This window comes from Streptomyces sp. FXJ1.172 (assembly GCF_001636945.3).
GTDB lineage: Bacteria > Actinomycetota > Actinomycetes > Streptomycetales > Streptomycetaceae > Streptomyces.
Genome location: NZ_CP119133.2, coordinates 2,289,641 through 2,346,339 on the forward strand (window position 1 = coordinate 2,289,641; position 56,699 = coordinate 2,346,339).

49 protein-coding genes (1 of these 49 cut by a window edge) are annotated in these 56,699 nt (G+C 72.9%); 23 read left to right on the forward strand and 26 right to left on the reverse strand.

Annotation, left to right across the window (positions count from 1 at the left end):
* Window positions 1-251: 251 nt before the first annotated feature.
* The 3 genes from A6P39_RS10210 to A6P39_RS10220 all read right to left on the reverse strand — a co-directional run bounded on the left by A6P39_RS10210 (window position 252) and on the right by A6P39_RS10220 (window position 3,141).
* Window positions 252-590: a DUF6158 family protein gene (locus tag A6P39_RS10210; protein ID WP_067056491.1), complete on the reverse strand. Its 339-nt coding sequence runs from the start codon at window positions 588-590 to the stop codon at window positions 252-254.
* Between the two features lie 125 nt (window positions 591-715).
* A complete protein-coding gene (locus tag A6P39_RS10215; RefSeq protein WP_067056379.1) occupies window positions 716-2,335 on the reverse strand; it encodes an ABC-F family ATP-binding cassette domain-containing protein in 1,620 nt (539 codons plus the stop codon).
* A gap of 149 nt (window positions 2,336-2,484) precedes the next feature.
* Window positions 2,485-3,141, reverse strand: coding sequence for a histidine phosphatase family protein (locus A6P39_RS10220; protein ID WP_067056382.1), 657 nt, complete (start codon window positions 3,139-3,141; stop codon window positions 2,485-2,487).
* Window positions 3,142-3,389: 248 nt separating this feature from the next.
* On the opposite strand from A6P39_RS10220, the gene A6P39_RS10225 reads away from it, so the two are divergent.
* Window positions 3,390-4,211: a methyltransferase domain-containing protein gene (locus tag A6P39_RS10225; RefSeq protein WP_067056385.1), complete on the forward strand. Its 822-nt coding sequence runs from the start codon at window positions 3,390-3,392 to the stop codon at window positions 4,209-4,211.
* A gap of 16 nt (window positions 4,212-4,227) precedes the next feature.
* Here the strand turns inward: A6P39_RS10225 and A6P39_RS10230 are convergent, their stop codons facing one another.
* Entirely contained in the window at window positions 4,228-4,935 is a 708-nt protein-coding gene (locus A6P39_RS10230; RefSeq protein WP_067056392.1) for a GvpL/GvpF family gas vesicle protein, read from the reverse strand.
* A gap of 342 nt (window positions 4,936-5,277) precedes the next feature.
* Window positions 5,278-7,122 (reverse strand): transketolase, encoded by a 1,845-nt coding sequence (locus tag A6P39_RS10235; RefSeq protein WP_067056393.1) that lies wholly within the window; start codon window positions 7,120-7,122, stop codon window positions 5,278-5,280.
* A gap of 228 nt (window positions 7,123-7,350) precedes the next feature.
* Here A6P39_RS10235 and A6P39_RS10240 point away from each other — a divergent pair, with 228 nt between their 5' ends.
* Window positions 7,351-7,701, forward strand: a complete 351-nt coding sequence (locus A6P39_RS10240; RefSeq protein WP_067056394.1) for a VOC family protein — start codon at window positions 7,351-7,353, stop codon at window positions 7,699-7,701.
* Window positions 7,702-7,709: 8 nt separating this feature from the next.
* Here the strand turns inward: A6P39_RS10240 and A6P39_RS10245 are convergent, their stop codons facing one another.
* From A6P39_RS10245 to A6P39_RS10290, 10 genes are all read right to left on the reverse strand, one after another.
* The gene (locus A6P39_RS10245) at window positions 7,710-9,671 is read right to left on the reverse strand and encodes a DUF5107 domain-containing protein (RefSeq protein ID WP_067056398.1); all 1,962 of its coding nucleotides are present in this window, start codon (window positions 9,669-9,671) and stop codon (window positions 7,710-7,712) included.
* A gap of 84 nt (window positions 9,672-9,755) precedes the next feature.
* Window positions 9,756-10,307, reverse strand: a complete 552-nt coding sequence (locus A6P39_RS10250) for a GNAT family N-acetyltransferase (protein ID WP_067056407.1) — start codon at window positions 10,305-10,307, stop codon at window positions 9,756-9,758.
* Window positions 10,308-10,556: 249 nt separating this feature from the next.
* Window positions 10,557-11,480, reverse strand: coding sequence for a S66 peptidase family protein (locus A6P39_RS10255; protein WP_067056421.1), 924 nt, complete (start codon window positions 11,478-11,480; stop codon window positions 10,557-10,559).
* On the reverse strand, window positions 11,477-13,429 hold the full coding sequence (locus tag A6P39_RS10260) for a prolyl oligopeptidase family serine peptidase (protein WP_067056423.1): 1,953 nt from the start codon (window positions 13,427-13,429) through the stop codon (window positions 11,477-11,479). Before A6P39_RS10260 ends, A6P39_RS10255 begins: the two co-directional genes overlap by 4 nt.
* A 21-nt stretch (window positions 13,430-13,450) precedes the next feature.
* Window positions 13,451-14,767 carry a M20/M25/M40 family metallo-hydrolase gene (locus A6P39_RS10265; protein ID WP_067056424.1) on the reverse strand — a complete coding sequence of 439 codons (1,317 nt, stop codon included), beginning with the start codon at window positions 14,765-14,767 and terminating at the stop codon, window positions 13,451-13,453.
* Window positions 14,760-15,593, reverse strand: coding sequence for a M55 family metallopeptidase (locus A6P39_RS10270; RefSeq protein WP_067056427.1), 834 nt, complete (start codon window positions 15,591-15,593; stop codon window positions 14,760-14,762). The genes A6P39_RS10265 and A6P39_RS10270 overlap by 8 nt, the downstream gene beginning before the upstream one ends.
* Before the next feature lie 147 nt (window positions 15,594-15,740).
* A complete protein-coding gene (locus A6P39_RS10275) occupies window positions 15,741-16,460 on the reverse strand; it encodes a class I SAM-dependent methyltransferase (RefSeq protein WP_067056430.1) in 720 nt (239 codons plus the stop codon).
* Window positions 16,461-16,600: 140 nt separating this feature from the next.
* Window positions 16,601-19,063 carry an ATP-binding SpoIIE family protein phosphatase gene (locus A6P39_RS10280; protein ID WP_067056431.1) on the reverse strand — a complete coding sequence of 821 codons (2,463 nt, stop codon included), beginning with the start codon at window positions 19,061-19,063 and terminating at the stop codon, window positions 16,601-16,603.
* Between the two features lie 166 nt (window positions 19,064-19,229).
* The gene (locus A6P39_RS10285; RefSeq protein ID WP_067056434.1) at window positions 19,230-21,665 is read right to left on the reverse strand and encodes an MFS transporter; all 2,436 of its coding nucleotides are present in this window, start codon (window positions 21,663-21,665) and stop codon (window positions 19,230-19,232) included.
* Window positions 21,666-21,817: 152 nt separating this feature from the next.
* Window positions 21,818-22,261, reverse strand: coding sequence for an SRPBCC family protein (locus A6P39_RS10290; RefSeq protein ID WP_067056436.1), 444 nt, complete (start codon window positions 22,259-22,261; stop codon window positions 21,818-21,820).
* A gap of 162 nt (window positions 22,262-22,423) precedes the next feature.
* Between A6P39_RS10290 and A6P39_RS10295 the strand changes: the two genes are divergently transcribed.
* The 3 genes from A6P39_RS10295 (at window position 22,424) to A6P39_RS10305 (ending at window position 25,775) form a co-directional block, all read left to right on the forward strand.
* Window positions 22,424-23,524 carry an Rv2578c family radical SAM protein gene (locus tag A6P39_RS10295; RefSeq protein ID WP_199841047.1) on the forward strand — a complete coding sequence of 367 codons (1,101 nt, stop codon included), beginning with the start codon at window positions 22,424-22,426 and terminating at the stop codon, window positions 23,522-23,524.
* Between the two features lie 173 nt (window positions 23,525-23,697).
* On the forward strand, window positions 23,698-25,263 hold the full coding sequence (locus A6P39_RS10300; protein WP_067056439.1) for an alpha/beta hydrolase: 1,566 nt from the start codon (window positions 23,698-23,700) through the stop codon (window positions 25,261-25,263).
* 113 nt (window positions 25,264-25,376) lie between these two features.
* On the forward strand, window positions 25,377-25,775 hold the full coding sequence (locus tag A6P39_RS10305; protein WP_067056442.1) for a RidA family protein: 399 nt from the start codon (window positions 25,377-25,379) through the stop codon (window positions 25,773-25,775).
* Window positions 25,776-25,796: 21 nt separating this feature from the next.
* Here the strand turns inward: A6P39_RS10305 and A6P39_RS10310 are convergent, their stop codons facing one another.
* A complete protein-coding gene (locus A6P39_RS10310; RefSeq protein ID WP_067056445.1) occupies window positions 25,797-26,381 on the reverse strand; it encodes an adenylosuccinate lyase in 585 nt (194 codons plus the stop codon).
* Between the two features lie 389 nt (window positions 26,382-26,770).
* On the opposite strand from A6P39_RS10310, the gene A6P39_RS10315 reads away from it, so the two are divergent.
* From A6P39_RS10315 to pssA, 9 genes are all read left to right on the forward strand, one after another.
* Window positions 26,771-28,585, forward strand: coding sequence for a 3-hydroxyacyl-CoA dehydrogenase family protein (locus tag A6P39_RS10315; RefSeq protein WP_067056448.1), 1,815 nt, complete (start codon window positions 26,771-26,773; stop codon window positions 28,583-28,585).
* A 160-nt stretch (window positions 28,586-28,745) separates the two neighbouring features.
* Window positions 28,746-29,567, forward strand: coding sequence for a TetR family transcriptional regulator (locus tag A6P39_RS10320; RefSeq protein WP_234379297.1), 822 nt, complete (start codon window positions 28,746-28,748; stop codon window positions 29,565-29,567).
* A gap of 429 nt (window positions 29,568-29,996) precedes the next feature.
* On the forward strand, window positions 29,997-31,340 hold the full coding sequence (ccrA, locus tag A6P39_RS10325) for a crotonyl-CoA carboxylase/reductase (RefSeq protein WP_067056454.1): 1,344 nt from the start codon (window positions 29,997-29,999) through the stop codon (window positions 31,338-31,340).
* Between the two features lie 18 nt (window positions 31,341-31,358).
* A complete protein-coding gene (locus tag A6P39_RS10330) occupies window positions 31,359-33,407 on the forward strand; it encodes a protein meaA (RefSeq protein WP_067056456.1) in 2,049 nt (682 codons plus the stop codon).
* Window positions 33,404-34,366: an HpcH/HpaI aldolase/citrate lyase family protein gene (locus A6P39_RS10335; RefSeq protein WP_067056459.1), complete on the forward strand. Its 963-nt coding sequence runs from the start codon at window positions 33,404-33,406 to the stop codon at window positions 34,364-34,366. Before A6P39_RS10330 ends, A6P39_RS10335 begins: the two co-directional genes overlap by 4 nt.
* A gap of 15 nt (window positions 34,367-34,381) precedes the next feature.
* Complete coding sequence (locus tag A6P39_RS10340; protein WP_059254189.1) at window positions 34,382-34,894, forward strand: MaoC family dehydratase; 513 nt, start codon at window positions 34,382-34,384, stop codon at window positions 34,892-34,894.
* A gap of 3 nt (window positions 34,895-34,897) precedes the next feature.
* Window positions 34,898-36,103 carry an acyl-CoA dehydrogenase family protein gene (locus tag A6P39_RS10345; protein WP_067056462.1) on the forward strand — a complete coding sequence of 402 codons (1,206 nt, stop codon included), beginning with the start codon at window positions 34,898-34,900 and terminating at the stop codon, window positions 36,101-36,103.
* Between the two features lie 181 nt (window positions 36,104-36,284).
* The gene (locus tag A6P39_RS10350; RefSeq protein ID WP_067056465.1) at window positions 36,285-36,941 is read left to right on the forward strand and encodes a phosphatidylserine decarboxylase; all 657 of its coding nucleotides are present in this window, start codon (window positions 36,285-36,287) and stop codon (window positions 36,939-36,941) included.
* Between the two features lie 22 nt (window positions 36,942-36,963).
* Window positions 36,964-37,785: a CDP-diacylglycerol--serine O-phosphatidyltransferase gene (gene pssA, locus A6P39_RS10355; protein ID WP_067056498.1), complete on the forward strand. Its 822-nt coding sequence runs from the start codon at window positions 36,964-36,966 to the stop codon at window positions 37,783-37,785.
* A 119-nt stretch (window positions 37,786-37,904) separates the two neighbouring features.
* On the opposite strand, the gene A6P39_RS10360 is transcribed toward pssA, so the two are convergent.
* On the reverse strand, window positions 37,905-39,056 hold the full coding sequence (locus tag A6P39_RS10360) for a glycerate kinase (RefSeq protein ID WP_079133846.1): 1,152 nt from the start codon (window positions 39,054-39,056) through the stop codon (window positions 37,905-37,907).
* A 150-nt stretch (window positions 39,057-39,206) separates the two neighbouring features.
* On the opposite strand from A6P39_RS10360, the gene A6P39_RS10365 reads away from it, so the two are divergent.
* The 3 genes from A6P39_RS10365 to A6P39_RS10375 all read left to right on the forward strand — a co-directional run bounded on the left by A6P39_RS10365 (window position 39,207) and on the right by A6P39_RS10375 (window position 41,277).
* Window positions 39,207-40,316, forward strand: a complete 1,110-nt coding sequence (locus tag A6P39_RS10365; protein WP_067056471.1) for an ADP-ribosylglycohydrolase family protein — start codon at window positions 39,207-39,209, stop codon at window positions 40,314-40,316.
* A 28-nt stretch (window positions 40,317-40,344) separates the two neighbouring features.
* Window positions 40,345-40,848, forward strand: coding sequence for an NUDIX domain-containing protein (locus A6P39_RS10370; protein WP_067056475.1), 504 nt, complete (start codon window positions 40,345-40,347; stop codon window positions 40,846-40,848).
* 72 nt (window positions 40,849-40,920) lie between these two features.
* Window positions 40,921-41,277, forward strand: coding sequence for a Sir2 family NAD-dependent protein deacetylase (locus tag A6P39_RS10375; protein WP_067056478.1), 357 nt, complete (start codon window positions 40,921-40,923; stop codon window positions 41,275-41,277).
* 54 nt (window positions 41,278-41,331) lie between these two features.
* Here the strand turns inward: A6P39_RS10375 and A6P39_RS10380 are convergent, their stop codons facing one another.
* From A6P39_RS10380 to A6P39_RS10390, 3 genes are all read right to left on the reverse strand, one after another.
* Window positions 41,332-41,814: a methylated-DNA--[protein]-cysteine S-methyltransferase gene (locus tag A6P39_RS10380; RefSeq protein ID WP_067056481.1), complete on the reverse strand. Its 483-nt coding sequence runs from the start codon at window positions 41,812-41,814 to the stop codon at window positions 41,332-41,334.
* Window positions 41,815-41,895: 81 nt separating this feature from the next.
* Window positions 41,896-43,374 carry an AlkA N-terminal domain-containing protein gene (locus A6P39_RS10385; protein WP_067056485.1) on the reverse strand — a complete coding sequence of 493 codons (1,479 nt, stop codon included), beginning with the start codon at window positions 43,372-43,374 and terminating at the stop codon, window positions 41,896-41,898.
* Window positions 43,375-43,489: 115 nt separating this feature from the next.
* On the reverse strand, window positions 43,490-44,377 hold the full coding sequence (locus tag A6P39_RS10390) for a methylenetetrahydrofolate reductase (RefSeq protein WP_067056488.1): 888 nt from the start codon (window positions 44,375-44,377) through the stop codon (window positions 43,490-43,492).
* 258 nt (window positions 44,378-44,635) lie between these two features.
* Here A6P39_RS10390 and A6P39_RS10395 point away from each other — a divergent pair, with 258 nt between their 5' ends.
* Window positions 44,636-45,220, forward strand: coding sequence for a CBS domain-containing protein (locus A6P39_RS10395; protein ID WP_275883840.1), 585 nt, complete (start codon window positions 44,636-44,638; stop codon window positions 45,218-45,220).
* Window positions 45,221-45,431: 211 nt separating this feature from the next.
* Here the strand turns inward: A6P39_RS10395 and A6P39_RS10400 are convergent, their stop codons facing one another.
* The 4 genes from A6P39_RS10400 to A6P39_RS10415 all read right to left on the reverse strand — a co-directional run bounded on the left by A6P39_RS10400 (window position 45,432) and on the right by A6P39_RS10415 (window position 50,294).
* Entirely contained in the window at window positions 45,432-45,941 is a 510-nt protein-coding gene (locus A6P39_RS10400; protein ID WP_067045953.1) for an O-acetyl-ADP-ribose deacetylase, read from the reverse strand.
* Window positions 45,938-47,356, reverse strand: coding sequence for a phytoene desaturase family protein (locus A6P39_RS10405; RefSeq protein ID WP_199840797.1), 1,419 nt, complete (start codon window positions 47,354-47,356; stop codon window positions 45,938-45,940). The genes A6P39_RS10400 and A6P39_RS10405 overlap by 4 nt, the downstream gene beginning before the upstream one ends.
* Before the next feature lie 150 nt (window positions 47,357-47,506).
* Window positions 47,507-48,343: an inositol monophosphatase family protein gene (locus tag A6P39_RS10410; protein WP_443052849.1), complete on the reverse strand. Its 837-nt coding sequence runs from the start codon at window positions 48,341-48,343 to the stop codon at window positions 47,507-47,509.
* Between the two features lie 136 nt (window positions 48,344-48,479).
* Window positions 48,480-50,294, reverse strand: a complete 1,815-nt coding sequence (locus A6P39_RS10415) for a gamma-glutamyltransferase family protein (RefSeq protein ID WP_067045960.1) — start codon at window positions 50,292-50,294, stop codon at window positions 48,480-48,482.
* Window positions 50,295-50,696: 402 nt separating this feature from the next.
* On the opposite strand from A6P39_RS10415, the gene A6P39_RS10420 reads away from it, so the two are divergent.
* The 5 genes from A6P39_RS10420 to A6P39_RS10440 all read left to right on the forward strand — a co-directional run bounded on the left by A6P39_RS10420 (window position 50,697) and on the right by A6P39_RS10440 (window position 54,042).
* Window positions 50,697-51,092 carry an SAV_915 family protein gene (locus tag A6P39_RS10420; protein WP_234378914.1) on the forward strand — a complete coding sequence of 132 codons (396 nt, stop codon included), beginning with the start codon at window positions 50,697-50,699 and terminating at the stop codon, window positions 51,090-51,092.
* Window positions 51,089-51,391, forward strand: coding sequence for a DUF6317 family protein (locus A6P39_RS10425; RefSeq protein ID WP_067045962.1), 303 nt, complete (start codon window positions 51,089-51,091; stop codon window positions 51,389-51,391). The genes A6P39_RS10420 and A6P39_RS10425 overlap by 4 nt, the downstream gene beginning before the upstream one ends.
* A complete protein-coding gene (locus A6P39_RS10430; protein ID WP_067045964.1) occupies window positions 51,391-52,665 on the forward strand; it encodes a WXG100 family type VII secretion target in 1,275 nt (424 codons plus the stop codon). Before A6P39_RS10425 ends, A6P39_RS10430 begins: the two co-directional genes overlap by 1 nt.
* Window positions 52,643-53,179 (forward strand): hypothetical protein, encoded by a 537-nt coding sequence (locus A6P39_RS10435; protein WP_067045966.1) that lies wholly within the window; start codon window positions 52,643-52,645, stop codon window positions 53,177-53,179. The genes A6P39_RS10430 and A6P39_RS10435 overlap by 23 nt, the downstream gene beginning before the upstream one ends.
* Before the next feature lie 197 nt (window positions 53,180-53,376).
* The gene (locus A6P39_RS10440; protein ID WP_067045968.1) at window positions 53,377-54,042 is read left to right on the forward strand and encodes a hypothetical protein; all 666 of its coding nucleotides are present in this window, start codon (window positions 53,377-53,379) and stop codon (window positions 54,040-54,042) included.
* Between the two features lie 19 nt (window positions 54,043-54,061).
* Here A6P39_RS10440 and A6P39_RS10445 read toward each other — a convergent pair whose 3' ends face one another.
* Window positions 54,062-54,769, reverse strand: a complete 708-nt coding sequence (locus A6P39_RS10445) for an FHA domain-containing protein (protein ID WP_234378916.1) — start codon at window positions 54,767-54,769, stop codon at window positions 54,062-54,064.
* Window positions 54,753-56,699 carry the 3' portion of an AAA family ATPase gene (locus A6P39_RS10450; RefSeq protein WP_067045970.1) on the reverse strand. It continues 69 nt past the right edge of the window, so only the last 1,947 of its 2,016 coding nucleotides appear in the window; its start codon lies beyond the right edge, outside the window — the gene reads right to left on this strand; it ends in the stop codon at window positions 54,753-54,755. Before A6P39_RS10450 ends, A6P39_RS10445 begins: the two co-directional genes overlap by 17 nt.

Sequence of the window (56,699 nt, forward strand, 5' to 3'; positions counted from 1 at the left end):
CGGCCAGGCGGGTGACACGGGCGTACGTCGGCCCGTACGACGCCACGCCCGGGCTCGTGCCGGCGCCGGCGGCCGCCGGGCGGGCCGCCCTGCGCGAGGCAGGCCCTGGCGCGCGTGCCTGCTTCGGGCGCCGGGCGCAGGCTGCGAACCTGTGCCGGACGGTACCGGTCCGGGCCGGTCCGGGCGCCGGATTCATGCGCCGGGCGAGCGCTGGGCAAGCGTGCCGGCCGCAGGGCGGGAGTGGGAGCCGGTCAGGTGCCGGATGTGCGCGGAGTCGTCGCCTCGCCGCAGTGGCGTTCACGGGCGCCCTCCCGGGTGCGGCCCGCGCTGACCAGGCGGCGCGGGTTGCGGCGCAGGTACTCGCCCTCCAGCTGCGCCATGCGCTCGTTGTGGGCCCGCAGTGCGTCGTTCGAGCCGTACAGGAGGGTGTCGTGGCGCGTGCGGTGGATCGTCTCCAGCTCTTTCATGAGCTGCTGGTCGTCCAGTCGGCTGGGGTCGACTCCGGTCATGGTGGTGCCCCGCTCGTCGTGTCCGTGGTCCCGGCCCCGGGCGACTTCCGGGTGGAATCCAGGGGGCCGGCACTCCTGCATCCACTGTACGAACATCCGGGGTCCGGGGCCTGCGATGGCCCGGCCGCCCGGAATCCCGGTGGCCGGCGCCGGCCGGTGCTGCGGTGCGCCGGTGCTCGGTGCACCTGTGGTGTGGTGTGCAGGTGTCAGCGGGGCCGTTCCACCCGGCGTTCGTCCCAGACCGGTTCCGGGCTCTCACGGACGCGGCCGTCGGTGCCGAAGACCAGGTAGCGGTCGAAGGAGCGGGCGAACCAGCGGTCGTGGGTGACCGCGAGGACCGTGCCGTCGAAGGCCTCCAGACCCTCCTGGAGCGCCTCGGCCGACTCCAGGTCGAGGTTGTCGGTGGGCTCGTCCAGGAGCAGTGCGGTGACGCCCTGCAACTCCAGCAGGAGGATCTGGAAGCGGGCCTGCTGGCCGCCGGAGAGCCGTTCGAAGGTCTGCTCGGCCTGCTGGGTCAGTTCGTAGCGGCGCAGTCTCGACATGGCCGCGCCCCGGTCCTGGGCGTGTTCCTTCCACAGGATGTCGAGGAGGGTGCGGCCGTGGAGTTCGGGGTGGGCGTGGGTCTGGGCGAAGTGGCCGGGTACGACGCGTGCGCCGAGCTTCCACTCCCCCGTGTGCGCCACGTCGTCGCCGGCCAGCAGGCGCAGGAAGTGGGACTTGCCGGAGCCGTTGGAGCCGAGGACGGCGACCCGTTCGCCGTAGAAGACCTCCAGGTCGAACGGCCGCATCAGGCCGGTCAGTTCGAGCCCCTTGCAGGTGACGGCCCGTACGCCGGTGCGGCCGCCCTTGAGGCGCATGGTGATGTCCTGCTCGCGCGGCGGCTCCGGGGGCGGGCCGGCCTCCTCGAACTTGCGCAGGCGGGTCTGTGCGGCGGCGTAGCGGGAAGCCAGCTCATGGCTGACGGCGGCGGCCTGGCGCAGGCTCAGGACGAGCTTCTTCAGCTGGGCGTGTTTTTCGTCCCAGCGGCGGCGCAACTCCTCGAAGCGGGCGAAGCGTTCGCGGCGGGCCTCGTGGTAGGTGGCGAAGCCGCCGCCGTGCACCCAGGCGTCGGCGCCGGCCGGTCCGGGCTCCACGGAGACGATCTTCTCGGCGGCGCGGGCGAGGAGTTCGCGGTCGTGGGAGACGAACAGGACCGTCTTGCGGGTCTGGCGCAGCTGCTCCTCCAGCCAGCGTTTGCCGGGTACGTCCAGGTAGTTGTCCGGCTCGTCGAGCAGCAGCACCTCGTCGGTGCCGCGCAGCAGCGCCTCCAGCACGAGGCGTTTCTGCTCGCCGCCGGAGAGGGTGCGCACCTGGCGCCACTGGGCCTTGTCGTAGGGCATGCCGAGTGCGGCGGTGGTGCACATGTCCCACAGGGTCTCGGCCTCGTAGCCGCGTGCCTCCGCCCAGTCGGCGAGGGCCTGGGCGTAGGCGAGCTGGGCGGCTTCGTCGTCGACGGTCATGATGGCGTGCTCGGCGTCGTCGACCGCCCCGGCGGCCTCGCGGATGCGGGGCGGGGCGACGGACACGAGCAGGTCGCGTACGGTCGTCTCGTCCCGTACGGAGCCCACGAACTGGCGCATCACGCCGAGGCCGCCGCTGACGGTGACGGTGCCGCCGTGCGGTTTCAGCTCGCCGGTGATCAGGCGGAGCAGGGTCGTCTTGCCGGCGCCGTTGGGGCCGACCAGGGCGACGGCCGTGCCTTCGCCGACCCGGAAGGACACGTCCCCGAGCAGGGTCCTCCCGTCGGGGAGGTGGTACTCGAGGTGCGCGGCTTCCAGATGTCCCATGGGCAGGCATTCTGCGGGGCGGCCGGCGGCCGGGGCAAACCCATATCCACGGGGGCACGTCCCGGTTCCCGGGCAGCCTGTGCCGGCTCCCGGGGTCCGGCGCGCCCGGAGCCGGGTCCTGCGCCGTCCCGCCGTGTCATCCCGCCGTGTCATCCCGCCGTGCCGAGCGGTTCGCCCGCCGGACCGGTCTCGCCGGCCGGTGCCACCGCGGCGCCCTGCCAGGACAGGACCTTCCAGCCGTCGCACGGCGAGCCCTCGAGGATCACCACGCCGGTGTTCTCCAGGGGGCGGGCGGCGGCGAAGGCGACGTCCACGTTGCCGGCGCGGGCTGCGGTCCACACCCGGATCGCGGCGCCGTGGCTGACCATGGCGACGGTGCCGGCGCCGCTCTGCGCGGCCTCGGCGACGACGGCGTCGTAGCGGGCGAGGGCCTCCGCGCCGCTCTCGCCGCCGGGCATGCGCAGCGCGGTGTCCCCGGCCGCCCACGCGAACACCGTGCGCAGATACAGCTCGCCCTGCGGCGAGTGGCCGGGCAGCATCTCCAGGTCGCCGGCGGACAGTTCGCGGATGCCGTCGCGGACGGTCACCGCAAGACCCCGGGCGGCGGCCAGGGGGGCCGCGGTCAGCCGGGTGCGCAGCAGGGTGGAGGCGTAGAGGGCCTCGATGTCCTCGCCGGCGAGGGCTGCGGGCAGCGCGGCGGCCTGTGCCTCGCCGAGCGGCGTCAGTCCCGGTCCGGGTACGGCGGTGTCCAGCAGATGGTCCACGTTGGACGGGGTCTCGCCATGACGGACCAGGAGCAGACGCATGCGGGGCCTCCTCTCGCGCCGGCCGGGCAGCCGGCGTTCACGCGCCGGAGCACGGGCACGGACCACGGGGACAGGCACGGGGACGGGGACGGGGACTCCAGGGTATCCGCCCTGTTCTGCGCCCCGGCGGGCAGCAGGCTTTCCTGACACTCCCTCAGTCCACATGGCAATACATGGGTCTCATTATTCGACATGCGCGCGTACGGTGACGCGTACCACCGGCAGACCAGAGGTGAAGGGGAACCGTCATGCCGAAAGCGCAGGAGACCGCCGTCTACACGCACGGGCACCACGAGTCGGTGCTGCGTTCGCACACCTGGCGGACCGCCGCCAACTCCGCGGCCTATCTGCTCGGTTCACTCAAGCCCCACATGCGGATCCTGGACATCGGCTGCGGCCCCGGAACCATCACCGCGGACCTGGCGGCGCTGGTCCCCGACGGCCGGGTCACCGGTGTCGACGCCGCCCCGGGAGTCCTGGAGCAGGCCCGGGCCGCCGCGAGCGCGCGCGGGCTGGCCAACGTCGACTTCGCGGTCGCCGACGTCCACGCCCTGGACTACCCGGACGACACCTTCTGCGTGGTCCACGCCCACCAGGTGCTCCAGCACGTCGGCGACCCGGTGCAGGCACTGCGCGAGATGCACCGGGTGACGAAACCCGGCGGGCTCGTCGCCGTCCGCGACGCGGACTACGCGACGATGACCTGGTATCCGCTGGTGCCGGGCCTGGACCACTGGCTGGACCTGTACGAGCGGGTGGCCCGCGGCAACGGCGGCGAGCCGGACGCCGGGCGCCGGCTGAAGGCGTGGGCGCGGGCCGCCGGGCTGCGGGACATCACCGCCACCGCCAGCGCCTGGACGTTCGCCACGCCCGAGGAGCGGGCCTGGTGGAGCGGCCTGTGGGCGGACCGCACGCTGGCCTCGTCGTACGCCGCACGGGCCACGGAGGGCGGCCACGCGACGCCGGAGCAGCTGCGGGCGGTGTCCGAGGCGTGGCGGGAATGGGGCCGGCAGGAGGACGGCTGGTTCGCCGTGCTGCACGGGGAGATCCTGTGCCGCAAGGAAGCCTGAGGACCGATGCCGGTGGTCAGCGTGCGTCCTCGCCCGTGAAGGAGTACGCGGCCCAGGGGCCGGTGAGTTCGACCCGGATCCCGGGCTCCTCCGCCCGGGTGCGGTCGATCAGTTCCACGAACTCCTCGGAGTGCGCGCGGGGCACCAGGTAGGCCGCGTCGAGGAGGCTGCGGGCCGCGGGGCCGGACGGGGCGCACTCCTGCGGATCGCGCAGGCGGCAGTCCTCGGCCTGCCCGGCGAGGCGTTCGTGCAGGGACCGGGCGAGTGCCTCGGCGGGCACCGGCACGGAGCCCGCCACGGCGGCGGAGGAGTCGGAGGAGGCGGTGGCGGGCTCCGTGTACACCTTCACGCCCCACTCCACCCGGCCCTCCAGGCGGTCCAGGACGCGCCGGAAGCTGTCCGCGTGGGTCTCGAGCAGCGTGCGCACCACGCTGTCGTCCTCGCAGACGGTCGCGAGGCGCAGCGGCAGCGGGGTGGTGACCGTGGCCAGCGCGGCGATCACCCCCTGGTGCGCACGGACGGTCGCGGCCAGCCATGCCGGGTCCTCCAGGTGGGCCTGCAGGGCCTCCTCGCCGAAGTCGGCCGCGGGGACCGTGCTGACGACCGCGATCAGCCCGCCGTGGCGCAGCAGGCCCGGCGGGGCGCCGGCGACGCCCGTCAGCTCGGCCTGCAGGGGCGTGTCGAAGGGGCGGCAGACGGCGTAGACGTAGCGCAGTCCGCTCATGGTGCCTCCTTCCGCGCGCGACCGCTCGCATGCCCGGCGTCCCGGGCCTCCTGCGCGCCCTCCCGTCACAGAACTCGTGCCCGGGTTCCGGTCCGGGCGTCCGGCCTCCTGTCCCCGCTGCTGTCCGGGCTGTGTGCCCGGCCGGGCGCTTCAGCTCCAGCCTGACCCGGCGGACGCCCACGCGCCACAGCTCGCCGGTCCGGCCCGCACACCGCTGTCCGCCGGGCCGCCCGGCACACGCCCCGTCCCTCCCTCAGCAACCCGGCGGCATCCAGGAGACCCACCGCAGCGGCACCCGCCGCACCGGCACCCGCCGCACACTGCCGCAGCACGCCGGGCAGGTCAGCGCACGGCCTCCTCCACCAGCAGCCTGGCGGCGTCGGCGATGCCCACGGCGTCGATGCCCGCCGCGTGCAGCTGCTCGTCGGGGGCGGCGGAGCCCGGCATGGTGCGCACCGCGAGACGGACCAGGCGGGGCACGGCCCGGCCGTCGGCGAAGACCTCCGCCACGGCGTCGCCGAGGCCGCCCTCGGGATGGTGGTCCTCGACGGTGAGCAGGCACCCCGTCTCCTCGGCGGCCCGGCGCAGCGCGGCGGCGTCGACGGGCTTGACGGAGTACAGGTCGATCACCCGCACCCGGATGCCCTCCTCGGCGAGCCGGTCGGCCGCGGCCAGCGCCTCGGGCACGGTCACCCCGGCCGCGACGACGGTGAGCCGGTCCTCCTCGCCGGACCGCAGCGTCTTGCTGCCGCCGACCGGGAACTCCTCGCCGGGGCCGTAGATCACCGGGGTCGCGCCGCGCGAGGTGCGCAGATAGCGGATGCCGTCGAGGCCGGCCATGGCCGCGACCAGGTGGGCGGTCTGGTTGGCGTCGCACGGGTACAGCACGGTCGAGCCGTGCACGGCACGGAACATCGCCAGGTCCTCCAGGCCCATCTGGGAGGGCCCGTCCTGCCCGATCGCGACCCCCGCGTGGGAGCCGACCAGGTTGATCCCGGCGCCGCTGATGGAGGCCATGCGCACGAAGTCGTGAGCCCGGGTGAAGAACGCGGCGAACGTCGAGGCGTACGGCAGCCAGCCGCGCGCGGCCATGCCGACGCAGCAGGCGACGAGCTGCTGCTCGGCGATGTAGCACTCGAAGAAGCGCTCGGGGTGGGCCTTGGCGAACTCCTCGGTGCGGGTGGAGTCGCCGACCTCGCCGTCCAGGGCGACGACATCGCCGCGGGCGGTGCCGAGCGCGGCGAGGGCCGCGCCGAAGGCGTCGCGCGTGGCGGCCTTGTCGCCCTCGTCGTAGCGCGGGAGCCGGACCACCTCGGTGGTCCGGTCGCGCAGCGCGGCGGCGGCCGGCGGCTCGCCGACGCGCACGCGCAGGTCGCGCGGCCCGCCGAGTTCGGCGATGGCCTCCTCGGGGTGGGGCAGCGGCTTGCCGTGCATGCCCTCGCGGTCCTCGACGGCGGCCACGCCCTTGCCCTTGAGGGTGCGGGCGAGGACCGCGACGGGCTGCCCGGTCGTGGCCAGTGCCTCGCGGTAGGCCTGGTCGATCTTCTCGACGTCGTGGCCGTCGGTCTCGACGGTGTGCCAGCCGAAGGCCTGGAAGCGGCGGGCGTAGGCGTCCAGGTCGTGGCCGTGCCGGGTGGGGCCGTGCTGCCCGAGCCGGTTGACGTCGACGATCGCGATCAGGTTGTCCAGCTGCTCGTACCCGGCGTGTTCGGCGGCCTCCCACACCGAGCCCTCCGCCAGCTCGCTGTCGCCGCACAGCACCCACACGCGGTAGCCGGTGCGGTCCAGGCGCTTGCCGGCGAGGGCGATGCCGACCCCGACGGGCAGGCCCTGGCCGAGGGATCCGGTGGCCGTCTCCACCCAGGGCAGCCGGCGCGGCGTGGGATGTCCCTCGAGGCGGCTGCCGAGCTTGCGGAAGGTGAGCAGCTCGCCGTCCTCGACGGCGTCGGCCGCCTTGTACCCGGCGTACAGCAGGGGCGAGGCGTGCCCCTTGGACAGCACGAAACGGTCGTTGGCGGGGTGTTCGGGGCGCTCGAAGTCGTAGCGCAGATGGTGGGCGAGCAGGACGGCCAGCAGGTCGGCGGCGGACATCGAGGAGGTGGGATGCCCGGAGCCCGCGGCAGCGGAGGCGCGTACGCTGTCCACGCGCAACTGCTGGGCCAGTTCGGTGAGTTCGGCGGTGTTCATCGTTCTCCACGGCTGTTTGTGCAAGTCGGCTCATGAGAGGTTTTCCGTGTATCCGTGGCCGGAGCACACAAACCTGCGGCGGGTCACCCGAACGGCATTTCGGCGCGTGGTCCGGGTGCGCGGGAAGGGGCCGCGCCCACGCGGTGAAGCCGCGCATCGCCGCGGTCGCGCGCCCCTTCGGGCCGGCTGTCCCGTCCCCGGCCGGGAAGTCCAACTAGGCTCGTGCGCATGGAGATTCTGGGCGCCTCGCTGCGTATCTGCGTCGATGACATCGAAGCCGCGGTCCCGTTCTACGAGCGGCTGACGGGCGGCAGAGCCCTGCGGTTCGAGCGGGGCGGGGTGCAGGTCGCCGCGATCGGGTCCTTTTTGCTGATGAGCGGCCCGGAGGCGGAGCTGGAGATCCTCCGGAAGGTGACGGCGACGATCGCCGTGAAGGACGTGGAGGAGACGCACCGGGTGCTGGCCGGCCTCGGCGCCCGGATCCTCGCCGGGCCGGTGCCGACGCCGGCCGGCCGCAATCTGCTGGCGATGCATCCGGACGGTTCGATCTTCGAGTACGTGGACCAGCAGCAGGCCTGAGCCGCACGTCAGGGCTGGTCCGGCCGCATCCGGAAGTCGTGGCGGGCGGGCAGCGGCTCGTCGGTGAGGCGGGCCCACAGCCGGCCGATCGCCTCCTCCCCCTCCCTGAGGTCGGCGGCCTCGAAGCCCTCGTCGAAGACGGCCCGTGCCGCCTCGGGCCGTCCCTCGGCGAGCAGCAGCTCGGCCTGGAGCAGCCGGAAGCGTCCGCGGCCGCGGACGGCGGGCGGCAGGCGGTCCCAGACGGCGCGGGCGTCCGCCGTGCGCCCGGCGCGCAGCAGGGCCGGGAGGGTCTCGCGGCCGAGCGCGGCCAGGGCGGCGGTCCAGGCCTCGCCGTCGTCACGGCGTTCGCGGCACAGGTCGTCGAAGGCGTCCGCGTACCGCTCGGCGGCCCGCTCGTGGTGACCTGCCGTCTGGTCGGCGACGGCCAGGCAGCGCAGCAACGGCCACAGGGAGGGCGCCAGTTGCAGGGCCCGCTCCCAGCTGCGGACGGCCTGGGCGCGGTCACCGGCGTGCCACTGGGCGATGCCGAGGTGGTACTCGGTGTGCGGGGTGGCGGGCGCGGTCTCCAGCATGTCCCGCCAGTGCGGGGCGACGAGGCTCTCGCCGGGCGGCCGGACCCGGCGCGGCTCGGGCAGTGAGCCGGTGCGCAGCAGTTCCCGCCAGGGTGCCTGGGCCTCGGTGAGGGTGGACTCGGGAAACGGGGTCCCGGGCAGTTTCCAGTCGGCGCGCAGGACTTCGAGGGCGCCCCAGCCGGATCCGGCGGCCAGGATCTCACCGGGTTCGGTGTCGGCGTACGGCTGCCAGGCGGCGTAGGCCTCCTCGACGCGGGCGCGCGGGAGGGCCGCCTCCAGCCGGTCCTCGGCGTGCTGCACGGCCCGGGCCCAGTCGCCGTCGGCCGGTGTGCCGAGCGGGCCGTACGCCTCCAGCCAGGACACCTCGCTCCCGGCGTCCAGCCGGACGTGTTCGAGCTGGGTGCGGGCGAGGCCGGCCTGGATCTCGCAGTAGCCGCCGGTGCCGGGTTCGGTCAGCCACTGCTGCCAGCGCCGTCCGCCGGGCCGGTGGCCCCACACGAACAGCTTGCGGCCGCGCAGGGTGTCGGTGGAGGTCTGCGCCAGCCCGTGCCCGTCGGTGTCCAGGGCGGCGATCCAGCGTCGCCGGCCGTCGGGCACGTCGTAGAAGTAGTCGGCGGCGTAAGGGCTGTTGAGAGGGTAGGTGCGGTCGATCCCGTCGTGCGACGGGACGGGGACGCGGCGCAGCCGGCGCTCGTAGCCGAAGTGCCAGGCTTCCTCGGCGGGCGCCAGGACCCGGCGCTCCTCCGGCACCGCGATGTTGGACCACCAGTAGGTCGGCACGGGCCGTTCGTGCGGGTTGCGGATCCGGACGCCGGCGTAGAGGAAGTCGGAGCCGTCGGGCAGCCACAGGTCGACCTGGAAGGGCAGGTCGCGCAGCCGCTCCCACTCCCACAGGCGCAGCATCTCGCCGCCGTCGGGGGCGGGGACGCGGGCGGCGTGCAGGGGTGCGCAGGACAGGGTGGTGTGGCCGGTTGCGCCGATGTTCCATTCGATGCCGCCGGAGTACCAGGCGCCGTTGAGGGCGAAGTTCGCGGGCTGGAACACCGGGTTGCGGTAGAGGAGTTCACGTCCGGTGGGCAGGTGGAACAGGGAGGCGACGCGGCCGCCCAGGCCGGGCAGGACGGTGGCGCGCAGCCGGTCGTTCTCGATGACCAGCGCGTCCAGGGCGCGGGGTTCGCGGGTTCTTCCGTAGCCGTCGCGGACCCGGACCGGGAGCAGGCTGGTGAGCGGCTCGTGGGCGAGCTGCCGTGCCATGTCCCGGGGCAGGCCGTCGCGGTTTCGGTCGTCGACGCGGTGCACCTCGTCGAGCGGGTGCATCGGGGGCAGGGGGTTGTCGGAGCCCAACTGCGCTGCGGGCAGGGTCAGTACCTCACGTCGGATCCTCGTCACGATCACCATGGAACCCGGCGTGCGGTGCTCCGGCCAGGGGAGGTGCCGGTCAGGATTGCGCAAAAGGCGCGGAAGGCGGGCCCGGCAGGCGGTTCAGCCGGTGGCTCGCATCTCGGCGGTGAGCGCCCAGCGTTCGTGGTCGCGCCAGGCTCCGTCGATGTGGAGCATGGCGGGCGAGAAGCCCTCCAACCGGAATCCGGCGCCCCGGGCGAGGGCGATGGAGGCGGTGTTCCCGGGCTGGGCGTTGATCTCCAGCCGGTGCAGGCCGAGCGGGCCGAAGGCGTAGCCGATGACCAGGTCGAGGCCCTCGCGCATCAGGCCGCGCCCGGCGGCGTGGACGAAGGCGCCGTAGCCGAGCGCGCCGCACTGGAAGCCGCCGCGGACGATGTTGTTGATGTTGATGTAGCCGGCGATGTCCCCGCTGTCCTTCGCGCACACCAGGAAGCCGGCCTTCGACGGGTCCTCGAGCAGCCGGCCGGCGAAGGCGGCGTAGGCCTCTTCGGTGTCCGGCGGGAACAGCCACGGCCGGTGCAGGTCCTTGCTCTCGCGGGTGCGGGCCGTGAACTCGGGCCCGTCCTCGAGGGTGTAGTGGCGGATGGCCACGCGCGGGCCCTCGGCGAGGTAGTGGGGTGCGGTGTGCGGCATCGGGCCAGGCTACGGCGTCACCGCCCGCGCCGCATCCGGGAATGCACCCGGGAGCGCCGGGGGTAGTGGGGTACCGCCAGGGCGCCGGGGCGCCAGGGTCCGCACGGGACGAGCCGGGGATGCCTGGGTCCGCGGGGGGACGTGCCGGGGGTGCCGGGGGGTTCGCCGTCGGGGCGTGGTGGTCCGGGTGGGTGCGTGGTCGGGGTGGGTGCGTGGTCGGGGTGGGTGCGTGGTGCCGGTGCGGGGCGGTCAGCGCAGGGCGGGCTCGTCCAGGGTCAAGGTGGCGCTGTCCGCGTCGAGTTCGGCCGGGACGCCGAACGGGATCGTCAGCGCGCCCGCGCAGTGTCCGAAGCCGAACTCCTCCACCACCGGCACGCCGAGCGCGCCGAGCCGGTCGGCCAGCAGGGGGCGTATCTCGGTGTAGTCGGAGCAGTCCTGCCAGGAGCCGAGCAGTACCCCGCGCACGTCCTCCAGCCAGCCGGCGCGCAGGAGTTGGGTGAGGTAGCGGTCCAGCTGGTACGTCCGCTCGCCGACGTCCTCCAGGCACAGCAGCCCGCCGGCCGCCGAGGGGCGTGCGTGCGGGGTGCCGCGCTCCGCGGCGAGCAGGGTCAGGCAGCCGCCGAGGGTGATCCCGCGGGCGCGGCCGGGCACGAGGGGCGAGCCGCCGGAGGTGATGGTGCGCACGGTCTCCGGATGGAGGAGGGTGGCCCGCAGATGGTCCTGGGCCCGGGCGTTCTTGATGAAGTCGATGCCGGCCGCCACCGGCCCGTACAGCGTGGCGAGGCCCAGGCGGGTGGCGAAGGCCTCGTGCAGGACGGTGATGTCGCTGAAGCCGACCAGGACCTTGGGCCCGGCGGCCCGCATCGCCTCCCAGTCCAGCAGGTCGATCATGCGCTGCACCCCGTACCCGCCGCGGGCGCACAGCACCGCGTCCACCGACGGGTCGCACCAGGCATTCTGGAAGTCGGCCGCGCGGTCGGCGTCCGAACCGGCCAGGTACCCGAACTCGGCATGCCGGTCCAGGACATGGGGAGCGGCGACCGCGTCGAGGTCCCAGCCGCGCAGCACGTCTAGCCCGGCCTGGAGACGCTCCTCGGGCACCGGCCCGCTGGTGGCGACGACGGCCACCCGCGCGCCGGGGGCCAGTCGTCTCGGCCGGGTCAGTTCCTTCACGGGTGCAGCTCCAGTCTCGGGACGCCGGGCACGTCCAGCCCGAACACCTGAGCGTACAGGGACAGCTCGGCCTCCATGGCGCGCACCATCGTCTCGGCCCGGCGGAAGCCGTGCCCCTCCCCCGCGAAGGTGAGGTAGGCGTGCGGCACGCCCCGGCCCGCGATCCGGGCGAGGAAGCGTTCGCACTGGGCGGGCGGGCAGATCACGTCGTCCAGGCCCTGGAGCAGCAGGAACGGCACGGTGAGCCGGTCGGCGTGGCTGGTGGGCGAACGCTCGGCGTACCGGTCGGGCACCTCGGCGAACGGTCCGATCAGCGACTCGAGGTAGCGGGACTCGAAGTCGTGGGTGTCGCCGGGGCCCCAGGCGGCGAGGTCCAGGATCGGGTAGACGATGGTGCCGCAGGCGTAGACGTCGGTCGTGGTCAGGGAGGCGGCGGCGGTCCAGCCGCCCGCGCTGCCGCCGCGGATGGCGAGCCGGTCCGGGTCCGCGGTGCCCTCCTCGGCGAGGGCGCGGGCGACGGCGGCGCAGTCCTCGACGTCGACCACGCCCCACTGCTCGCGCAGCCGCTCGCGGTAGGCGCGGCCGTAGCCGGCGGAGCCGCCGTAGTTCACCTCGGCGACCCCGATGCCCCGCGAGGTGAAGTAGGCGATGGCCAGGTCCAGCACGAGCGGCACGCGGTCGGTGGGTCCGCCGTGCGCCCAGACGACGTAGGGCGGCGCCTCGCCGTCGGGCGCGGTGCGGGCGGGGTGGTGCGGCGGGTAGACGTGCGCGTGCACCTCGCGGCCGTCGGGGCCGGTGAAGGTGCGGTGCCGCGGCTCGGGGTAGTAGGCGGGATCGACGGCGTCGCGGTGCCGGGCGCCGATGGCGCGGGCCCGGCCGGTCACGGTGTCCAGCTCGACGACCTCGTAGGCGGTGCGCGGGCCGGCCCCGACGGCGACGACCCGGCCGCCGTGGGCGGCGAGCGTGGGGGCGAACTCGGTCCAGGGTCCGGCGGCGTCGACGGTCTCGCCGGATTCTGTATCCAGTATGCCGAGTACGGTCGACCCCTTACCGTGTACGACCGCGATCAGCCCGCTCTCCAGCGGTGCGAACCAGCGCAGGCCCGGCCGCCACAGCGGGCCGGCGAACTCCTCTTCTCGCGGGCACAGCGGGGTGCCGTCCCGGTAGAGGTTCCACCAGCCGCTGCGGTCGCTTGTATACAGAAGATCGCCGTCCGCAGACCATTCGGCCTGTGCGATCGCCTCGCGCGGCCCGCCGGCGACCGTGTGGACGGTATGCAGTGTGCCGTCGACACCGATCTCGCCGACACGCAGTTCCGTCCCCTCCCACGGCATCCGCGGATGGTCCCAGGCGAGCCATGCGGCCCGGCACCCGTCGGGCGACAGACGAGGACCGGTGACGAACCGGTGCCGGCCGTCGGTGAGTTCGCGTACCGCCGAGCGGTCCTCGGCGGCGGATCCGTCGAGCGGTACGGCGGCGAGCACGCGCCGTACGTCGCCGGGGCCGTCCCCGGTGAACTCCTCCAGGGCGCACCACACCTCACCGCGGGCGAGGTCCAGGTGCGGGCCGGCCCAGCGCAGTCCCGCGCCCACCGGGGAGAGCGGGGTCAGCGGGCGCGGCTCGCCGCCGGGTTCGTAGCGGTACATCCGCTGGTCGGCGAAGTGCGTGAAGACGATCAGTGGCCGGCCCGCGTCCACCGCCCCCGCCCAGGGGCAGCCGCCGTACTCGACGACCCGGTTGCGCACGTTCCACGGGGCGGGCAGCACGGTCTCCTCCGTGCCCTCGGCCGTGCGGCGCACCAGGGCCCGGCGGCCGTCCTCGGCCGGCCGGGGCTCGGTCCACCACACCTCGTCCCCGACGAAGCCCACCCACTCCGGCCGCCCGTCGTGCGCGGCGGCCAGCGCCGCGTCGATGGGCGACGGCCAGGTGCCGTACGGCGAGGTCAGCATGCGTGTCCTTTCGTGCCGGCCCTACGCCGTGCGCAGGAAGCGGTCGAGGACGCGGACGCCGAAGTGCAGCGCCTCCACGGGCACCCGTTCGTCGACGCCGTGGAACAGTGCCTGGTAGTCCAGGTCTTCGGGCAGCTTCAGCGGGGTGAAGCCGTAGCCGGTGATGCCGAGCCGGGAGAACTGCTTGGCATCCGTGCCGCCCGACATGCAGTACGGCACCACGTGCCCGTCCGGCGCGAACTCCTCGACGGCGGCCCGCATCCGTGCGAAGACCGGCGAGTCCACCGGCGCCTGGAGGGCCACCTCCCGGTGGACGAACTCCCAGCTGACGTCCGGACCGGTCAGCTGGTCGAGGGTGGCGGCGAACTCCTCCTCGCCGCCCGGCAGATAGCGCCCGTCGACGTGGGCGACGGCCTCGCCGGGGATGACGTTGACCTTGTAACCGGCCTGCAGCATGGTCGGGTTGGCGCTGTTGCGCAGTGTCGCCTCGACCAGCTTCGCCGCCGGACCGAGCTTGTCCAGCAGCCGGTCCACGTCTCTGAAGTCGGGTTCGATGCCGTACAGGGCGGCGAGTTCGGTGAGCGCGGCCCGTACGGTCGGGGTGAGCCTGGGCCGCCAGTCGTGCTCGCCGATGCGGGTGAGGGCGGCGGCGAGCCGGGTGACCGCGTTCTCCTTGTTCACCTTGGAGCCGTGCCCGGCCCGGCCGCGCGCGGTGAGCTTCACCCAGCCGGTGCCGCGCTCGCCGGCCCCGATCGGGTAGAGCTTGCGGCCGGTGCCGTCGTGGAAGGTGAAGGCACCGGACTCGCTGATGCCCTCGGTGCAGCCCTCGAACAGTTCGGGGTGCCGGTCGGCGAGGAAGCCCGCGCCGTCCTCGGCACTGGCCTCCTCGTCTGCGGTGAAGGCGATGACGAGGTCCCGGCGGGGCCGTACGCCCGCGCGGGCCCAGGCGCGGACCACCGCGAGGATCATCGCGTCCATGTTCTTCATGTCGACGGCGCCGCGCCCCCAGACCACCCCGTCGCGGATTTCCCCGGAGAACGGGTGCACGCTCCAGTCGGCGGCCTCGGCGGGCACCACGTCGAGGTGACCGTGGACGAGCAGCGCTTCGGCGGACGGGTCGGTGCCCTCGATCCGGGCGACGACGTTGGTGCGGCCCGGTGTGCGTTCCAGCAGCAGCGGTTCGAGGCCCGCGCCGGCCAGCCGCTCGGCCGCGTACTCGGCGGCCGGCCGCTCCCGGCAGTCCCCGCCGCCCCGGTTGCTGGTGTCGATCCGGATCAGGCCGGAGGTGAACTCCACGACCTCGGCCAGGGCCTGCTCATCGGCCTGCTGGTCAGCCATACTGCTCCTCCACGGCGGCGGAGACGATCGTGGTGACCGCCTTGAACGTCCGGATGCCCTCGTACATGGTGGCGCTGGTGTACGCCACCTTGCGTTCCCCGATGCGGGTGAGCCCGGGGACGACGGTGGCGGCCTGCGCCAGGTGCTCGGCGTCGAACTCGACGGCGACCGTGAACGGCCCGGCAGCGACCGGTTCCTGACGTACCGCCAGGCGTGCGGCCTCCTTCGCGGCGGCGCGGATCTCGGCTGCGGTACGGGCCGGGGTCCGGCACACCGCCGCGTAGCGCGACACATGGTCCTTGACGGCGACCTTCAGCGCCTCGGGGGCGTAGCCGAGGGCGTCCTCGCAGGCGAGGTCGTCGCCGGTGACGAGGACGACGGGCACGCCGTACTCGGCGACGACATGGGCGTTGAGCAGTCCCTCGCTGGCGCGGACGTCGTTCAGCCACACCCCGGTGATCTGGTTGGCGAGGTAGGTGTGGGCGAGGACGCCCTCCATGCCGGCGCCCGTGTGGTAGCCGACGAAGGCGATGCCGTCGACATCGCCGTGCTGGACGCCCTCCACCATGGAGAGCGTCTTGTGCCGTCCGGTGAGCATCTCGACGCGTTCGTCGAGGTGCTCCAGCAGCAGGTTGCGCATGGTCCAGTGGGCCTCGTTGACGAGCACCTGGTCGGCGCCGCCGTCGAAGAAGCCCTGCACGGCGGCGTTCACGTCGGAGGTGAACATCGACCGGCACCGCTCCCACTGCGGTGTCCCCGGCAGTACGTCGGCCGGCCACGTGACGCCCGTGGCCCCCTCCATGTCGGCACTGATAAGGATCTTCATACTGCTTCACGTTACGCGCGGGTGAGGGAACTTCCTACGAGGCCGGCTCTTCGGGGCAGCCGAGGCCGGAGGTGACGTCGGCCCGGACCGGGAAGCGCTCTCGGCCCCGGCGCCCGGCTTCCCGGCTTCGCGGTGAGGACGTCCCGTTTACCTGCCCGCGAGGACGAACCAGCGGGCCGGCAGGTCGATGCGGGTGCCGTCGGCGAGGTGCTCGGTCTGCGGCAGGGTGGTCGCGCCCTCGGCGAGGACCGTCAGGCCGGCCGCGCCGAGCAGCTTCGGGATCTCCTCGTCGTCGGCGTCGGCAGGCTTGAGCCCGTGGTGGAAGACGCGCTGGAGCTTCGGCCCAGGGCCGCCCGGCTGGGAGGCGGCGCGCCTGAGGACGTCCCGGGAGCCGGAGGTGAGTTCGACGACGAAGGCGCGCCCCTCGCTGCCGATCATCTCGGCGACGGCGGCGGCGACCGCGGACCGCGCCTCCGGTTCGCTCTGGTGGATCACGGCCCGCATGTAGACGTGGGTGTCGCCGAGCCGGTCGTGCAGGGCGCGCACGGCGCTCGCGTCGGTGAGGTCGAGCTGCTGGTACTCCACGGTGTCGGCGTCCGTGGCGCGGCGGGCATGCTCGACGGCCGCGTGCGAGAGGTCGACGCCGACGGCGTGCGCGAACCGGGTGGCGAGGTAGCGGGTCGTGGTGCCGTTGCCGCAGCCGAGGTCGACGATGGTGCGCGAGGCGTCGGCGTGGGGCAGGAGCAGGGCGCTGTGCGGCTGCGCGGAGAGGGCGGGATCGCAGTCCCAGATCGCCTCGCCCGCCGCGTCGGAGGTCTGTGTCCAGTAACTTTCCCAGGCGTTGCGGTAGTTGTCCGAGACGTTCATTCGATCTCCCCACGGTTCGGTTCCGTGATCGGGATATCGCGGAGGCCGGGGGCTGGGCAAGGGGTGGGTGGCCACCTTCACCGGATGTACGGTCCCGGGACATATCGGGGGCGTGCACGACCTGGGCGCACGCCCCCCTTTCACGCCGGTGTGGTGACGGTCTGTTCGAACCAGACGGTCTTGCGGTGCCCGGTCGCGGTGGCGCCCCACTCCCGGGCCAGCCGGCTGACCACGCGCAGACCGCGGCCCGCCTCGTCGTACGGGTCGGTGCCGAGCATGACGGGCAGGGCCGGTTCGTCGTCGGTGACCTCGAACAGCAGGGCGCCGGCGAGGATCACGCGCAGCCCGACCCGCTCGCTCACGGCGTGCCGTACGGCGTTGGTGACGACCTCGCTGACCAGGAGTTCGGCCGTGTCCACCGCCTGCGCGAGGCCCCAGTCGAGGAGTTGTGCGCGCACCAGGCGGCGGGCCCGGGCGACCTCGCGGGGATCGGGGTCGAGCTGCCATTCGGCGACGTGGCCGGCAGGCAGGCCGTTGAGGCGGGCCATGAGCAGGGCGACGTCGTCCTTGCGGCCGCCGCGGGTGTTCAGGGCGCGGATGATGGTGTCGCAGGCGTCGTCCATGGAGGCGGCGGGGTGCGCGGCGGACTCGCACAGCGCGGCCAGGCCCTCGCCGATGTCGGAGCCGCGCACCTCGACCAGGCCGTCGGTGCACAGCACCAGCCGGTCGCCGGGTGCCACCTTGACCCGGATGGCCTCGAAGGGGACACCGCCGACGCCGACGGGGGCGCCGGTGGGCAGGTCGAGGAGTTCGCTGCTGCCGTCCTCGGCTCGGACGAGGACGGGCGGGATGTGTCCGGCGTTGGCCAGGTGCAGTTCGCCGCCGATGGGGTCGTAGACCGCGTACAGGCAGGTGGCGAGGTAGTTGTCGCCGAGCCTGCGGGCGAGGTCGTCGAGGTTGCGCAGGAGCTGGGCGGGCGGGGTCTCCATCGCCGCCATGGTCTGTACGGCGGTGCGCAACTGGCCCATCATGGCGGCCGAGTTCAGGCCGTGGCCCATGACGTCGCCGACGACGAGAGCGGTGCGCGAGCCGGGCAGTTTGATGGTGTCGAACCAGTCTCCGCCGATCCTGCCGAGCCGGGTGCCGGGCAGGTAGCGGGTGGCGACGTCGCAGCCGGCCATCCGCGGGGACACCTGCGGCAGCATGCTGTCCTGCAGGGTGTCGGCGACGTTCTCCTGGTAGGTGTACATGCGGGCGTTGTCGAGGACGAGGCCCGCGCGGGCGGCGAGTTCGGCGCCGGTGGTGCGGTCCATGTCGTCGAACTGCGGCCGGTCGGGGCGGCGCATCAGCACCATGAAGCCGAGGACCACGTTGCGGGCCTTGAGCGGCACGATCAGCAGGGACCGGCCGCCGATGAGCGGCCTGAGGTCGCGCTTTTCGAACTCGCCGGAGATGCGCTCGCTCAGCTCCTCGGTGACCCGTGGGACGAGGACCGGCTCACCGGTGACCATGCACTTGTAGAACGGGGTGTGCTCGGGAAAGGCGAAGGCCTCGCCGACGGGCACGGTGTCGTCCCAGCGGCCCGGTTCGTCGTTGTGCTCGACCCACACCCGGAACATCACGGTGCTGGCGTCGGGCGGTCCGTCGGGGAAGCCCTCGCCGGCGAGGACGGCGGCGCGCAGGTGGGTGCCGGCGAAGTCCGCGAACCGGGGCACGGCGGCGCTGGTGACCTCGCGGATGGTCTCGCCGAGGTCGAGCGAGGAGCCGATGCGGGAGCTGACCTCGTTGAGGAACTCCAGCCGCTCGCGCACGGCCGCGTACTCCAGGTCCTCCTCGGCGCCGGCCGGGACGAGGACGGGTGCGCAGCGCTGCTGCGGGACGACGGCCTCGGTCCGCCTGCGTCCCGGGCGGCGGGGCACGCCCCAGTACGGGGTGACGGGCACCCGGTCGAACTGGCTGAACTCCAGGACGGGATAGCCCAGTTCGAGGACCTGGGCGACGATGCGGGAGCTGAGCTGCGGGCCCATGTTGGGCAGGATCTCGGGCAGCCGCCGCTCCAGTTCGTCAAAGGCGGGCAGTTCGGTGTGGCGGGCGAAGCCGGGCGAGATGCGTTCGGCGGTCTCGTCGTCGTAGCCGCGCTCGTCGCGCAGCCGGGCGGCGTCGGCGGCGAGCACGAGCAGCCGGGACGGGCCGGGGCCGACCAGCGGGTAGGCCCACCACAGCACGTCGAGCCGCCCGCCCTGCGGATCCGGTGCCGGGTGGTGGGGGAAGATGCGGGCGCGGCCGGCCGTGGCGTAGGAGGTGTGGCCGCCGAGCGAGGTCTCCAGGCCGGGGCCGAGTCCGTCGTAGGCGTCCGGCATCGCCTCGCCGTGCGCCTCCTCGGACAGGGCGCCGGAGACCGGCAGCAGATCGGCCGCGGGCCGTCCTACGGCGTCCTCGCGTCCGACGCCGAACAGGCGCCGGGCGCCGCTGCTCCAGTGGGACACCCGGCCGTCGCGGTCGACGACGACCACGGCCAGCGGAATCCGGCCCGCGGCGGTGCCTTCTGCGTCGCGGCCGGAAGGCGTGTCCCGCTCGCTGCCACGGTCGTCGCCGAATTCCATGGCCCCGGCCCTTTCTCCCCACGGCTGTCCGCAAACGATCTGTGAAGCCTGCCACTACCGTACGGCGGCGGCCGGTCGCGATGTGTGGCAATCCTGGAATTGGTTTCACCGGATCGCACCGGTGCGCAGCTCAGCGCCCCGCGTGCGCCCCCTGTCCGGGCTCCGCTCAGTCCTCGTGGCCCAGTTGCAGGTCCCGTTCGGTGCGGCCGCCGCCCGCGACCTGGAGGACGGTGGCGACCGGCGGGTAGCCGGCGGCGATGACGGTGTACTCGCCGGAGGAGAGGTCGACGAACCGGAACGCTCCGTCCGCTCCGGTGGTGAGGGTGTCGACGACGTTGCCGGCGGCGTCGAGGAGGGTGACGCGCGCGTCCTCCACGGGCCGTCCGCCGCTCGCCCGCACGGTGCCCCGCAGCACGGCGCCGCCCGCGAGTTCGACGTCCTGCCGGGTCTCCCGGGCGGCCTGCACGGTGACCGGGAGAGCGGCCGGGCGGAAGGCGGGGGCGCTGGCGGCCAGGGTGTACTCGCCGGCGACCAGTTCGGTGATGACGTAGCCGCCCTCGCGGCCGCTGCGGGTGGCGGCGACGACCTCGCCGTGCACATTGGTGAGGGTGACGGTGGCGTCGCGCACGGGGCTGCCGTCGGCGGTCAGGACGCTGCCGGCGAGGCGCCCGGCGCCGCCGAGGACGACGTCGAGTTCGACGGGCCGTTCGCCGACGGTGACGGAGACGGCCTGCGGCTGGTGGCCGCCCGCGGCGGCGATCAGGACGTACGAGCCGGAGCCGGGCGTGGAGAGCGCGTAGCGGCCGTCCTCGCCGCTCGCGCCCCGCCCGATCTGCTGTCCCGTGACGTCGATGAGGGTGAGGGCGGCGCGGGGCACCACGGTGCCGTCGGGGTGCTGCACCGTGCCGCACACGGGGATTCCGGCGGCGTAGGGCGAACGGGCCTGCGGGATGGGGGCGTTGGAGTTCACGGTCCTGGGCTCGGTCTCCGGTTCGGTCGCTGGCTCGGTCTCGGTCTCGGCGCTGGGGTGGGACACCAGGGGTTTCTCCTTGAGGAAGAAGGCGATGAGCAGGCCGGCGACGAGCACCGGGACCAGGTAGAGGAAGATCCGCGGCATGGCGTCGGCGTAGGCGCGGACGTAGCCGTCGCGCAGGGCCGGGGGCAGCGCGTGGACGAGCTGCGGGGTGATGGAATCGGCGTCGGGCAGCGCCGCGCCGGCGCGCGGGGGCAGTTCCCCGCGCAGCGCGGAGGTGAGCCGGCGGGCGAAGAGGGTGCCGAAGACCGCGGCGCCGACGCTGCCGCCGATCTGCCGGAAGTAGTTGTTGGCGCTGGTGGCGGTGCCGAGGTCGGCGGGGCGTACGGAGTTCTGCACGGCGAGGACGAGGACGGGCATCACCAGGCCGATGCCGGCGCCGAGGACGGCCATCCAGATGCTGTAGTGCAGCCGGGGGGTGTCGGCCTGGAGGCGGGAGAGCAGCCACATGCCTACGGCGGAGAGGGCGCCGCCGAGCACGGGGAAGATCTTGTAGCGGCCGGTGCGGCTGATGAGCTGCCCGCCGACGACCGAGGCGCCGACGATCCCGGCCATCATGGGCAGCATCAGCAGCCCGGACTCGGTGGCGCTGGCGCCGTCGACCATCTGCAGGAAGGTCGGCAGGTAGCTGGCGGCGCCGAACAGGGCGACGCCGATCACGAGGCCCACCAGGGCGGAGACGTTGAAGACGCCGTCGCGGAACAGCCTGAGCGGGATGAGGGGTTCGGCGGCGAAGCGCTCGGCGACGAGGAACAAGGCGGTGGCTGCGAGGGCGCCCGCGCCGAGGCCGGTGATCTGCCGTGAGCCCCAGGCGTACTCGTGGCCGCCCCAGCTGGTCAGCAGGACCAGGCAGGTGGAGGCGGCGGCGAGCAGCAGGGCGCCGAGGACGTCGAACCTGCCGCGGCGGGCCGGTCCGGGCAGCCTCAGCACGACGGTGACGACGGCGAGGGTGACCAGGCCGAAGGGGACGTTGACGTAGAAGCACCAGCGCCAGGAGAGGTGGTCGGTGAAGTAGCCGCCGAGCAGCGGGCCGGCGACGGAGGCGAGACCGAAGGCGGCGCCGATCAGGCCCATGTAGCGGCCGCGTTCGCGGGGCGGCACGATGTCGGCGATGATCGCCTGCACGCCGATCATGAGGCCGCCCGCGCCGATGCCCTGGACCGCGCGGAAGGCGATCAGCTGGTCCATGGACTGGGCCCGGCCGGCGAGCGCGGAGCCGAGGACGAAGACGGCGATGGCGAACTGGAAGACGCCCTTGCGGCCGACGAGGTCGCCGAGCTTGCCGTACAGCGGCAGGCCGATGGTGGAGGTGAGCAGATAGGCGGTGATCGCCCAGCTCATCCGGTCCAGGCCGTGCAGCTCGCCGACGATCTTGGGCAGTGCGGTGGCGACGATCATCTGGTCGAGCGCCGCGAGGAGCAGGGCGAGCATCAGCCCGAAGAACACCAGCCGCACGCGGTGTGCGCCGGGCCGGGGTGCCGGTGCGGGCGGTGGCGGGGCGGCGGAGGTCTCCTCCCCCGTCCGCGGTGCCACGACCGGCTCGTGCTTCACCAGAGTCGTCCCGCCCACGTACCGCTCCCCTCGTCACATCTGTCACATGTCCCGCGTACGGCGGCAACTGGGAACAACTGCGGCGGGTTACGGCCTGGTTCCTGGGCGGAGGGAGATCCACTCGAACCGGTGAAGGGGCGCAACGCCCCTTCACCGCTGGGGGCTTGGGGCTACTTCTCGACCTCGGTGGCGAGGTTGGCGAGCAGGGCGTCGTAGATCCGGCCGAGGCCCTTGGGGGCGAAGGTCTTCTCGAAGAAGCCGCCGATACCGCCGGCGCCCTGCCAGGTGGTGGTGACGGTGACGCGGGAGCGGCCCTCGCCGGCGGGCGTGACGCGCCAGGTGGTGACCATGGAGGAGTTGCGGTCCTTCTCGACCAGCTCGCCGTCGGTGGGCTCGCCGACCTCCAGCAGGCAGTCGCGCACCCGCTTGCTGGTGGCCTGGAGCTTCCAGTGGACGAGGGTGCCCTCGCCGTCGCCGCCCTCGCGGACCTCGTACTCGCTGAAGTGCTCGGGCAGCAGCTTCTGCCGTGTGCCGCGGTAGTCGGCGAGGGCGTCGAACACCTTCTCCGCGTCCGCCGCGACGACCCGCTCCGTAGTGGCCTCGACCTGCGCCATTGCGTTCCTCCAGGACCTGCGTTTCTCGGGGTTGGGGCAAGCCAACCACCCCGGTGCCCGGCCCCTCAAATCGGGGGTCGCCATCGGGGTCTCTCACCAGGGGCCGCACGATCATGGGAACAGATGTTCTATTCTGTGCGGCAGTGCTAGCGAGGAGGCGTCATGCGCTGGGAGAACCTCACCGTCGAGTCCGGGGCGTCCGGCACGTCCGGGGAATCCGGGGCGTCCGGCGAGTCCGGGGAGCGCGCCGAGCACGGCCGGGCCGCCGAGGCCGCGCTGTTCGGCGCGGACGCCGTGACCACGCGCACCTTCGACACGCCCGAGTTCCGCGGGATCACCTTCCACGAGGTCCGCGCGCGCTCGGTGCTGAACCGGGTGCCGGGCGCCTCGCGCATGCCGTTCGAGTGGACCGTCAACCCCTACCGCGGCTGCACGCACGCGTGCGTCTACTGTTTCGCCAGGAAGACGCACAGCTATCTGGACCTCGACACGGGCCTCGGTTTCGACACCCAGATCGTGGTCAAGGTGAACGCGCCCGAGGTGCTGCGCCGCCAGCTCGCCTCCCGCCGCTGGCAGGGCGATCACGTGGCGATGGGCACGAACGTCGACTGCTACCAGCGCGCCGAGGGCCGCTACCGCCTGATGCCGGGCATCATCGGTGCCCTCACCGAGCACGCGAACCCGTTCTCGGTCCTGACCAAGGGCACGCTGATCCTGCGCGACCTGGACCTGCTGGTGCGGGCGGCCGAGGTGACGGACGTGGGCATCTCGGTCTCCGTCGGCTTCCTCGACCCCGAGCTGTGGCGCACGGTGGAACCGGGCACCCCCGCGCCCGAGCGCCGGCTCGACGTCGTACGCACCCTCGGCGAGCACGGCATCGGCTGCGGGGTGCTGATGGCACCGGTCGTCCCGTTCCTGAGCGACCACCCGGACCAACTGCGGGCCACGGTACGGGCGATCGCCGCGGCCGGGGCCACCTCGGTGACCCCGCTGACACTGCATCTGCGCCCCGGCGCCCGTGAGTGGTTCATGGCCTGGCTCGGCCGGCACCATCCGCACCTGGTGCGGCGCTACGAGCGGCTGTACGCGGCGGGCGCCTACGCACCCACCTGGTACCAGCGCCGGATCACCCGTCAGGTGCACGAACTGGCACGGGAGTACGGCATCGGGCCGGCGCGCGCCGGTCTGGCCCGCCGGATCCGCCCGGCCGAGCCGGCCGAGCCGGCCGCGGTGGCCGAGCCGACCCAGCTCACCCTCATGTGAGAGCCGTGCCCGCCCTCGTGCGACCGCCTCCGGTGCGGGCGTTCGAGGGCTTCGCGCGGCGCAATCGGGTCAAGTACGGCCTTGGAGCGTTGGTTTCGGGCCCCGGCGCCGGGACGATGCGGCGAGGGCCGTGATCACCGCGGTCCGCCGACCCCGCCGTCCCGGGAGGACCCATGAGAACTCGCGCAGCCGTGCTGTGCGCTGCCACCGCCATGGTGGCGGGCTCGGTCACCGCCGTACCCGCGCACGCGGCCCCGGCCGCCCCGGCCCCCCGGCTCGCCTGGAAGAAGTGCGGCACCGGCGACTACCCGGCCCTGCAGTGCGCGTCCCTGCAGGTCCCGCTGGACCACGCGCGGCCGCGGGAAGGGACGATCACGCTCGCCCTGTCCCGCATCCCGCACACGGCGAAGACCTTCCAGGGCCCGCTCCTGGTCAACCCCGGCGGCCCCGGCGGCAGCGGCCTCAGGCTCGCCGGATTCGTCGCCTCCGCGCTGCCCAGGAGCGTCGCCGCCCAGTACGACGTGATCGGCTTCGATCCGCGCGGGGTCGGCAGGTCCGCCCCGGCCCTGGACTGCGTGCCCGGCCACTTCAAGGCGGTGCGCCCGGACACCGTGCCCACCTCACCGGCGCTGGAGCGGACGAACCTCGCGCGCGCGAAGTCCTTCGCCCACGCCTGCGGCCGCCGCCACGCCGGCCTGCTGCCGTACATCGACACCGTCAGCACCGTGCGCGACATGGACGTCATCCGCGCGGCCCTCGGCGCCGGGCGGATCAACTACTTCGGCTACTCCTACGGCACCTACCTCGGCGCGGTCTACGCCAAGCTGTATCCCCAGCGGATCCGCCGCCTGGTGCTGGACTCGGTCGTCGACCCGGCCGGTGTCTGGTACGCGGACAACCTCGGCCAGGACTACGCCTTCAACGACCGCCACCGCGCCCTGATGGCCTGGATCGCCCGCCACGACTCCGCCTACCACCTCGGCAGGGACCCGGAGCGGATCGAGGACGGCTGGTACGCGATGCGGGCGGCACTGGCGGCGAGGCCGGCCGGCGGCAAGGTGGGCGCCGCCGAACTGGAGGACACCTTCATCCCCGGCGGCTACTACAACGGCTACTGGCCCTACCTCGCCGAGGCGTTCGCGGCGTACGTGCACGACAGGAACACCAAGCCGCTGGTGGAGGTGTGGAAGGACCTCGGCGCGGTGAACCACTCGGGCGACAACGGCTACAGCGTCTACACGGCGGTGCAGTGCCGGGACACCTCCTGGCCCGGCGGCTGGAGCCGATGGCGCACCGACACCTGGACCGTGTACGGCAAGGCCCCCTTCATGGCCTGGAACAACGCATGGTACAACGCGCCGTGCGCCTTCTGGCCGGCCGCGCGGCGCCGGCCGGCGGACATCGCCAACACCGGGCTGCCGCCGGTGCTGCTGTTCCAGGCGACCGACGACGCCGCCACCCCCTACCCCGGCGGCCTCGCGGTGCACCGGCTGCTCGCCCGCTCCAGCCTGGTGGTCGAGAACGGCGGCGGCAACCACGGGATCACGCTGAGCGGCAACGCCTGCCTGGACCGGTATCTGACGGCCTATCTGAAGGACGGCCGGGTGCCGCGCGGCTCCGCCGGGGCGGCCGACGCGGTGTGCGCGAAGTCGCCCGATCCGAAGCCGCTGGCCGCCAAGGCCGCACCGGTTTCGACGCCGGGTTCGACGCTGCACGAGTTGCTCGGTTTCCGCCCGTAGACGCGCCGGCCCGGCGCTGCCGCACACCGGCGCAGCCCCGCGACCTTGCCGCGCCCTGGCCGGGGCGCTGCCCTGTGGGGGCGTTGTCAGTGCCGCGGTCCACCATGGGACGCATGAGTGAACTGATCCGGATCCCCGCCCCCGACGGTGTCGCGCCCGCGGCCCAGTACAGCCACGTGGTCGCGGCGAGCGGCCGTCTCGTCGCCGTCTCCGGCCAGTTGCCGCTGGACGAGGACGGCAAGCTGGTCGGCGCGGGCGATCCCGCGGCACAGGCCCGCCAGGTGTTCGAGAATCTGAAGCGGTGCCTGGCCGCCGCCGGCGCCGGATTCGAGCACGTCGTGAAGCTGACGTACTTCATGACGGACACGGCCCACCTGCCGGCGGTCCGCGCGGCCCGCGCCGCCCACATACCCGACGACCGGCTGCCGGCGTCCTCCGCGGTCCGGGTGGCCGGGCTGGTGGCGCCGGAGTTCCTCATGGAGATCGAGGCGCTCGCGGTGGCCCCCGGGTGACGGCCACCCGCTGACGCGGCGTCACCTCGCCTCCTTCTGCTGGGGGATGTGCGCCAGCGCGTGCACCGCGGCCTGCGCGAGGGCCGGATGGGCCAGGGCCTCGTTCAGGACGCGGCGGGCGCGGGGGTCCCCGAGGCTGCCGAGGCCCTCCACACAGGCGAGGGCGACCCGGCGGTAGGGGTCGTGCGGGCGCAGCCGGCGCTCCAGGGTGGTGATGAGCGCGGGCACGGACTCGGGGGCCCGCAGATCGGCCAGCAGCCGTACCGGGTGCAGGGCGTAGGCGACGCGCAGTTCGTTGGTGGCGAGGGCGGCGGCCGCGCGTGCCGTACGCGGGTCGCCGAGCCGGGCCAGGGCGTGTGCGGCGGAGGCGCAGCGCGGGGGGTCGCGGTGGTTGAGGAGCAGCACCAGGGACTCGAAGGCCCGCCGGTCGCCCGCGCGTCCGAGCCGGAACGCGGCCAGTTCCCTCGCCCACAGGGGCTGTCCCGGCGCGGTGAGCACCTCCGCGAGTTCGTCGTGGTCCTCGGACTCCAGCAGCCGGTCGAACGCCGCCGAGCCGTGCGATTCCTGCCGTAAGCGCTCCGTGAGCGATCGCAACTCTTCGTCCACGAAGTCCAGCGTAGGCGGGTGGCGGGGGCGGAGGGAGCCACCTCACACAGTCAAATTCGAGCGCAGCTCTGGCGCGCTCGTTACTGGCCGGTTAAGCTCAGACGAGCGAGTTACCCACTCGTATTCTCGCTGGCGACGGTTTGGTGACGCAGCCGTCGCGAGCAGCCGTCAGTTCGGTACGTCCTGTACCGCTGTACGACCCGGCTCCGGGACAGGGCCGGTCGGATCTCCCGCCGTTCGTCCGGGCGTGTGCGCGCCCGGGGCACCGGCAGCACCGGGCGTGTGCGCTTGCAGCCCGGCAACACCCGCACTCCTTTCCGCTCCGCGGTGCGCCCCTCGGCGCACCCGGATGCGTTCCTCGTCGTCACCCTCATTCCTGGAGTCCCGCGATGGCCACTCCCCTGTCCCCCCTGTCCGGCAGCCCGCTGTCCCCGTTCAAGACGATCGCCGTCGTCGGCCTCGGCACCATGGGCACCGGTATCACCGAAGTCCTCGTGAAGGCCGGCCGCGAGGTGATCGGCATCGACGTCAGCGAGGCCCAGGCCGCCCGGTGCGTCGCCGCGGTGGAGGCCTCCACCGCCCGCGCCGTTGAGCGCGGCCGGCTCACCGCCGCCGAGCGCACGGACGCCCTGGCCCGGGTCCGCACCGGCACCGACCTCACGGCGGCGGCCGACGCCGACCTCGTCATCGAGGTGGCCCCGGAGTCGTACGAGATCAAGCACCGGATCATCCGCGAGCTGGACGGCATCGTCCGCCCGGAGACGATCCTCGCCACCGGCACCAACGCCCTGTCGGTGACCCGGCTCGCCGCCGACTCCGCCCGCCCCGAGCGCGTGCTGGGCCTGCACTTCTTCAACCCGGCGCCCGCGATGAAGCTGGTCGAGGTCGTCTCCTCGGTGCTGACCGCGCCGCAGGCCGTCGCCGCCGTCACCGACCTGGCGCTGGAGCTGGGCAAGGAGCCGGTCGCGGTCGGCGACCGCCCCGGTTTCGTCGCCGACGGCCTGCTGTTCGGCTACCTCAACCAGGCCGCCGCGATGTACGAGGCCCGCTACGCCTCCCGCGAGGACATCGACGCGGCGATGCGGCTCGGCTGCGGCCTGCCGATGGGCCCCCTCGCCCTGCTGGACCTGATCGGCATCGACACCGCGCGCACGGTCCTCGAGGCCATGTACGCCGAGTCCCGTGACCGCCTGCACGCGCCCGCCCCGATCCTGGGTCAGCTCAGCGAGGCGGGCCTGACCGGCCGCAAGTCCGGGCGTGGCTTCTACAGTTACGAGGCGCCCGGCAGCGCCACGGTCGTGCCGGACGCGCTGACCCCGGCCGAGGGACCCACCGGGGCCGGCGCCCGCGGCGTCCGCAGCGTCGGCGTCGCCGGCTCGGGCACCATGGCCTCCGGCATCGCCGAGGTGTTCGCCAAGGCCGGCTACGAGGTCGTGCTGGCCGCCCGCAGCGAGGAGAAGGCGCAGGCCGCCAAGGCCCGGATCGGCAAGTCTCTCGCGCGCTCCGTCGACAAGGGCCGGCTGACCGCCGAGGCCGCCGCGCAGATCCTGGACCTGATCACCCCGGCCGGGTCCTACGACGCCTTCGCCGACGTCGACCTGGCCGTCGAGGCGATCGCCGAGGACCTGGAGATCAAGCAGCAGCTGTTCCAGACGCTGGACAAGGTCTGCAAGCCCGGCGCGGTGCTCGCCACCACCACCTCCTCGCTGCCCGTCATCGCCTGCGCCCGCGCCACCTCGCGCCCGCAGGACGTCATCGGCATGCACTTCTTCAACCCGGCGCCCGCGATGAAGCTGGTCGAGGTGGTGCGCACGGTGCTGACCGGCGACGACGTCCACGCGACCGTCCGCGAGGTCTGCGCGAAGATCAGGAAGCACGCGGTGGACTGCGGCGACCGGGCCGGCTTCATCGTGAACGCGCTGCTGTTCCCGTACCTGAACAACGCCATCAAGATGGTCGAGGAACACTACGCGTCCCTGGACGACATCGACGCGGCGATGAAGCTCGGCGGCGGCTACCCGATGGGCCCCTTCGAGCTGCTGGACGTGGTCGGCCTGGACGTCTCGCTGGCCATCGAGAAGGTCCTGCACCGCGAGTTCCGCGACCCGGGCCTCGCCCCGTCCCCGCTGCTGGAACACCTGGTGGCGGCGGGCTGCCTCGGCCGCAAGACCGGCCGCGGCTTTCGCGAGTATGCCCGCCGCTGACGGCGTCGGCGACTGGTCGCAGGCGGAGCCGGACTGGGGCGGACTGCTCGATCCCGTCGCGCACACCCCGCCCGCCCGGGCAGGCGGTCCCCCGCCCCTGTGGGGCGGGGAAACCCCCACACCTGCGCATCGAGCTGCGCACATGCAGTACGTTCGGGTCATGTCCCAGCCCGCCAAGTCCTCACGTACACCAGCTACGCCCGACGCGCCGGAAAGTGCCGCAGGCAGTCGCGCCGCCGCCCAGCGGCTCAAGATGCGCCGGGAACTGGCGGCCGCAGCCATGGAGCTGTTCGCGACCAAGGGGTACGAGGCGACCACCGTCGACGAGATCGCGGCCGCCGCCGGGGTCGCGCGCCGCACCTTCTTCCGCCACTTCCGCTCCAAGGAAGAGGCGATCTTCCCGGACCACGACGACACCCTGGTGCGCGCGGAGGCGGTGCTCAACGCCGCCCCCGCGCACGAGCACCCGCTCGACACCGTGTGCCGCGGCATCAAGGAAGTCATGAGGATGTACGCGGCCCGGCCCGAGATCTCGGTCGCCCGCTACAAGCTCACCCGTGAGGTGCCCACCCTGCGCGAGGCCGAGATCGCCTCGGTGGCCCGCTACGAGCGCCTGTTCACCCGCTATCTCCTCGGCCACTTCGACGAGCACGCGCACGCCGACGACGCCAACGACGACCCGCTGCTGGCCGAGGTGGCCGCCTCCGCCGTCGTCACCGCCCACAATCACGTGCTGCGGCGCTGGCTGCGGGCGGGCGGCCAGGGGGACGTCGAGGCACAGCTCGACCACGCCTTCGCGATCGTGCGCAAGACCTTCGGCACGGGGATCGGGGCCGGCCGCGGCCCGGCCCCGCGCCCGGCCGCCGGCACCGCCCCGGCGACGGTCTCCGCGCACGGCGAGGTGCTCGTCACGGTCGCCCGCACCGACGCCCCGCTGGACGAGGTCATGCGGACCATCGAGGAGGCGCTCAAGGAGCGCTGAGGCTGCTTTCCCGCTGTGATGACGGCCACCCTTCGGGGTGGCCGTTTTGCCATGCCAGGACCCCTTTTCGAGCGGATTTCAAGGCCTGTTCGATCGATCATCGCTCATTTGTTACGTAAAGATTTCACCTGAGGGCTTGATCTGGCACTCAGTGCCTTGCGGCCTGACACGCGGTGTCATACGTTGATGGTGTCCGGGCGGCCGGCGAGCAGAGACCATTCGTTCGCCGGCTGTCCCCGCAAGGCCCATGGCCGACCCGCGCCCGGACGCCTGCGTCACAGGCAACCTCCCGCGCCACAAAGCGCTGCCGAAGCACCACCCAGCCGAACCGACGGCACCCTCAAAAAACCCTCAGCAGCACTCCCAGCAGCACCGACGAACCCTCAGCGCCCCCTCCCTCAGGGGGCGTCCACCGCCGGAGGCAACACCGTGACCGTGAAGGACATCCTGGACGCGATCCAGTCGCAGGACGCCAAGCCCGCCGACTTCGCCGCCCTGCCGCTCCCCGAGTCGTACCGCGCGATCACCGTGCACAAGGACGAGACGGAGATGTTCGCGGGCCTCGAGTCCCGCGACAAGGACCCGCGCAAGTCGACCCACCTCGACGAGGTGCCCGTGCCCGAACTCGGCCCGGGCGAGGCCCTGGTGGCCGTCATGGCCTCCTCGGTCAACTACAACTCGGTGTGGACCTCGATCTTCGAGCCGCTGCCGACGTTCGGATTCCTGGAGCGCTACGGCAAGGTCTCGGAGCTGACCCGCCGCCACGACCTGCCGTACCACATCATCGGCTCCGACCTCGCGGGCGTCGTCCTGCGCACCGGCCCGGGCGTCAACGCCTGGAAGCCCGGCGACGAGGTCGTCGCCCACTGCCTGTCCGTCGAGCTGGAGTCCTCCGACGGCCACAACGACACCATGCTCGACCCCGAGCAGCGGATCTGGGGCTTCGAGACCAACTTCGGCGGCCTCGCCGAGATCGCGCTCGTCAAGTCCAACCAGCTGATGCCGAAGCCCGCCCACCTGTCGTGGGAGGAGGCCGCCGCGCCGGGCCTGGTCAACTCCACCGCCTACCGCCAGCTGGTCTCCCGCAACGGCGCCCAGATGAAGCAGGGTGACAACGTCCTGATCTGGGGCGCGAGCGGCGGTCTCGGCTCGTACGCCACCCAGTTCGCCCTCGCCGGCGGCGCCAACCCGATCTGCGTCGTCTCCAGCGAGCAGAAGGCGGACATCTGCCGGTCGATGGGCGCGGAGTCGATCATCGACCGCAACGCCGAGGGGTACAAGTTCTGGAAGGACGAGAACACCCAGGACCCGAAGGAGTGGAAGCGCTTCGGCAAGCGCATCCGCGAACTCACCGGCGGCGAGGACATCGACATCGTCTTCGAGCACCCCGGCCGCGAGACCTTCGGCGCGAGCGTCTACGTCACCCGCAAGGGCGGCACCATCACCACCTGCGCCTCCACCTCGGGCTACATGCACGAGTACGACAACCGGTACCTGTGGATGTCCCTGAAGCGGATCATCGGCTCGCACTTCGCCAACTACCGCGAGGCCTGGGAGGCCAACCGGCTCATCGCGAAGGGCAAGATCCACCCGACCCTGTCGAAGGTCTACTCCCTGGAGGAGACCGGCCAGGCCGCCTACGACGTGCACCGCAACCTGCACCAGGGCAAGGTCGGCGTGCTGTGCCTCGCGCCCGAGGAGGGCCTCGGCGTGCGCGACGCGGAGATGCGCGCCCGGCACATCGACGCCATCAACCGCTTCCGCAACGTCTGAGCACACCCGAGGTCACAGATGACTGAGCGTCAGCCCGCCGAGGCACGGCGGGAGAAGGACCGGCCGTGGCTCATGCGCACGTACGCCGGCCACTCCACGGCCGAGGCGTCCAACGAGCTGTACCGGCGCAACCTCGCCAAGGGCCAGACCGGCCTGTCGGTGGCGTTCGACCTGCCGACGCAGACCGGCTACGACTCCGACCACATCCTCGCCCGCGGCGAGGTCGGCCGGGTCGGCGTGCCCGTCGCGCACCTCGGTGACATGCGCCGCCTGTTCCAGGACATCCCCCTGGAGCAGATGAACACCTCGATGACGATCAACGCCACCGCCATGTGGCTGCTGGCGCTCTACCAGGTCGTCGCCGAGGAGCAGGGCGCGGACATCACCAGGCTCCAGGGCACGACCCAGAACGACATCGTCAAGGAGTACCTGTCCCGGGGCACCCATGTGTTCCCGCCAGGACCCTCGCTCCGCCTGACGACGGACATGATCGCGTACACGGTCTCCCACCTGCCGAAGTGGAACCCGATCAACATCTGCAGCTACCACCTGCAGGAGGCCGGGGCCACACCGGTGCAGGAGATCGCGTACGCGATGTCCACCGCGATCGCCGTACTCGACGCCGTGCGCGACTCGGGCCAGGTGCCCGAGGAGCGGATGGGTGACGTGGTCGCGCGCATCTCCTTCTTCGTCAACGCGGGCGTCCGCTTCGTCGAGGAGATGTGCAAGATGCGGGCGTTCGGCCGCATCTGGGACCGGGTCACCCGCGACCGGTACGGCATCGAGGACGCCAAGCAGCGCCGCTTCCGCTACGGCGTCCAGGTCAACTCGCTCGGCCTGACCGAGGCGCAGCCGGAGAACAACGTCCAGCGGATCGTGCTGGAGATGCTCGCCGTGACGCTGTCGAAGGACGCACGCGCGCGTGCCGTGCAGCTGCCGGCCTGGAACGAGGCGCTCGGCCTGCCCCGCCCCTGGGACCAGCAGTGGAGCCTGCGCATCCAGCAGGTCCTCGCCTACGAGAGCGACCTGCTCGAGTACGAGGACATCTTCGAGGGCTCGAAGGTGATCGAGGCGAAGGTGGACCAGCTGGTCGCCGACGCCCTCGCGGAGATCGACCGGATCCAGGAGATGGGCGGCGCGATGGCCGCCGTCGAGTCCGGCTACCTGAAGTCGCAGCTGGTCTCCTCGCACGCCGAGCGGCGGGCCCGGATCGAGTCCGGTGAGGAGAAGATCGTCGGTGTCAACGCCTTCGAGGGCACCGAGCCGAACCCGCTGACCGCCGACCTGGACACCGCGATCCAGACGGTCGACCCGGCCGTCGAGGCCCGGGTGATCGCCTCGCTGCAGAACTGGCGCGACTCGCGCTACCAGCCGCCCTTCAACCACCCGCGCCCGTGCAAGGCGCTGGAGCGGCTGAAGGAGGCCGCCAAGGGCACGGAGAACCTGATGGAGGCCACGCTGGAGTGCGCCCGCGCCGGGGTCACCACCGGCGAGTGGGCGGGCGCGCTGCGCGAGGTGTTCGGCGAGTTCCGGGCGCCCACCGGGGTCTCCTCCGCGCCGGTGGCCGTCGCCGCCGAGCCGGGCTCCGCGCTCGCCGGGGTGCGGGCCAAGGTGGACGCCACCGCCCGCGAGCTGGGCACCGGCAAGCTGCGCTTCCTGGTCGGCAAGCCGGGCCTGGACGGGCACTCCAACGGTGCCGAGCAGATCGCCGTGCGCGCCCGTGACGCCGGCTTCGAGGTGGTCTACCAGGGCATCCGGCTGACCCCCGAGCAGATCGTGGACGCGGCCCTGGCCGAGGACGTGCACGCGGTGGGCCTGTCGATCCTGTCCGGCTCGCACGCCCAGCTGGTGCCGGACGTGCTGGACCGGCTGCGTGTGGCCGGTGCCACAGATATACCCGTGATCGCTGGTGGCATCATCCCGAATGGTGACGCCGACCAGCTCAGGGCTGCCGGAGTGGCCGCGGTGTTCACCCCGAAGGACTTCGACATCACCGGAATCATCGGCCGCATCGTCGACGAGATCCGGACAGCGAACAAGCTCGACCCCCTGGAGGTCCCCGCATGACGACCGTCAACCGCCTTCGCCCGCGGCGCTCCTGCCTGGCCGTGCCGGGCAGCAACCCGCGCTTCCTGGAGAAGGCGCAGGGCCTCCCCGCCGACCAGGTCTTCCTGGACCTGGAGGACGCGTGCGCGCCGCTCGCCAAGCCCGAGGCCCGGCACACCATCGTCAAGTTCCTCAACGAGGGCGACTGGACCGGCAAGACGCGGGTGGTGCGCGTCAACGACTGGACGACCGAGTGGACGTACCGGGACGTCGTGACCGTGGTCGAGGGCGCGGGCCAGAACCTCGACTGCATCATGCTGCCGAAGGTGCAGACGGCCGAGCAGGTCGTCGCCCTGGACCTGCTGCTGACGCAGATCGAGAAGACCATGGGCTTCGAGGTCGGCAAGATCGGCATCGAGGCGCAGATCGAGAACGCGCAGGGGCTGAACAACGTCAACGCGATCGCGCAGGCCTCCCCGCGCGTGGAGACGATCATCTTCGGCCCGGCCGACTTCATGGCGTCCATCAACATGAAGTCGCTCGTCGTGGGCGAGCAGCCGCCCGGCTACCCGGCGGACGCCTACCACTACATCCTGATGAAGATCCTGATGGCCGCCCGTGCCAACAACCTCCAGGCGATCGACGGCCCCTACCTGCAGATCCGCAACGTGGAGGGCTACCGCGCGGTCGCGCAGCGCGCCGCCGCGCTCGGCTTCGACGGCAAGTGGGTGCTGCACCCGGGCCAGGTCGAGGCGTCCAACGAGATCTTCTCGCCCTCGCAGGAGGACTACGACCACGCCGAGCTGATCCTGGACGCGTACGACTACTACACGTCCGAGGCGGGCGGCAAGAAGGGCTCCGCGATGCTCGGCGACGAGATGATCGACGAGGCCAGCCGCAAGATGGCCCTGGTCATCTCGGGCAAGGGCCGGGCCGCCGGCATGCAGCGCACGTCGAAGTTCGAGATTCCCGCCAGCTAAGGAGCCCTGAGCACGATGCAGTTCGGACGCACGTACGAGGAGTTCGAGGTCGGGGCGACGTACAAGCACTGGCCGGGCAAGACGGTCACGGAGTACGACGACCACCTGTTCTGTCTCCTCACCATGAACCACCACCCGCTCCACATGGACACCAACTATGCGGAGAAGACGACGGACTTCGGCAAGAACGTCGTCGTCGGGAACTACATCTACTCCCTGCTGCTCGGCATGAGCGTGCCGGACATCTCCGGCAAGGCGATCGCCAACCTGGAGATCGAGTCGCTCAAGCACGTGGCGCCGACCTTCCACGGCGACACCGTCTACGGCGAGACGACCGTGCTCGACAAGTGGCCGTCGAAGTCGAAGAACGACCGCGGGATCGTGTACGTGGAGACCAAGGGCTACAAGCAGGACGGCACCCTGGTGTGCGTCTTCCGCCGCAAGGTCATGGTGCCCACCGAGACGTACATCAAGGAGCGCGGCGGCGAGCAGCCCGGCCGCCCCGAGCTGAAGCAGCAGGAGAAGTAAGCCATGGCCCGTCTCGCCCAGACCGCCGGTCTGACCGACGTCCAGCAGGAGATCCTCTCCACCGTCCGGGACTTCGTCGACAAGGAGATCATCCCTGTCGCGACCGAGCTGGAGCACCGCGACGAGTACCCGCAGCAGATTGTCGACGGCCTGAAGGAACTCGGCCTGTTCGGTCTGATGATCCCCGAGGAGTACGGGGGTCTGGGCGAGTCCCTGCTCACCTACGCCCTGTGCGTCGAGGAGATCGCCCGCGGCTGGATGTCGGTCTCCGGCATCATCAACACCCACTTCATCGTCGCGTACATGCTCAAGCAGCACGGCACGCAGGAGCAGAAGGACCACTTCCTGCCCCGCATGGCGGCCGGCGACATCCGGGGTGCCTTCTCGATGTCGGAGCCGGGCCTGGGTTCCGATGTGTCGGCGATCACGTCGAAGGCGGTCAAGGACGGCGACGAGTACGTCCTGAACGGTCAGAAGATGTGGCTGACGAACGGCGGCACCTCGTCCCTGGTGGCCGTTCTCGTCCGCAGTGACGAAGGCCACCCCGAGGGCACGGCCCCGCACAAGTCGATGACGACCTTCCTGATCGAGAAGGAGCCGGGCTTCGGCGAGGTCCGCCCGGGCCTCACCATCCCCGGCAAGATCGAGAAGATGGGCTACAAGGGCGTCGACACCACCGAGCTGATCATGGACGGCCTGCGGGTGCCGGCCGACCGGGTCCTCGGCGGCGTCACCGGCCGCGGTTTTTACCAGATGATGGACGGCGTCGAGGTCGGCCGGGTCAATGTGGCGGCGCGTGGCTGCGGTGTCGCCCAGCGTGCCTTCGAGCTGGGGGTGAGCTACGCCCAGCAGCGGCACACCTTCGGCAAGCCGATCGCCCAGCACCAGGCGATCCAGTTCAAACTGGCCGAAATGGCCACCAAGGTCGAGGCCGCCCACGCGCTCATGGTCAACGCCGCGCGCAAGAAGGACTCCGGCGAGCGCAACGACCTCGAGGCGGGCATGGCGAAGTACCTGGCCTCCGAGTACTGCAAGGAGGTCGTGGAGGACGCCTTCCGCATCCACGGCGGCTATGGTTTCTCCAAGGAGTACGAGATCGAGCGGCTCTACCGCGAGGCGCCGATGCTGCTCATCGGTGAAGGTACCGCCGAGATCCAGAAAATGATCATCGGCCGCAGGCTGCTCGAAGAGTACCGGTTCCAGGGCTGAATGTCCGCATGCGGGGTGTTTTCTTCGAGAAGAAGATCACACCCCGTAGACATTGTTCAGCCGCTCTTCGGCCGCCGACTCGGCTGCCTGGCTTGCCCAGTTGCAGCCCGCGACCGGTACGATCCCCGGAAAGCCGCCGTCCCCCGTTCCAGCGCGGCATCATCCGCTACGAAGGTCATCCATGCCCCACAGCCAAACCTCTGCACCCCGAGACAGCCTGGCCGGCGTACGCCTCGCGCGCGGAGCATCGCCGTGGCTCCTCCCGACCGTCGCCACCGCAGCCCTGAGCCTGGCCCGCGCCCGCCGCTCGGGTGTCGCCAAGGCCGTCGCCGTGCCCGCCACCGCGCTCGCGGCGGGCATGCTGTGGTTCTTCCGCGACCCCGAGCGTGAGATCGCCCCGGGCCGGGTCATCTCGCCCGCCGACGGTGTGGTGCAGAGCATCATGCCGTGGAAGGACGGGCGCACCCGCGTCGCGATCTTCATGAGCCCGCTGAACGTCCACGTCAACCGCGCGCCCCTGTCCGGCACGGTGACGTCGGTCGAACACATCCCCGGCGGCTTTGTTCCGGCGTTCAACAAGGAGAGCGAGAACAACGAGCGCGTAGTCTGGCATTTCGACACCGAACTCGGCGACATCGAGATGATCCAGATCGCCGGCGCGGTGGCCCGCCGCATCGTGCCCTACCTCCCGCAGGGCACGAAGGTCGAGCAGGGCGACCGAATCGGTCTGATCCGCTTCGGCTCGCGTGTCGACCTCTACCTGCCCGAGGGTGTGGAGGTCGCGGTCGAGGTCGGACAGAAGACCGTGGCTGGGGTGACTCGCATTGACCGTGATTGATCCGGAGACCCAGGCGGGCTGGGTGCCCGAGGCCGACGACGTGGACGAAGAGGAGGAGATGCCTCTTTCTCTGCGCCTGTCGATAGCGGACACCCTCACACTCGGCAATGCCACGTGCGGCTTCATGGCGGTGTACTTCACCACCACCGGCATTCTGATCCCGCATCTGACCGGCAACGACGAGTCCACGGGCATGGCGCGGCACAGCGCCGCCACGGCCGTCATCCTGATGCTCTGCGCGGCGGTCTTCGACCTGTTCGACGGACTGGTGGCCCGCAAGCTGCGCTCGTCCCCCATGGGCGCGGAGCTGGACAACCTGTCCGACCTGATCAGCTTCGGGCTGGCGCCCGCGTACTTCGTCCTCGTCTACGGCATGGTCGCGGACGACGCGCACCAGAGAATGGCGGCGCTCGGGGCGATCGTGGTGCTCCTGGCGGTCGTCCTGCGCCTCGCGCGCTTCTCCTGCGTGACCATGAAGGACGGCATGTTCCAGGGCATGCCCAGCCCGTTCGGAGCGCTGACGGTGGTCTCCATCGTCCTGCTGGAGCTGCCCTTCGTGGCGACGCTCCTGGCCATCGTGGGCACGGCCTGGCTGATGGTGAGCCGCGTGGAGTACCCGAAGCCGCGGGGCCGCCTCGCCGGGGCCATGCTGTCCTGGATCGTGCTGTCCATGGGTCTGCTGGCCGCCTGGGCCTTCGACGCGCCCGGCGGGCAGCTGCTGCTCCAGACGGGCTGTGCGCTGCAGCTGGTCATGGGCGCGGTGATCCCGCTGTTCGCCACGGCTCGCCGGGTGAACAACTTCCGCGGCAACCGGCGTGAGGCGCGGGCGGCGCAGTTGCCGTAGCGGAGCGTACGCCTGCGGCGCGTATGTCCCGCGGCGCGTGTACGAAGGGCCCCGGACCGTTGGCTGGTCCGGGGCCCTTCGCCTGCCTGGCCGGTCCGGGGGCGCCGCCCCCGGGGGCCTCAGCCCAGGTGGTCCTCGGCGATCCGCACCGCGACCCGCTCGAGGATCGGTCCCGCGTCCGCGATGCACTTGGCGACGTCCGGCTCGAGAGAGGTGAGCGGGTAGGCCCGCCCGATCCCGGCCCGCCGCAGCGCCTCCTCCGGCAGGGCCAGCCGCCCGCACACCGCCACCACGGCCTTGCCCGCGGCACGCGAGGCCGCGGCGACCCCCGCCGGCGCCTTCCCGTGCAGCGTCTGCTCGTCCAGCGACCCCTCACCGGTGATCACCAGCGAGGCCCGCTCCAGCGCGGGAGCGAAGCCCAGCACATCCAGCATGACCTCGATGCCGGGACGGAAGCGCGCCCCCAGCAGCAGGGCGCCGTACCCGATGCCGCCCGCGGCACCCGCACCCGGCGCCGCCGCGTACTCGGCGGCGCGCGGGCCCACGGCCGCCTCCAGCACCTTCGCGTAGTGCGCGAGCGCCGTGTCCAGGGTGTCCACGTCGGCCGGCGCGGCGCCCTTCTGCGGGCCGTACACCGCCGGTGCGCCCTTGGGGCCGGTCAGCGGATTGTCGACATCGCTCGCGAGCACCAGCTCGACCGAGGACAGGCGCGGGTCCAGGCCCGACAGGTCGGCGCGCGCCAGGCCGGCGAGGCCCCCGCCGCCCGGCGGCACCGGCTCGCCGCCCTCGTCCAGGAACCGGGCGCCCAGCGCCGACAGCATCCCCGCGCCGCCGTCCGTCGTGGCACTGCCGCCGACGCCGAACACGATCGTCCGCGCGCCCGCGTCCAGCGCAGCCCGCAGCAGCTCCCCGGAGCCGTACGTCGAGGCGGTCAGGGGTGCGAGGACACCGGCCGGGAGCCGCTGCAGGCCGCTCGCCTCCGCCATCTCGACGACCGCGGTGCCGCCGCGCAGCGCATACGCGGCCGTCACCTCCTGGCCCAGCGGCCCGGCGACCCGCACCTCGCGCCGCTCGAAACCGGCCGCGACCGCCGCGTCCACGGTCCCGTCGCCGCCGTCGGCCACGGGCAGCGCCTCGACCTCGAGGTCCGGGACGACCCGGCGCAGCCCGGCCGTCACCCGCTCGGCGACCTGCACGGCCGTCAGCGAGCCCTTGAACTTGTCCGCGGCGACGAGCACCCGACGGGTCTCGTCCCCTGCAGCGTGAGCCACTTTGCTTTCCCCTTGCTCTCCGGGCCCCGCGCACGTCAGGGCCAGTCGCGCCGCTGCGACCTTAACCTCGGCGGACCCCCGCCGTCATGCCCCGACCGAAGGCTGGGAAACGGCTGGGAGCGGCCTGGGGAAAACGGGTAGATCCCTACCATGACCCCTCAGTCCACCACGGCCGTCCCGCCCGCCGGCGCCGCCCGCGGCACCGGGGCGGACCTCGCCGACCGCATCCACGGCGGCTGGCTCGGCCGGATCGCGGGCAACATGCTCGGCAAGCCGGTCGAGCAGGGCGAGGTGTGGACCCGCGAGCGTATCGACCGCTATCTGCACAGGGCCGGCGCCCTGCCGCTCACGGACTATCTGCCCGAGCCCGCCGACCCGGCCGACCGGGCGGTGCTGCGCCCGGAGTGGCGCGATTGCGTGCGCGGCCGGATCCGGGGCAGCTGCCGGGACGACGACGTGGACTACGCGATCCTCGGCCTGGACCTGCTGGAGACCCACGGCTTCGGCTTCACCACCGAGCAGGTCGGCGACCTGTGGCTGCTCCGGCTGCCGTACCTGCAGACCTTCACCGCGGAACGAGCGGCGTACCGCAATCTCGTCGACGGGCTCAGGCCGCCGCTGACGGCGACGTACCACAACCCCCACCAGGAGTGGATCGGGGCGCTGATCCGCGCCGACATCCACGGCTGGACCTGCCCGGGCGACCCGGTCCGCGCCGCCGGTCTGGCCCGGCGGGACGCGGTGCTGTCGCACACCGGCAACGGCGTGTACGGCGCCATGTGGGCGGCGGCGCTGATCGCGGCGGCGTTCACCGCGCCGACCGTGCGGGACGCGCTGGAGAGCGGGCTCGGCGTGATCCCGGCGAGCAGCCGGCTCGCCCGTACCGTACGGCGGGTCACGGCCCTGCACGACTCCGCCCTGCCCTGGGCGGAGACCCTGGCCACGGTGGCCGGGGAGACCGCCGGGCTCGGCTGGATCCACACCGTCCCGAACGCCGCCGTGCTGACCGCCGCGCTGCTGTACGGCGACGACGACTTCACCCGCACCCTCGCCCTTGCCGTGCGCGGCGGCCTGGACACCGACTCCAACGCGGCGACCGCCGGCTCGGTGGCCGGGGTCCGCACCGGCGCGGCCGCGATTCCCGCCCGGTGGACGGAGCCATTGCAGGACACGGTACGGAGCGCGGTGTCCGGCTTCGACGGCGTACGGATCAGTGCGCTGGCGGAACGCACCCTGCGCCTGGCGGCAGCCGGCCCGTAGCCGTGCGGCGGCTCGCTAGGCTTCCCCAATGACCACGACTCCGAAGACTCCTGACTTCGCCGCGTACATCGCGAGCCTGCCGCGCGTCCTCGCCGGTGCCGCCGCGCTCTTCCGGGATGCCGAGGGGCGGGTGCTGCTCGTCGAGCCGAACTACCGCGAGGGCTGGGCGCTTCCGGGCGGCACCATCGAGTCCGACGACGGCGAGAGCCCGCGCGGGGGCGCGCGCCGCGAGACGCTCGAGGAGATCGGCCTCGACCGCCCTCTTGGCCGGCTGCTGGCCGTGGACTGGGTGCGCGGCGAGGGCCGGCCCCCGCTGGTGGCGTACCTGTACGACGGCGGTGTCCTCACGGAGTCGGACCTGAAGGCCGTCCGGCTGCAGGAGGAGGAGCTGCTGTCCTGGCGCCTGGTCCCCCGCGAGGAGATCGCCGCCCACCTCCCCGGCGCACTCGGCCGCCGTGTCCTGACCGCGCTGGAAGCCCTCGCGGACGGCTCCGGCACGGCGGAACTGGAGAACGGCCACCGGGTCGCCTGACCGGCCCCGACGACGGGGCCGGCTCACGGATATCCACGGGACGCGGCCGGGCAGGCGTCCTACTCTCGGCGCATGAGCAGCCCTCTCGTAGCCATACTCAGCGGCGCAGGCATCTCCACCGATTCAGGGATTCCCGACTACCGCGGTCCGAGCGGGCTGTGGCGGCAGGACCCGGAGGCGGAGAAGCTCGTCACATACGAGTACTACATGAGCGATCCGCAGATCCGCCGGCGGTCATGGCAGATGCGCCGCAAGAACCACACGCTGCACGTGCACCCCGCCGCCGGCCTCGCGGGCCTCGCCGTCGACCACGGCGCACGCCTGACCATCGTCAACGCGCAGCCCACACCGTACGACGATCTCGCCGAGGAAGTCGTGCGGGAACCCATCGGCACCGCCCTGCCCGAGGTGCTCCGCCGCCTCGGGTGAACGTACGAGTACGGCAGGGGCGGTCCGCGGCCGCGGCGCCCGGCCCGTCGTCGTTCAGCAAAGGGCCGTGGCGCGTTCGAAGTCCAGGAGCCGGCGTTTGCGGTCCAGGCCGCCGCCGTAGCCGGTGAGGTCGCCGCCCGCGCCGATGACCCGGTGGCAGGGCACGATGATGCCGATCGGGTTCCTGCCGTTGGCGAGGCCGACCGCGCGGGAGGCCCTGGGATTGCCGAGGGCGTCGGCGAGTTCGCCGTAGGAGCGGGTCTCGCCGTACGGGATGCGGGTGAGCTGGTCCCAGACGCTGCGCTGGAACGGTGTTCCCTGCAGGCGCAGTTCGAGGGTGAACTCGGTCAACTCGCCCGCGAAGTAGGCCGACAGCTGCTCCTCGGCCTCGGTGAAGGGGGTGTCGTCGAGGCCGCCGAAGGACTCCTCCGGCGGGCGGTGGCGCTGCTCCTGCATGTAGAGCCCGCACAGCACGCCGTCGTCGGCGACGAGGGTGAGGGGGCCGTAGGGGCTGGGGATGACGGTGTGCTGCTTCATGTGCGTCCAACGTCCTTGTACGAACCGAGTCCTCGTACGAGCCGAGTCCTCGTATGGGTGTGACCGGCTCCTCGAACCGGCTTATACGGGCAGGAAGTTGATCGGGTGGCTGTCGGACGCCCACAGGTACTGCACCGCGTACGCCCGCCAGGGCCGCCAGGCCTCGGCGCGGGCGGTGAGCGCGGCCGGGGTGGACGGCAGGCCCAGCTCCTTGGCGGCGCGCCGGATGCCGAGGTCGGTGGGGAGGAAGGCGTCGGGGTCGCCGAGGGCGCGCATGGCGATGACGTCGGCCGTCCAGGGGCCGAAGCCGGGCAGGGCGAGGAGCCGGGCGCGGGCCTCGGGCCAGTCGGACTCGACACCCAGGTGCAGGGTCCCGTCGGCGAGCTGACGCACGAGTGTGGTGAAGGTGGTGCGCCGGGTGCGGGGCATGGCCAGCGTTTCGGGGTCGACGGCGGCGAGTGCCTCGGGAGACGGGAAGAGGTGGGTGAGGCCGCCCTCGGGGTCGTCCAGCGGTTTGCCGTGCGCGGTGACCAGACGGGCCGCGTGGGTGCGGGCGGCGGCCGTGGAGACCTGCTGTCCGAGGACGGCGCGCACGGCGAACTCGGCCTCGTCGACCGTGCGCGGCACCCGGCGGCCCGGCGCCTTGTCGACCAGGGGCGCGAGGAACGGGTCGGTGCGCAGCTGGTCGTCGACGGCGACCGGGTCGGCGTCCAGGTCGAGCATGCGCCGGCAGCGGCTGATCGCGACGGTCAGATCGCGCAGGTCGCTGAGGGTGAGCCGGCAGGCGATGTGGTCCGGGCGCGGGGCGAGGGAGACGATCCCGTGGCCGTACGGCAGCCGCAGCGTGCGCCGGTAGGCGCCCTCGCGCCATTCCTCGACGCCGGGTACGGCGGTGGCGGCGAGGTGACCGAAGAGGTTGCCGGGGTTGAGCGGGGCGCGGAACGGCAGCCGCAGGCTGAGCACGCCCGGCGCGCCGGTCCCGGTCCTCGGCGCGTGGGCGCGCAGCTCGCTCGGGGTGAGGGCGAAGACCTCGCGGACGGTGTCGTTGAAGGTGCGGATGGAGGAGAATCCGGCCGCGAAGGCGATCTCCGCCATGGGCAGCGAGCTGGTCTCGATGAGCAGCCGCGCGGTCTGGGCGCGCTGGGCGCGGGCGAGCGCGAGGGGGCCCGCGCCCAGTTCGGCGAGGAGCTGCCGCTCGACCTGGCGGGTGCTGTAGCCGAGCCGGGCGGCGAGTCCGGGCACGCCCTCGCGGTCGACGACGCCGTCGGCGATCAGCCGCATGGCCCGGGCCACCAGGTCGGCGCGCTGGTTCCACTCCGGGGAGCCGGGGCTGGTGTCCGGGCGGCAGCGTTTGCAGGCCCGGAACCCGGCCTGCTGGCACGCGGCGGCGCTCGGGTGGAACGTCATGTTCTCCGGCTTGGGCGGGACGACGGGACAGCTGGGCCGGCAGTAGATCCGGGTGGTCAGGACGGCCGTGAAGAACCACCCGTCGAACCGCGCGTCCTTGGACTGCACGGCGCGTACGCAGTGCTCCCGGTCGAGGTGCGTCGCTGTCTGCATGCCTCAAGGATCGGCCACGGACACCGGCCGCCGCTGGCGGAAATCCGACACCAGCGTTCGCGGGCCTGGTCCGCCGCCGGTGCCGGGTCGCCCTCCTCGTGCGGCGCGGCCGTGCTCAGACCGCGGGTGCGCGTTCGCCGGCCTGCTGCCGGAAGGCGGCGATCCACTCGGCGGTGTGCCGCAGTCCGCCGAAGGTGTAGAAGTGCACCTTGACCGTGCCGTGCCGCTCGGGGTCGTAGCGGCGGGCGAGGGTGTCAAGGAAGCGGTCGGGGCCGGTCGTGCCCATGAGGTTGGTCAGCGAGAAGCCGTACTTGCGGGCGACGGAGGCGCTGGTCGCGACGCCGAAGCGGGTGGCGTAGCCGAGCAGCCGGCGTACGCCCGCCGGGCCGGGCACGCCGATACGGACGGGCAGGTGCATGCCGCGGGCGCGGGCGGCCTCCAGCCAGGTGAGGACCGGGCCGGCGTCGAAGCCGAACTGGGTGATGACGTCGCCGCCGAGGCATTCGGCGCCGATGGCCGCCGCCTTGTCCGTGAGCGCGGACCACAAGGTGGCGTCGGCTATCGCGGGGTGGCCCTCCGGGTAGCCGCTGATGCCGACGTGGTGGACGCCGTGGTGCTGGAGCAGTCCGGTGCGCAGCACGGCGAGGGAGTCCTCGTACGGGCCCTCGGGGCGGGCGGGGTCGCCGCCGACGACGAAGACGTTCCCGGCGGTGCCGTCCGCGGCCAGCGCGGACAGGAACTCCTCCAGGGCGGCGCGGGACGGCAGGCGGCGCGCGGAGATGTGCGGCACCGGGACGAAGCCGAGCCGCTTGACCGCGCGGGCGGCAGCCAGCCGCATGCCGAGGTCCTCGCCGGCGAGGAAGGTGATGTTGATGCGGGTGCCGGGCGGGATGCTGCCTTGGGCCTCTTCCAGCCGTGACACGTCCTTGCCGGTCATCTCCAGCGAGAAGTCGTCCAGCAGAGCGGCACCGGCCACCGGAGCGGCAGCGAGAACGGGCTTCATCGAACTCCTCGTACGGCGACGGTCCTGACCTCGGCCGATGATGCCACGGGGGCGGCCGGGGCCCGGGGCCGGGGGCAGGCAGGGGTGTGGGGAGGCAGGCAGGGGTGTGGGGGCGCGCTCCAGCCGCGCACCCGCGTGCACACGGAACCGCACCCGGGCCCCCGGCTGCCGGGGCGGTCGGCCGGCTGGGGCGGTCGGTCGGGGCGGTCGGTCCGGTCGGTCGGGCCGGATCGGCCAGGGGCGGCCGGGGTCGCTGCGGTGCCGGGTTCAGGGGGTCGTCCACCACGCCGGCCAGGCGGCCCGCCTCGTCGGCCTGGGCGAGGGCGGGGTCGAGGTCGGCCGCGGCCCCAGCCGGGGGGCGGCCGGGGCGATCGGCCGGGGCGGGGCGGTCGGCCGGGGCGGTCGGTCGGCACGGGGCGGCCGGGGCGGTCGGTCGGCCGGGGCGGCCGGTCGGCCGAGGCGGCCGGGGCGGTCGGTCGGCGGGGCGGTCGGGGCGGTCGGTCGGCCGGGGCGGCCGGGGCGGTCGGGGAGCCGGCCGGCGTCGTCACGCACGGCACGCTGGTCCACGCGGACCCGGCCGACACCACGCCGCTCGGCGAACTGGCCCGGCCTGCGGTCGTCGCGTACCCCGACGAGACCCTGCGCACGCTCGCCAACCGCATGGCCGAGCACGAGGTCACGAGGCTGCTGGTGGTGACCCGCGAGCCGGAGGTCCGCCTCGAGGGTGTCATCAGCCTGCGCCACCTGCTGGCCGCGCGCCGCATCGACCTGCACGAGGAACACCACGCGGAGCGCGTCCTCACCCTCAGGCCCCGCAACGCCGGGGCACCGGCACCCAGTTGATCCGGTCCCGCACCGGCTGCCGGACGGCTCGGCGACCCGGTGACCGCGTGGGCGGCGGTCGCCTCCGGCCCATCGCATCGGCGGCTGCGGCCAGTTGCGGTCCGCCCCCACCCGCTACGGGCCCACCGGGGGCCACCGCGGCCCCGCACCGTCCTGTGCCGCCACGCCCGTTGTCCGCGCGTCGCGCGGAGCGCGCCGCGGGCCCGCCCCGTCAGCGAAGCTGCGCGGCGAACGCCTCGTACGCCCGCTCGTCGAAGAGGACGAACCGCACCTCCTCGACGGCGGTCGGCGTGCCGCGTACCGTCCGCACGGCGATGCGTGCCGCGTCGTCCATCGGCCATCGGTAGACGCCGGTGGAGATCGCCGGGAACGCGACCGTGCGGGCGCCGAGTCCGTCGGCTGCCTTCAGGGCCTCGCGGTAGCAGGAGGCGAGCAGGCCGGAGCGGTCCTCGCTGCTGCTGTACACCGGGCCGACCGTGTGGATCACCCAGCGGGCGTCCAGCTCGCCCGCCGTCGTGGCGACCGCCTGGCCGGTGGGCAGCCCCTTGCCGTACCGGGAGGCGCGCAGGGCACGGCACTCCTCGAGGATGGCGGGGCCGCCACGGCGGTGGATCGCCCCGTCCACACCGCCGCCGCCGAGCAGTGAGGAGTTGGCGGCGTTCACGATCGCGTCGGCGCTCTGCCGGGTGATGTCGCCCTGGGCGAGGGTGATGGTGGTCATGTCTGCCTCAGTCTGCGCCATACGGCCTTGGCCGCGTTGTGCCCCGACATGCCGTGCACACCGGGTCCCGGCGGGGTGGCCGAGGAGCAGATGAAGACGGCCGGATGGGGCGTGTGGTAGGGGTACAGGGACAGTCTGGGGCGCAGCAGCAGCTGGAGCCCGGAGGCCGCGCCGCAGGCGATGTCGCCGCCGACGTAGTTGGCGTTGTGGGCGGCCATCTCGGCGGGGCCGGCGGTGGCCCGGGCGAGCACGCGGTCGCGGAATCCCGGGGCGAACCGCTCCAGTTGGCGTTCGAGTGCGTCGGTGAGGTCGCCGGACCAGCCATGGGGCACATGGCCGTACGCCCAGAAGACCTGCTTGCCCTCGGGGGCGCGGGTGGGGTCGACGATGCTCGGCTGCACGGTGATCATGAACGGCCGGTCGGGGGCGCGGTTCTCGCGGGAGGCGGCGCGCAGGGCGGAGCCGATCTCGGCCTGGCTCGCGCCGACCTGGACGGTGGTGGCGAGGCGGGCCTCGGGCGCGGTCCAGGGCACGGGGCCGTCCAGCGCGTAGTCGATCTTGAAGACGCCGGGGCCGTAGCGGTAGTGAGCGTAGTGGTCGCCGAAGCCGGCGATGCGGGCGAGCGCGGTGGGCGAGGTGTCGAAGACGTACGCGCGCGCGGGCGGCAGGTCGTCGAGGCGCTTGACCTCGTAGTCGGTGTGCACCGCGCCGCCGAGGTCGGTGAGGTACGCGGCGAGGGCGTCGGAGATCGCCTGCGAGCCGCCGCGCGGCACCGGCCAGCCGCGGGCGTGCGCGGCCAGCGCGAAGACCAGGCCGATGGCGCCGGTGGCCAGGCCGTCGAGCGGTGACATCACATGCGCGACCAGGCCCGCGAACAGGGCCTTGGCCCGCTCGTCCTTGAAGCGGCGCATCAGCCACGTGGACGGGGGCAGCCCGGCCAGGCCGAAGCGGGCCAGGGTGACGGGGTCGCGCGGCAGCGCGGTCAGCGGCAGGGACATGAAGTCCCGTACGAGAGTGTCCCAGCGGGCGACGAACGGCTCGACCAGCCTGCGGTACGCGCCCGCGTCGCGCGGCCCGAAGGACGCGGCCGTCTCCGCCACCGACCGGGCCAGCACGGCCGCGCTGCCGTCGGGGAAGGGGTGCGCCATCGGCAGCTCGGAGTTCAGCCACTGCAGGCCGTACGTCTCGAGGGGCAGGGCGCGGAACGCCGGGGAGTTGACACCCAGGGGGTGGGCGGCCGAGCACGGGTCGTGCCGGAAGCCGGGGAGGGTCAGCTCCTCGGTGCGGGCACCGCCGCCGACGGTGGACTTCGCCTCGAACAGCGCGACGGAGAAACCGCGCCGGGCCAGCTCCACGGCAGCGGTCAGCCCGTTCGGCCCCGCACCCACCACGACGGCATCGAGCATCGACGGCACCTTGGGACCCCTTCGTCAGCCGATGGCCACTCGGGATCAGGATATGCCGGGCGACCGACACCGCCCCGGGCCGGGTGGGCGAGGGGGCGGGCCGGCCGGGCGGGCGGGGCCGGCCGACAGGTCCGTGCGACGGGGCGTGCCCCGCGGGACTCAGGGCGCCGTGCGCAGCAGTTCGGCCACCCGGGCCGCGGTCGTGGCGTCGCGGGCCGCGGTGAACGGCAGGGCGTTGCCGCCGGTGACGCGGAACGGCTCGCCGGTACGGGTGAGGTGGGTGCCGCCCGCCTCCTCGACCAGGAGCAGCCCGGCCGCGTGGTCCCAGGCGGCCTCCCAGGAGAACGCGACCGCGTCCAACTCGCCCCTGGCTATGGCGAGATACTCCAGACCCGCCGAACCGCACGGGCGGGGTGCGATCCCGTCGGTCCACAGGGCGCGCAGCGAGCGCTTCTCCCCGTCGGTGGTGTAGTCCGGGTGGGAGGTGGCGACGACGAGGTCCCGGCCGGGTGCGGGCGGGCCCGCGAACAGCCGCTCGCCGTCGAGGAAGGCGCCCCGGCCGCGGACCGCGGTGGCCATCCGGCCGCGTGCCGCGGCATAGGTCCACGAGGCGAGGACGACGCCGCGGTGGGCGAGCGCGACCAGGGTGCAGAAGCCGTCGTCGCCGTGCACGAACTGGCGGGTGCCGTCGACCGGGTCGATGATCCAGACCGGTGCGTCGCCCTGGAGCGCCCGGTAGGTCGCCGGGTCGGCGTGCACGGCCTCCTCGCCGACCACGACCGAGCCGGGCAGCATGGCCGCGAGCGCCTCGGTGAGCCGCTTCTCGGCGAGCCGGTCGGCGTCCGTCACCAGGTCGTGCGGGCCGCTCTTGTGGTCCACGTCGTCCTCGGCGAGGCAGCGGAAGCGGGGCAGGATCTCGGCCGCGGCGGCGCTGCGCAGCGCTTCCTCCACGTCGGCCGAGCAGCGGGCGAGAAACTCGTCGATGGTTTCCGTCATCTCTTCGAACATGGCTCCATGAGAACACGGCCCACTGACAATCCCCGCCCGCCCGGTGCACAGCGGGTGGAAACGGGATGAAGAGCAGGGACCGCCCACAGCCCTCGCCCGGTCCGGGCCGGGCCGGGCCGGGCCGTCAGCGGCCGACCGCGTAGCCCTGCATCCCGCGCGGGTTCGCCGCCGCCGACAGCACGCCGGTCTCCGGATCCCGCCCCACCACGCACAGCCGGCCTTCGGACCAGGCGGGGCCGACGGTGACGTCGTGGCCGCGCCGGCGCAGTTCCCCGACGACCCCGGCGTCCATGCGGGACTCCACGGTCACGCTGCCGGGGCGCCTGCCGCGGGGATGGAAGGAGCTGGGGGAACTGTCGTTGTGCCAGTTCGGGGCGTCGATCGCGCCCTGGAGGTCGAGGCCGCCGCGGACGGGGGCGCGCAGGGCGGCGGCGAGGAAGAAGTGCAGCTGCCACTGGTCCTGCTGGTCGCCGCCGGGCGTGCCGAAGGCCAGGACGGGCGCCCCCTCGCGCAGCGCGAGGGACGGGGTGAGGGTGGTGCGCGGGCGGCGGCCCGGGGTGAGGGAGTTCGGCAGCCCCTCCTCCAGCCAGGTCATCTGCAGGCGCGTGCCGAGGGGGAAGCCCAGCTCGGGCACGACCGGGTTCGACTGCAGCCAGCCGCCGCTGGGCGTGGCAGCGATCATGTTGCCCCAGCGGTCGACGACGTCCAGGTGGCAGGTGTCGCCGCGGGTGGTGCCGTCGGCGGCGACGTGCGGCTCGCCGGGGAACTCGGCGACGGTCGGCTCGCCCGCGCCCATCGGGTCGAATCCGCGCCCGCCGGACACCACGCGCGCGTGCGCCTGCGCGGGCAGTCGCGGGGTGCGTCCGCCGGGGCTGCCGGGCCGCAGTTCGTGGCAGGCCTTGACGCCGACCAGGCCGCGCCGGCCGGTGTTGTACTCGTCCGACAGCAGCTCGGCGAGCGGCACGTCGGCGGCGTCGCCGTACCAGGCCTCGCGGTCGGCCATGGCGAGCTTGCAGTTCTCGATCAGCAGGTGGACGTAGTCGGCGGAGCCGTACGGGGGCAGCTCGGCCGGGAGCAGGGCGAGCTGCTGGAGCAGGGCCGGGCCCTGGCTCCACGGACCGGCCTTGCACACGGTCCAGCCGTTCCAGTCGTGGGTCACCGGCGTCTCGTACCCCGCCGACCAGCCGGCGAGGTCGGCCTCGGTCAGCGTGCCGGTGTGCCGTACGCCGCTGGTGTCCAGGGTGGGCCGCCGGGACTGGCGCAGCAGGGCCTCGGCGATGAAGCCGCAGCGCCACACCGCGCGCGCGGCGTCGATCCGCGCCTCCCGGTCGCCGCTGCCCGCGGTCTCGGCCAGCAGCCGCTTCCAGGTGGCGGCGAGGGCGGGGTTGCGAAAGCGCTCGCCGGGCCGGGGCGCCCGGCCGCCGGGCAGATACACCTCGGCCGACGACGTCCACTGCGTCTCGAACAGCTCCCGTACGCTCTCCACGGTCGCGCCGAGCTTCTCCACGGGCGCGTGCCCGTGCTCGGCGTATCCGACGGCGTACTTCAGGACGTCGTCGAGGGATTTCGTGCCGTGGTCGCGCAGGAGCAGCAGCCAGGCGTCGAAGGCGCCGGGCACGGCGGCCGCGAGCGGCCCGGTGCCGGGGACGAGGTCGAGGCCCAGCCCCCGGTAGTGCGCGACGGTGGCGCCGGCCGGGGCCACGCCCTGTCCGCACAGCACGCGCACGGGGCCGTCCGCCGGAGCGAGCAGGATCGGCACCTCGCCGGCCGGTCCGTTCAGGTGCGGTTCCACCACGTGCAGCACGAACGCCCCGGCCACGGCGGCGTCGAAGGCGTTGCCGCCGTCCTCCAGGACCGCCATCGCCGACTGGGAGGCCAGCCAGTGGGTGGAGGACACCATGCCGAAGGTGCCTTGCAGGGTGGGCCGGGTGGTGAACACGGGGCGACTCCTCGGCTCGGCTGCCTGTCCCGGGTGATCGTAGGAGCGTGATCGCCGTCCGGGGAACACGGCGGCCGGCCGAGCCGCTGATCTCGGTGCCGTGCGGGCGGCAGGGCGCAGGCCCCGGTTCAGCAACGGGTCAAGGACTGCTCTACCCCGGACCAAACGGTCGTATGGGTTCCGTGTACGCGCGCCCCGGCTCCCCGACATAGCCGGATTTGCGCCGTTGACCGCTGGCTAACGTGGTCGGGCCCAACGGCCACGCGAAACCACGGGGAAGAGGTGAAGGCGGTGGGGGCGCCGATACGGTCGCGGCTGCACGAATTCCTGGAACCTGATCCGCCGGGACACGGGACTTCACAGCAGGCTCCGCAGCCGCGCCGTTCGGCGCTGCTGGACCTCGTGGACACAGCTCCGCCGCCCCGGCCGGCCACGGACGGACGGCCCGGCCCCAAACCGGGCGTACCCGCCTACCACACACCGGTGTTCGTACCGGCGCATCCGAGGTCGGTCGCCGGCACCGGCGCGGACGGCCGTCCCGTGCGTTCGGCCTTCGTCGTCCTCGAACTCTTCGGCCATCCCTCCCACGGCCACGTGGCCTTCGCCTTCACCGCGCTGGAGAAGCTGGTCGACGCGCTCGGCGAGGCACAGCCGTGGGTGGCCACCTCGCTGGGCCCGCTGGCCGAGGGCGTGCGCGAGCAGGGGGTCACCGTCGTGCTGGACCCGCGCGCGACACCCGCAGAGCCCACCTGGCAGCCGGAGGACCTGGCCGCCTTCGCGCAGGAGGTGCGGCGGTGAGCGCGGACTTCAAAGTCATCTACGACGATCTGTCCACGCTGGCGAAGACCTTCCACGACGAGGCCGGCGACTTCCGCAAGCTGCACGGTGACGTGGCACCGCCCGTGGTGAGCGGCGGCGATCCGGGGCTCGACTCGGCGATCAAGGAAGTCTCCCATCTCATCATCGGCCTGCACGTACTTCTTGCGGACCGGATGGACGCCCATGGCGACAAGGTCGCGTACGCGCGTGACTCCTTCCACCGGCACGACGTGGACGTTCACGGCGTGTTCGAGGACCTGATGCCGGACGAGGACTGATGAGCGACAACTGGGTCGGCGGTGACATCGGCGGGCTCCGCACGATGGCCGAGACGTACAAGAACGCCAAGGACAAGCTGGACGGCGTCGTCAAGCCGCTCAGTCACGCCGTGGACAAGCTGGTGGACGACGCGAGCTGGAAGGGCGACGCGTCCTCGACCTTCCGCGCCCGGTGGGACGAGGACGCGGTGGCCGCCGGCGCCCTCGCCGAGCTGGTGCACGCGGCGGGCACCATCCTCGAGACGCTCGCCAACGCGCTGTCCACGTGCGATGCGGCCCTCAAGAACGCGCATCACACCGCGGCCGGCAACGGGGTGGTGACGGACGGCAAGGGCGTGCCGGCGCCCCCGTCGAGCAAAGACGACCAGAAGACGGTCTCCGCGAGGGACGAGTACGTCAAGGCACGCGACGAGATCCTGCACACGGCGCAGCATGCGCGGCTGGTGGCGGCGAAGCAGCTGCTGGCGCTGCACGACAACGCGACGAAGAAGGACGACTCGGTGTCCGCGGGGGACAAGGTCACCCTGTACGACGCGTTGCGCGGCCTGTACGCCTATGACGCCGAGGACGCCCGGGCGGGGGGCATCAAGGCACGCGAGGAACTCGACGCGGCCAAGGCCGATGCGCAGGCCGCCAAGAAGCAGCTGCGCACCGAACGCAAGACGTTCCAGCAGCAGGGCCGCAAGATGCCCGACGACCTGCCCGCCAAGAGCGCCTACCGGGACGCGCTCACCAAGGTCGACTCGCTGGAAGGGGACATCGCGCGCGCCGACAACGGCAGCACCAAACTGCCGTACGACCGGGCCTTGAACGTCAAGCTGGCCGACGCCGCGGACGCGCTGCGTCTGGGCAAGGGGCTGGAGGCGGTGCCGGACGTCCTCAAGGAGCTGCCCGTACTGGACGTCGCCGCGGCCGGCGCGTGTGGTCTGATCGAGGCGAAGGGCGACCACGACAAGGGCTGGTCCTGGCAGCACTCCGTCGCCACCGACGAGGGAGCCAACGTCGGTGGCCTGGTCGCGGGCGCGGTCATCGCGAGCGCGGTCATGCCGGCCACGGCACCCGCCGCCGCGGTGGCGGTGGTGGGTGTGGGAGCGGCGCTGATCTCGACCAGCGTCATCGACCACTCCCTGCACGAGCACTGGAGCGAGGACATCCACGATCACGGTGTGGTCGGCGGGGTGGCCGTGGGCGCCGGGCATGTCGCCACGGGGGTTTATCACGACGGCAAACGACTGGCGAAGGATGTCTGGCATGGCGTCACAAGCTTCCTCTGAGGCCCCGGCCCCCGGGTTCTCGGTCCCCATCCCCTCCCTGCCGAAGCTGGGCAGGACCTGGTACAAACGCGGCACGGCGTACTGGCTGCGCCGCAGCGGCACGGCCTTCAGCATGGTCCTCGTGCTGGCCATGTTCTGCCTCTTCGCGTTCGGGCTGTACTCAGGGTTCCTCGAAGTGCTGCCGTCCTCCATGCGTATCCCGTGGGACGGCGTGCAGGTCGTGGCGTCCGCCGTGGCCCTGGTGTGGGGCTGGGTCTCGCAGCGCCGCAGCCACCGTGCGGCGCTGCTGGATCCCCCCTCTCCCGGACAGACGCTCCAGGCCAAGCGCGACCACAACAGGCGCGTTCCGGGCCTGATCGCGGTGGGCCGCGCACTCGTGATCCTGGCTGCCCCTGTGATGCCGGCGTTCGCCGCGTGGGCCGTCGGCTGGCTGGTCGCCTACACCACCGTCCGCGAGTACCCCAGCGAGGTCGGCGCCCGCCGCTGGCTCGAGGCGCACGCCACCGGAACATGACCCCGGCCGCCGGTCGGTGCCCGCCGTCGGCCGGAGGTGCATAACGGGCAGAGCGGTACGTCGTGAACCCGCTGCCGTAACCGCCCCGGCACACAGCGAGTTTCCACTTCCGCCCCACAGACAGTCGTGTGACACTGACGTCCCCGTCCACCATGCGGACCCCCTTTCCGCACCCCCTCCCCCACGAGAAGTGCGCCGTGCGTTCCCTTCCTCTGCCGCTCGCCCTCACCGCACGTCTGACACCGGTCGCGGTCCTCGCCTGTGCCGGCTGGGCGCTGACGTCCGGGCCCGCCGCGCCGCCCGCCGCCGCCGGGCACCACACGTCCCAGGACTCTCCCGCCCAGTCGTCCTCCGGCCCGTCGTCCACCGCCGCGGCGAAGTCGTACTCCAGCGCGCCCACGCCCTGTACGAGCGTGCCCGCGGCCACCGTCACGGCCCTGGTGCCCGGGGCGCAGACGGCGGGCAAGGAGATCCCGTCGACGGACACCCAGCTGCGCCGCACCTGCTCCTGGAACGCCCTGAAGGGCTACTCCTACCGCTGGCTGGACGTGTCGTTCGAGATCAGCCAGTCGGAGCAGGAGGCGCAGCAGGAGTACCAGCAGCGGGTCACCCAGAAGAGCGGCGGCGGGACGGTGCCGGGGCTCGGGGACAGCGCCTACTCGGTGGTGAACCTCACCACGCAGGACAAGCAGCAGACCCGCGAGGGCGTGGTGCTGGTCCGGGTCTCCAACGCCCTGGTCGTCGTCACCTACAACGGCAGCGACTTCGACACGAAGAAGGCCCCGGACACGGACACGATCAACACGGGGGCGATCAAGGCGGCGCGGGCCGCGGTCGGCGCCCTCGGCGGCGGGCAGGGCTGAGCGCGCCGCACGTTCCCGTTCAGTACGGCGGCACGGCGGGGCCCTCCTCGACGCCGAGGACCACGAAGCTGACCCGGGGGCCGAGTTCGACCCGGTCGCCGTCGCGCAGGCGGGCCGAGCCGTCGGGTCCCAGGACCCGGCCGTTGACGCGGGTGCCGTTGGTGGCGCCCTGCGCGACCTCCCTCACCCAGGCCGAGCCGTCCTGCCGGTGTTCCACGGTCGCGTGCCGGGCGGAGACCGTCTCCTCGCCGGCCAGCAGCGCCGACGCCTCGGGGGCCCAGGTGCCGCTGCGCCCGAGCCGCAGTTGCGTACCGCACGGCACGTCGAGGTGCCGGCCGCCGGCCCGGAACACCAGCCGCAGCGCCCCGCCCGCCGGCCGCTGCGGCCGCGGGCCCGCACCGGCCGGCGACAGACACGCGGGGCACACGGGCATACCCGCGGGGACCACCACGGAGCACGCCGGGCAGCGACGGCCGACGGGCTGCCGGCGCGGGCGGCGCGGAGCCGTGCGGATCGCGGTGCCGTCGACCGTCTCCCAGTCGGGCCTCTCGTCGGCACCCGGCGTGTGACCCTCGCGCCCGTCGTCCCCCAGTCCCTCACCGTCCCCCTCGGTCTCCTGCCACGCGTCCCCCTCGGTGTCCTCCCACGCGTCCTGCTCGGTCTCCTGCCACGCGTCCTCCCCGGTCTCCTCCCACGCGTCCTCCTCGTCGTCATCCCAGTCGTGCACCTCCGCCAATGGCGTCTCCCTTCTTCAGGACCACCGTCGTGTCCACCCGCCCGCTGTCGGACTCCCGTACGTCCGTCACCACCACCGTGGTGCCCGGTCCCAGGTCGGACGCGGCGAACAGCTCCCGGGCCAGGGGGTTGATCAGATGGGTCTCGAGGACCATGCCGATGCCACGGCCGCCGTTCCACTTGTCGCGGGTGCAGTGGTCCAGCAGGGCACGCCGGGCCCCGTCCTCGATCCGCAGGTCGAGTTGGTGGCCCTGGGTCAGCTGACGCTGGATGTTCTCGACCTGGTCCGCGAAGATCTGCTCGGCGACGTCCTCGGAGATGAAGTCGAAGACGACGACGTTGCCGCCGATCCGGTTCATCAGCTCCGGCCGGCCGATGACCTGCTCGAAGTGCTTCTTGATGTTGTCCTTGACCGTGGCCTCCAACTCCCGGTACGGCGTGCCTGGTTCGACGATCCACTCGCGCTCCCCGGTGTCCGGGTCGGTGCGCTGCACGCCGAGGTTGGAGGTGAAGATGAGCACGCACTCGCTGAAGTAGGTCGTCACGCCCTGCCCGTCGGTGAGCCTGCCGTCCTCCAGCACCTGCAGGAACTTGTCGAGGATGCCCTTGTCGGCCTTCTCGATCTCGTCGAAGAGGATGACCCGGAAGGGGTTCTCCCGTACGGCGGAGGTCAGTTCGCCGCCGGCCTCGTAGCCGACGTAGCCGGGCGGCGCGCCGACGAGCCGGTCGGCGGAGTGCGCGGCCGAGAACTCGCTCATGTCGAAGCGGAGATAGGCCTGGTCGCTGTCGAACAGCACGGAGGCCACGGCCTTGGCCAGCTCCGTCTTGCCGGTGCCGGTCGGGCCGGCGAAGAACAGCACGCCGCGCGGCCGGTGTCCGGGGTTGGTCGCCTGCGCCCCGGACAGCCCGAGGGCGGCACGCTTGAGGATGTCCAGGGTCATCGCCACGGCCGCCTCCTGCCCCCGCACCCGGCTGGGGATGGAGCGCTCGTCGGCCGGGTCCTCGCCGCGCAGGATGCGCCGGCGGATCTCGTCGCGGCTCCACGGGTTCTTCTCCACGCCGAGCCGGTAGATCCGCACGGCGTCCGGCACGGCGGCGAACGGCAGGCCGCGGGCGCGGGCGAGTTTCACGCTCTCCTCCATGGCCCGCAGGCTCAGCCCGGAGGCCGCCCGGGCAAAGGCGCCGACCGCGCGTGCCGTCGCCTCGCCGTCCGTGCCGGCGGGCGCGGCGGAGCCGTCGCGGGTGCCGTGTCCCGCGTACCGCTCGTAGCGCTCGTGCAGGAGGCGGGCCATGGTGGAGCGTTCGTCCGCGTCCGGTTCCGGCACGGCGACCGCGCGGATCCGCTCGCTGCCGGCGATCAGCCACCCGGGTACGTCCCGTTCCCCCTCGGCGAGCCAGATCACCGGGTTGAACAGGCCCGGGCCCTGCGGCATGGGGGCGGCGGCGGTGGGCCGGGGGCCCAACGGCTTCGCCTCGTGGGCGAGTTTGAGGCAGGCGAGGAAGAAGTCCCGTTCCTCGTTGGTCAGCCGGGACGGATCGACGAGGAGCCGGGAGGCGTGGTCGATCACGAGGGCGACCCTGAGCGGCCGTTGCCGGCGGCCGTCGCGCACCGTCTCCTCGCGCTGCCGCGCCCAGCCGTCCACGATGTTGCGCAACTGCTCCAGCACCGCCTGGCGCCCGGCCGGCCCCTGGCCGGGGAACTCGCAGGTCTCCTGGAGCAGTTCCGCAACGGCCGCCTGGACCGTGCCCTCGCCGACCGGCGCGACCCGGAAGCCGCTCACCTGGTCGCACAGCACCAGCGCCTCGTAGCCCTTCTCCCTGAGCAGGTTCCACAGCACGTCGAGCAGCGGGTGGAAGCGGTCCCGGCCGCGCCGGCGCACCAGGTGCAGGTCACGGATGTTGCCGTGCAGGACGTACTGCGC

Bases quoted from the DNA above. Each gene is read 5' to 3' on its own strand.
- A6P39_RS10210 (WP_067056491.1), bottom strand. From the start codon at position 590: ATGCAGGAGTGCCGGCCCCCTGGATTCCACCCGGAAGTCGCCCGGGGC.
- A6P39_RS10215 (WP_067056379.1), bottom strand. From the start codon at position 2,335: ATGGGACATCTGGAAGCCGCGCACCTCGAGTACCACCTCCCCGACGGG.
- A6P39_RS10220 (WP_067056382.1), bottom strand. From the start codon at position 3,141: ATGCGTCTGCTCCTGGTCCGTCATGGCGAGACCCCGTCCAACGTGGAC.
- A6P39_RS10225 (WP_067056385.1), top strand. From the start codon at position 3,390: ATGCCGAAAGCGCAGGAGACCGCCGTCTACACGCACGGGCACCACGAG.
- A6P39_RS10230 (WP_067056392.1), bottom strand. From the start codon at position 4,935: ATGAGCGGACTGCGCTACGTCTACGCCGTCTGCCGCCCCTTCGACACG.
- A6P39_RS10235 (WP_067056393.1), bottom strand. From the start codon at position 7,122: ATGAACACCGCCGAACTCACCGAACTGGCCCAGCAGTTGCGCGTGGAC.
- A6P39_RS10240 (WP_067056394.1), top strand. From the start codon at position 7,351: ATGGAGATTCTGGGCGCCTCGCTGCGTATCTGCGTCGATGACATCGAA.
- A6P39_RS10245 (WP_067056398.1), bottom strand. From the start codon at position 9,671: ATGGTGATCGTGACGAGGATCCGACGTGAGGTACTGACCCTGCCCGCA.
- A6P39_RS10250 (WP_067056407.1), bottom strand. From the start codon at position 10,307: ATGCCGCACACCGCACCCCACTACCTCGCCGAGGGCCCGCGCGTGGCC.
- A6P39_RS10260 (WP_067056423.1), bottom strand. From the start codon at position 13,429: ATGCTGACCTCGCCGTACGGCACCTGGCCGTCGCCCATCGACGCGGCG.
- A6P39_RS10265 (WP_067056424.1), bottom strand. From the start codon at position 14,767: ATGGCTGACCAGCAGGCCGATGAGCAGGCCCTGGCCGAGGTCGTGGAG.
- A6P39_RS10270 (WP_067056427.1), bottom strand. From the start codon at position 15,593: ATGAAGATCCTTATCAGTGCCGACATGGAGGGGGCCACGGGCGTCACG.
- A6P39_RS10275 (WP_067056430.1), bottom strand. From the start codon at position 16,460: ATGAACGTCTCGGACAACTACCGCAACGCCTGGGAAAGTTACTGGACA.
- A6P39_RS10280 (WP_067056431.1), bottom strand. From the start codon at position 19,063: ATGGAATTCGGCGACGACCGTGGCAGCGAGCGGGACACGCCTTCCGGC.
- A6P39_RS10290 (WP_067056436.1), bottom strand. From the start codon at position 22,261: ATGGCGCAGGTCGAGGCCACTACGGAGCGGGTCGTCGCGGCGGACGCG.
- A6P39_RS10295 (WP_199841047.1), top strand. From the start codon at position 22,424: ATGCGCTGGGAGAACCTCACCGTCGAGTCCGGGGCGTCCGGCACGTCC.
- A6P39_RS10300 (WP_067056439.1), top strand. From the start codon at position 23,698: ATGAGAACTCGCGCAGCCGTGCTGTGCGCTGCCACCGCCATGGTGGCG.
- A6P39_RS10305 (WP_067056442.1), top strand. From the start codon at position 25,377: ATGAGTGAACTGATCCGGATCCCCGCCCCCGACGGTGTCGCGCCCGCG.
- A6P39_RS10315 (WP_067056448.1), top strand. From the start codon at position 26,771: ATGGCCACTCCCCTGTCCCCCCTGTCCGGCAGCCCGCTGTCCCCGTTC.
- A6P39_RS10320 (WP_234379297.1), top strand. From the start codon at position 28,746: ATGTCCCAGCCCGCCAAGTCCTCACGTACACCAGCTACGCCCGACGCG.
- A6P39_RS10330 (WP_067056456.1), top strand. From the start codon at position 31,359: ATGACTGAGCGTCAGCCCGCCGAGGCACGGCGGGAGAAGGACCGGCCG.
- A6P39_RS10335 (WP_067056459.1), top strand. From the start codon at position 33,404: ATGACGACCGTCAACCGCCTTCGCCCGCGGCGCTCCTGCCTGGCCGTG.
- A6P39_RS10340 (WP_059254189.1), top strand. From the start codon at position 34,382: ATGCAGTTCGGACGCACGTACGAGGAGTTCGAGGTCGGGGCGACGTAC.
- A6P39_RS10345 (WP_067056462.1), top strand. From the start codon at position 34,898: ATGGCCCGTCTCGCCCAGACCGCCGGTCTGACCGACGTCCAGCAGGAG.
- A6P39_RS10350 (WP_067056465.1), top strand. From the start codon at position 36,285: ATGCCCCACAGCCAAACCTCTGCACCCCGAGACAGCCTGGCCGGCGTA.
- A6P39_RS10365 (WP_067056471.1), top strand. From the start codon at position 39,207: ATGACCCCTCAGTCCACCACGGCCGTCCCGCCCGCCGGCGCCGCCCGC.
- A6P39_RS10370 (WP_067056475.1), top strand. From the start codon at position 40,345: ATGACCACGACTCCGAAGACTCCTGACTTCGCCGCGTACATCGCGAGC.
- A6P39_RS10375 (WP_067056478.1), top strand. From the start codon at position 40,921: ATGAGCAGCCCTCTCGTAGCCATACTCAGCGGCGCAGGCATCTCCACC.
- A6P39_RS10380 (WP_067056481.1), bottom strand. From the start codon at position 41,814: ATGAAGCAGCACACCGTCATCCCCAGCCCCTACGGCCCCCTCACCCTC.
- A6P39_RS10385 (WP_067056485.1), bottom strand. From the start codon at position 43,374: ATGCAGACAGCGACGCACCTCGACCGGGAGCACTGCGTACGCGCCGTG.
- A6P39_RS10390 (WP_067056488.1), bottom strand. From the start codon at position 44,377: ATGAAGCCCGTTCTCGCTGCCGCTCCGGTGGCCGGTGCCGCTCTGCTG.
- A6P39_RS10400 (WP_067045953.1), bottom strand. From the start codon at position 45,941: ATGACCACCATCACCCTCGCCCAGGGCGACATCACCCGGCAGAGCGCC.
- A6P39_RS10410 (WP_443052849.1), bottom strand. From the start codon at position 48,343: ATGACGGAAACCATCGACGAGTTTCTCGCCCGCTGCTCGGCCGACGTG.
- A6P39_RS10430 (WP_067045964.1), top strand. From the start codon at position 51,391: ATGAGCGACAACTGGGTCGGCGGTGACATCGGCGGGCTCCGCACGATG.
- A6P39_RS10435 (WP_067045966.1), top strand. From the start codon at position 52,643: ATGGCGTCACAAGCTTCCTCTGAGGCCCCGGCCCCCGGGTTCTCGGTC.